Source organism: Pseudoalteromonas sp. MMG007 (assembly GCF_018100985.1).
In the GTDB taxonomy this organism is placed as follows: Bacteria; Pseudomonadota; Gammaproteobacteria; order Enterobacterales; family Alteromonadaceae; genus Pseudoalteromonas.
Genome location: NZ_JAGJEI010000004.1, coordinates 1 through 57,671, shown reverse-complemented (window position 1 = coordinate 57,671; position 57,671 = coordinate 1). Strand labels below are relative to the sequence as shown.

The following is a 57,671-nucleotide window of genomic DNA, read 5'->3' as shown; positions in this document are numbered from 1 at the left end:
TGAGCTCAGACTCATCACGGTATTGGCTTAGGGCTTTGTCGGCCCACAGTGCAAATTGCGCTTCGCTTGGGAGGTTGTCAAACTCACACGCTATTTGTAAATCAAGTTCGGTGCTCACGGTATTACTCTTTAGTAGAAGGTTGCTGTTGAGCGGCCAATAAATCTTTGGCTTTTTGCTTTTCTATACGCTTAAGTCGCTCATTTTCGTCGTTGCGCTCGTAGGCTTCTACAATGCGGCCAACCACAGGATGGCGTACTATGTCGTGTGATTTAAAGTAGTTAAAGCTAATTTCTTCAACGCCGTCGAGTACTTCTATTGCGTGGCGAAGGCCTGAACGTGCACCACGAGGTAAATCTACTTGTGTTATATCGCCCGTAATAACCGCTTTAGAGTTAAAGCCTATACGGGTTAAAAACATTTTCATTTGCTCGGCGGTGGTGTTTTGGCTTTCATCTAAAATAATAAACGCATCATTTAGTGTACGACCACGCATGTAAGCAAGTGGTGCAATTTCAATAATGTGTTTTTCGATTAGTTTTTCTACTTTTTCAAAACCCAGCATTTCAAATAACGCGTCGTAAAGAGGGCGCAGGTATGGGTCTACTTTTTGGCTTAAGTCGCCTGGTAAAAAGCCTAACTTTTCACCGGCTTCTACTGCTGGTCGAGTAAGTAATATTCGGCGAATTTCTTGACGCTCTAGTGCATCTACTGCAGCGGCGACTGCAAGGTATGTTTTACCAGTACCAGCGGGGCCAATACCAAAGGTAATATCGTGATGTAAAATGTTAGCTACATATAAACCTTGGTTGTCGTTGCGCGGTTTAATTACACCACGGCGGGTTTTAATGTACATTTCTTTGCCGTAAGCACTTTGTGGTACATCTTGCTCTAGGGCTTTTGATTCGGTAATGGCTAAATGTACGTTGTCGGGCTCTATTTCACCAATTTCACCACGAACAGGTTGAGTACTCACGTATAAGTCTTTTAGGATCTCTACGGCTGCAGCGCTTGAGTGCAGTTTTCCTGTTACTTTAAAAAAGTTGTCGCGGTGGATAATTTCAACACCAAGGCGGCGCTCAATTTGTTTGATGTTTTCGTCAAACGGGCCACATAAAGAAGAAAGGCGTTTGTTGTCGGCAGGTTCTAAATAAATCTCTAACGTTTTTAACTGATTACTCAAAATTACTTCCTATTCGGGTGCGCCAGTGTTAACTGGCGCAATGAATTTATGCAACTAAGGTACGAAAGTAGCTACACCAATTTCGTTTGTTGTTTCGACTTTTGGTTCAATGCTTGCGGCTTTAGTTAAAATAGCTGAAGGCGCAACTTCACGTCGTAAGTTCATTTCTGATTCTGTACGAATTAAGTCACCACGTAAAGAGTTTGGTAGTGCCTCGGTAATACGTACATCAACAAACTGTCCGATCACAGTGTGTGGGCCAACAAAGTTAACTACACGGTTATTTTCGGTACGGCCACGTAATTCCATTGGGTTCTTTTTAGAAGGACCTTCAACTAAAATACGTTGCTCTGTATCAAACATTTGGCGGCTAATTTGTTGCGCCATTTGTGTAATACGGTTTTGTAGTAGGTATAAGCGTTCTTTTTTCTCTTGCTCTGTTACGTCATCTGGCAAGTCAGCTGCTGGTGTACCCGGGCGTGCACTGTAAATAAAGCTAAAGCTCATATCAAAACCAATATCGTTAATTAGGTTCATTGTGGCTTCAAAGTCTGTTTTGCTTTCACCTGGGAAACCAATAATGAAATCTGACGACATGCTTAAGTTAGGGCGAATTTTACGTAACTTACGAATAGTTGATTTGTATTCAATTGCTGTGTGGCCGCGCTTCATTAAATTAAGAATACGATCTGAACCACTTTGTACTGGTAAGTGTAAGTGATCGACAAGCTCTGGCACATCAGCGTATACGTCGATAATATCCGGCGTAAACTCTACAGGGTGCGATGTGGTGTAACGAATACGGTCAATACCATCAATGGCGGCGATCAAACGAATTAAATCTGAGAAGTAGCAAATGTCGCCATCGTGAGTATCACCACGGTATGCATTTACATTTTGACCTAGAAGATTTACTTCACGTACGCCTTGCTCAGCAAGTTGTGCTACTTCTAATAGTACATCATCTACTGGGCGGCTAACTTCTTCACCACGAGTGTAAGGTACAACACAAAAAGTACAGTACTTAGAACACCCTTCCATAATTGATACAAATGCTGAAGGGCCTTCAGCTTTTGGCTCTGGTAAACGGTCAAACTTTTCAATCTCTGGGAATGAAATATCAACAACCGATGAGCCTTTATCGCCTTGCACTTGCTTAATCATTTCTGGTAAACGGTGCAGTGTTTGTGGACCAAAAATAACATCAACAAATGGCGCACGCTGGCGAATAGAATCACCTTCTTGTGAGGCAACACAACCACCAACACCAATAATTAAATCTGGCTTGTCGTCTTTTAATAATTTCCAACGACCTAATTGGTGAAATACTTTTTCTTGCGCTTTTTCACGAATTGAACAGGTGTTAAGTAATATTACGTCGGCATCTGTTGCATCTTCAGTTAGCTGGTAGCCATTGGTAGCATCTAGAAGTTCAGCCATTTTCTGAGAGTCATACTCGTTCATCTGACAACCCCAGGTTTTGATATGCAGCTTTTTGCTCATTGAAATATAGCCTCGTGTTCAATTCGGTAGTGGCACAAAAATGTGCTTAAATCAGGATTAAGGAGCAAGGTTGCTCACTTAAAGGACGCGTATTTTAGCTGGATACCCGCCCAGCCTCAAGTATAGTTTTTATGTTTGTGATCTTAAATCAATACAGAGCCAGTTTAATAGCTTGGTAGTTATATACTCTCGCACTAAAGCAGCGAGTTACGGTACAATAAAAATAGATTCACGTATTAACAAAATGATGAAAAACATGACTCAAAATAAAGCGATAGTTGTTGGTGGTGGCATGGTTGGAGCCGCTATGGCCATTAGGTTAGCACAGCAAGGTAAGTCGGTACGCATTATAGAAAAGCATATAATTGATGCCGATAATATTTTAGCAAGCGATACCGTAGACATACGTGTATCGGCTATTAATCGTTTTTCAGAAAATCTGCTTGATGAATTAGGTGCCATGCCTATTTTAAGGCAAACTCGCCTAGCACCTTATAAACAACTAGAAGCATTTGAGCGTGGTGGCGATAACCTTTTATTTGATTGCGCCGATATTAATACCTCACATTTAGGCCACCTAATCGAAAACAGCCTTATTCAAGCAAGCTTGTGGAAGCAGTTTGCTCATTACAATATAGAAGTTATTGAGCAATCAGCTCCTGTGAGTGCTATTGAACAAAATATTGATTCTATAACACTTGCATACGGCGACACACGCTATAACGCTGATTTAGTGATTGCAGCCGATGGTGGGCAATCGCAGCTACGTGCAAAAGCTAATATTGGTGCAACCGGATGGCAGTATCAACAACATTGTATGGGCGTACTTATAAAGCTTGATGCGCCGCAGCAGGTAAAAACATGGCAACAGTTTACGCCAACCGGGCCTTTAGCGTTTTTACCTATGCAGGCCCCATACGCGAATTTAATTTGGTATGACGACGCTAATACATTACAACACTTTAAAGGGTTAGCGCCTGAACAAATTAAAATGCATATTTTAAATAAATTTCCGACACTTGCAGGCGACTTTGACGTGCAAAGCCATGCGATATTTCCGCTTACCCGTCAACATGCTAATAATTACTCGCAAGGGCGGTTAGTGTTAGTTGGCGATGCAGCGCACACAATTAACCCGCTTGCAGGGCAGGGGGTTAATTTAGGCTTTCAGGACGTTGTAGCACTTGCTAAAGCGCTTGATGGCGTTGATGATATTGGTTGCCCGTTAAAACTAAAAGAGTATGAGCGTAGCCGCCGTAAAGCTAATCTATTAATGATGAGTATGATGGATGCGTGTTACTTTGGTTTTTCTAATCAAATTACACCCCTTAAATGGGCGCGAAGCCAGTTTTTAAAAATGGCCAATAATACCGGTCCTTTGAAAAATTGGGTTTTAAAATACGCTATTAGCGGTGAACTTGGTTAAACCTTTATACGCACATTACTTTAATGTGCGTTTTTCTATTGCTTAGCACCTGTGACTTTTTTAACTTCTCAAAATAACTACAAATTATTGTAAATTTATTTCGTTATTACATTTATTTGCCATACTCAAATTATAATCAAATAAAAAATGAGTTGTTGTGGGAAATCTTTTTGTTTACCTAATTGCCATAGGGGTTGTACTACTTACCCTTAGTATTATGCCTACCTTACAAATTTGTAAAAAAACAAAGAGAGTGTCGTGGGTTTTATTATTAGTGTTAATTATTGGCTTTATTGTAGGTTACTGGTGGATTTTATATTACTTTGTTAATAATCCATCGAGTGATTTTGTTGCCAGTAGTATTGCGCTTATCCTGTGTGGCGGTGGTGCGTTTGTATTTTTAATTATTAAACTCAGCTTAAAAAGTATTATTAAAATAGATGAGTATGCAGAGCGTCAGCGCTTTTTAGCAGAACACGACCATTTAACCACACTTTCAAATCGTAAAAAATTCTTTCAAATATTAAACCGCCAAGTTAAGTATAAAGATCCTTTTACGCTACTTTTAATAGATCTAAATAACTTTAAAAAGATTAATGATTTATATGGCAATAAGGTCGGTGATATTTTACTTAGTGTATTTGGTAAAAGAATGAGTCAAAACTTAAGCGGGATAGCAAAACTTTACCGCATTGGCGGAGATGAGTTTGCACTAATAGTTGAAACCTCACCCAATGATAATTTTGAAGCGTGTTTAAATGCCATTAATAAATCTATTAATTCCCCCTTTGCTATTTACGAGCATAATTTAAAAATAAAACTGACAATTGGGGCAAGCCAGTACTTACAGGATTCTTTGCAGGCAAACGAGCTATTTACGCAGGCTAATTTAGCAATACACGAAGCTAAAATTACACAGCAGCCTTATGTTGCGTATAAAAAAGAGCTTGGCAAACGCGTCAATGATCTACGAGATATGAGCAGCAAAATAAAGCGCGCTATTAACGAGAAAGAGTTTGAGCTTTATTTACAACCTATATTTGAAGCTGGCTCTGAGGATATGCATGGCGCTGAGGTACTTATTCGCTGGCCTCAAAGTGATGGCTCTTTTATTAGCCCTGAGCTATTTATTGGTATTGCAGAGCAAAGTGGGCTTATTTTAGGTATTTCTAAATGGGTGGTGCTTGAAACAATAAATCATTTAAAACAATTAAAGAGTGCCGGCTTTATTGGTGCGTTACATGTAAATTTATCAACGAAAGATTTAGAAAGCCCTGAGTTTTACGAGTTTATAGAAGCCTTACTAGCTGATGATCCAAGTTTGAGTGATTTTATTATTTTTGAAATTACTGAGCGAGCCATGATGACTAATTTACAAGCTGCTCAAACTATGATGCAAAAATTAAACAGTAGGGGTTTTGAATTTAGTGTTGATGATTTTGGCACTGGGTTTTCTTCGTTAGTATTATTACGAGAGTTACCTATAAGCCAAATCAAGATAGATCAGTCATTTATAAAAGATATGCTGACACAAATAGCGGATTACGCCATAGTGGAGTCTACTTTGTTTTTAGCTACGCGATTAAATTGTAAGGTGGTTGCCGAAGGCATAGAAAACGAAGACGTACAGCAGTCATTAACGACTATGAATTGTGACTATTTGCAAGGGTATTATTACAGTAAACCGTTAAGAATTAATGAATTTATGAGTAAGTATTTGAGCGAGGATAGATACAGAATAATTTAGAAAATTGGCTGGGATACCAGGATTTGAACCTGGGAATGCCAGGATCAAAACCTGGTGCCTTACCGCTTGGCGATATCCCAACTATAAATTTGGATGAGTTTTAGTTCTAGTTAAGAACATGGTGCGGAAGGAGAGACTTGAACTCTCACAACCTAAGTTACTGGAACCTAAATCCAGCGCGTCTACCAATTCCGCCACTCCCGCAGTTCTTATTCTTTAAACAACTTTCTTTGGTATAAAAAGTTGGCTGGGATACCAGGATTTGAACCTGGGAATGCCAGGATCAAAACCTGGTGCCTTACCGCTTGGCGATATCCCAACAAAGAATTATTTGATAATTTTAGTTCTTATCAAGAACATGGTGCGGAAGGAGAGACTTGAACTCTCACAACCTAAGTTACTGGAACCTAAATCCAGCGCGTCTACCAATTCCGCCACTCCCGCATACTGTCATTCTTTATAGCAATTTCCTTGGTAAAGAAATTGGCTGGGATACCAGGATTTGAACCTGGGAATGCCAGGATCAAAACCTGGTGCCTTACCGCTTGGCGATATCCCAACAAAGAATTAATTGATAATTTTAGTTCTTATCAAGAACATGGTGCGGAAGGAGAGACTTGAACTCTCACAACCTAAGTTACTGGAACCTAAATCCAGCGCGTCTACCAATTCCGCCACTCCCGCATTATCACTTTGAATCAATCAAAGAAATGGTAGTTATTTTAAACTCTTCATTGAGTTGCAATTTTAACTCTTGCAGAGCCACTTCTAAAAGAAGAAATGGTGGCTAAGACGGGATTTGAACCTGTGACCCCATCATTATGAGTGATGTGCTCTAACCAGCTGAGCTACTTAGCCATTGTTGGCTGGGATACCAGGATTTGAACCTGGGAATGCCAGGATCAAAACCTGGTGCCTTACCGCTTGGCGATATCCCAACAATAACAATTGATAGTTTTAGTTCTTATCAAGAACATGGTGCGGAAGGAGAGACTTGAACTCTCACAACCTAAGTTACTGGAACCTAAATCCAGCGCGTCTACCAATTCCGCCACTCCCGCATTTCAAATTTTGATAAATCAAAACTGAGGTAGTTATTTTAAACTCTTCATTGAGCAACAAAAAATAAATGGTGGCTAAGACGGGATTTGAACCTGTGACCCCATCATTATGAGTGATGTGCTCTAACCAGCTGAGCTACTTAGCCATCTTTTTTGTTAGCACTTCATCGCTGAGTGCGGGGCGTATTATGCTGATATGACCCAAATCCGTCAACACCTTTTTTGCAAAAAAACACTTATCAGTGTTTGTTTGCAGGAAAATTAAGCTAAGCGGCTAAATTTTAATAAAAATGATGTTTTTTTGACTGCAATTCAAATGCAAATCATGGCGATAAATCAAAAGAGTGAAAACAGACTGTTTAAAGTTGTTTGTTTATTCGACACATTATCGCGTACGACGTAAATTTTAGCATTAATTTGATATCTCAATACGTAATTTAATAGCTAAAGCGCTTTTTTATTTTAATAAAGTGGCTATTAACCTGGTTTTTTTAACTATACAAAGGCATTTTAAATAATGTTTAGCTTGATTATATGTGCCGCTTGAGTGCTTTTGCAAAGGGATTATATAAACGTAAGTGCGAGATTAAGTAGCTAAAGAGACGTTTGGGTCTTGAGGATATAGTAAAGGATACAAAAAAGGCTCGTAAACACGAGCCTTTTTGGTTTTTCAATCGCTTTATTAAACGTTGAATAAGAAGTTCATAACATCGCCATCTTTAACAATGTATTCTTTACCCTCTTGACGCATTTTGCCCGCTTCTTTTGCACCGCTTTCACCTTTAAAGCCAATAAAGTCTTCATAAGCGATAGTTTGTGCACGGATAAAGCCACGCTCAAAGTCGGTATGGATTTTACCTGCTGCTTGTGGCGCTGTAGCACCAACAGGGATTGTCCATGCACGCACTTCTTTAACACCTGCAGTGAAATAAGTTTGTAATTGTAGTAATTCATAACCACCACGAATAACAAGATTAAGACCAGGCTCTTCTAAGCCAAGATCAGCCATAAACTCAAGTTTATCTTCGTCATCAAGCTCAGATAGCTCAGATTCGATTGCTGCACACACAGGAACAACAACAGCGCCTTCTGACTCTGCTATAGCGCGAACACGATCAAGTAGTGGGTTATTCTCAAAACCATCTTCAGCAACGTTTGCAATGTACATTGTTGGCTTGATAGTTAAAAAGTTAATAGAGCTTATTGCTGCTTTTTCTTCTTTAGTTAATTCTAAAGAGCGAAGCGTTAAGCCTTCATCTAAGTGTACTTTTACTTTTTCAAGCGCAGCATTTTGCTCTTTTGCGTCTTTATCGCCGCCTTTTGCTTTTTTAGCATTACGGAAAATTGCTTTTTCAGCACTATCCATATCAGCAAGTACAAGCTCAGTATTAATTACGTCAATATCGTCAGCAGGATCAATAGTACCTGCAACGTGTATTACGTTTTCATCTTCAAAACAGCGTACTACATGGCCAATTGCATCCGTTTCACGAATGTTTGCTAAAAACTGGTTACCTAAGCCTTCACCTTTAGATGCACCTTTTACTAAGCCTGCAATATCCACAAATTCCATACTTGTAGTAAGAATGCGTTGCGGGTTTACTATTTTAGCAAGCTCGTCTAGACGAGGATCTGGCACAGGTACCACACCTGTATTAGGCTCAATGGTACAAAAAGGAAAGTTAGCGGCTTCAATACCCGCTTTAGTTAGTGCATTGAAAAGCGTTGATTTACCAACGTTAGGCAAGCCAACGATGCCACATTTAAAACCCATAGTAAGATACCTTGTTAAGATTCGTTTAAACGATTATGGTTTAAAAGAATGTAGTCTGTTTTGTGCTTTTAACACACCGTCTTTTGCAAGTATTTCCATACAGCGAACTGCTTCATCAACAGCGGCATCCATTTTTTCTTGGTCTTCTTTGGCTGCTTTTCCAAGCACCCAACCAGTAACCATTTCACGATGCCCCGGATGACCTACACCTATGCGTAAACGCATAAAGTCTTTTTGATTTGCCATTTTAGCAATAATGTCTTTTAAACCATTATGACCGCCGTGTCCGCCACCTTTTTTTAATTTGGCAACGCCTGGGTCTAAATCCAATTCGTCGTGAGCTACTAAAATGTTTTCCACGGGGATTTTGAAAAAATTAGCTAAACTACCGACCGCTTTGCCACTTAGATTCATGTAAGTAGTGGGGATCAATAATTTGAATTCTTGGCCTTGGATAATCACTTTGCCAGTAAGGCCGTGATATTTAGGATCGTGTTTTAGGGTGCAGTTATAGCGTGCAGCGAGTTGCTCGATGAACCAAGCACCTGCATTGTGGCGTGTGTTTGCGTATTCGGGGCCTGGATTAGCCAGGCCCACAAGCATTTGAATAGAATTCAAGGTGCGAACCTTAAATATTATTCAGCAGCGTCTGCAGCGTCGTCTTCAACTGGTGCAGACTTATTAGCTTTGATAGTCAAGATTGACTGATCGTGGCCTTCGCCTTTACCTAGTTCAACTGAGCTAACGCCTTTTGGAAAAGCAAGATCAGAGATGTGAATTGAATCACCAACAACTAGCTCAGAAACGTTTACTTCGATGAATTCTGGAAGTGCTTTTGGAAGACAAGAAACTTCAACTTCAGTTAACTGGTGAACTACAGTTGCGCCAGCTTTAGTTACGATTTCTTCACCGATGAAGTGAAGAGGAACTTTAGTTGTAAGTTTATGAGTTGCGTCTACACGTTGGAAATCAAGGTGAGTAAGCTTAGGCTTGAATGGGTGACGTTGAATATCTTTTAAGATAGCTTCAACTTTCTCGCCGCCTACGTTAAGTGTAAGAATATGAGTGTAGAAACCTTCATCTTCTTGTGCTTTGATCATATCTTTATGAGCAAAAGTAAGAGATAAAGCTTCTTTGTCAGCTCCGTAAAGGATTGCAGGAACTTTGTCTTCGCGACGTAGGCGGCGGCTCGCACCAGTACCAGTTTCTACGCGAAGTTCAGCGTCATATGTATAAGTTGTGTTAGACATGATGTCTCCAATTATTTAAAAGTTTAGGGCCTTTGCGACCAAGGTCCCTAGCCAAAAGGCGCGCTATCATACCACCGCACCCCAACAAAATAAACATCGCTTACAAAAAAAGCGCCAAAAGGCGCTTTTATACTCAAAAATGCTTAATCTTAGTGTTCAAACATCGCTGAGATAGATTCTTCGTTGCTAATACGACGAATAGTTTCTGCTAACATGTCAGCAAGCGTAAGCACCTTCACTTTATCAAGGGCTTTAAGCTCGTCAGATAGCGGGATTGAGTCGGTAACAATTACTTCGTCAATCATTGAATCACGTAGGTTTTCTGCTGCTTTACCAGAAAGAATAGGGTGCGTTGCGTATGCGAATACGCGTTTTGCGCCATGTTCTTTAAGTGCTTCAGCGGCTTTACATAATGTACCACCGGTATCAATCATATCATCTACGATAATACAATCACGACCTTCTACGTCACCAATAATATGCATTACTTGAGAAACGTTTGCTTGTGGGCGACGTTTATCGATGATTGCTAAATCTGTGTCGTGTAGTAGTTTTGCAATTGCACGCGCACGTACAACACCGCCAATATCTGGAGATACTACAACAACGTCTTCAAAATCACGTTCTTCCATATCTTCAAGTAATACAGGGCTACCAAATACGTTATCTACTGGTACATCAAAGAAGCCTTGGATTTGTTCTGCGTGTAAATCAACCGTAAGAACACGGTCAACACCTACACTTGATAAGAAATCGGCAACAACTTTAGCGGTAATTGGAACACGAGCAGAGCGTACACGACGATCTTGACGCGCATAACCAAAATAAGGAATGACGGCAGTAATACGACCTGCAGATGCACGACGTAGAGCATCAACCATAACGATAAGTTCCATTAGGTTATCGTTTGTAGGGGCACAGGTTGATTGCAATATAAAAACATCCGAGCCACGAACATTTTCATTTATTTGAACACTGATCTCACCGTCGCTAAAACGGCCAACAACAGCATCGCCTAATTCAATATATAATCGTTTTGCAACTTTTTGAGCTAACTCAGGTGTTGCGTTACCAGCGAAGAGCTTCATGTCAGGCACGGTAGGGTTCCTCAGGCACTGAATTTTTGGACTAACCAATAATGATAATTACCACTAGAGGTTAACTTATGATTACTTGTACGTTACTTCATTGATCGAATATGGCGGTTAGCTCCGTATGAGCAGGTGAGACATTTGCGCTAGAAGCGACAAAACCCTGCCAAGTATGGGGGAGATTATCAAGTACATCTTGTGCTTGAACTTGACTTGCAAATTCTACAAAACAACATGAACCTGTTCCGGTCATCTTCGACGGGGCGTATTTTAGCAACCACTGAAGGGTTTTTTCAACCTCGGGGCAAAGCTTTTTAACTAAAGGCTCACAATCATTACTTAAACTATGCTGCTGCCAGTTGCCAATAATTTTTGGTGTGTCGCGTTTTAAATCGGGATGGGTAAAAATCTTTGCCGTACTTACGTGCTGATTTGGATGAACAACACAGTACCATTTTTTCTCAAGTGTTACGTGGTGTAATTGTTCTCCAATACCGTGTGCTATGGCGCTTTTACCTTGAATGAACACCGGTACATCTGCACCTAATTGAAGGCCTAATTTGGCGAGTTCTGTTAAGTCTAAATCAAGGGACCACATTTTATTTAGCGCTAATAATGTTGTTGCTGCATCTGAAGAACCCCCTCCAACACCGCCTCCCATTGGCAAACGTTTAGTTAAATTTATTTTTACGCCGAAGGAGGTTTTGCTGTGGGTTTGTAATAAATGCGCTGCTTTATAGATTAGATTATCAGTTAAGGGTATGCCTTTAGTATCACCTGTTATAGAAATATTCGCATCATTAGTTAATTCAAAATGCAGGGTGTCACCAAAATTTAAAAAGGTGAATAAGGTTTCTAGTTCGTGATAGCCATCATCCCGGCGGGCATTAATATGTAAAAATAAATTGAGTTTTGCAGGAGCAATAACAGAAAAAGAAGTTGTGCTATTCATGCTTAAAATAACCTGAAATTTAGATAATGAATCTATCTCGCGTTGCTATCCTCAGTACTAACTGCGTTAAGGCTACCCTGAGTAGGAAAGCTTTAATGCGTAAATTTATTATGCGTGCACTGAAAATATCTGACTAGAGAAAAATAAGTTTAAATGTTTTACGATTCAACTAAGTTAGTTAATCTTTTAACCCAATTTGGGTTATACCAATCCGCAATAATACTTAATCATTTTCAGGGGCTAAACGTGTCGCTATCTGCGTTAAAAAATTCTTATTTAGAACGACTAAATAGCGAATTTTTTGCCTTGCTATCAACACGTTTATCCGCCCTCAAAATAGCTCACTTAATTATGCGGATTGGTATTAATTAAATTGCCAATCGTAGAGTTGAATTTTAATTTTTATTTGTTGGTGCTTCAAAGTGAGCTTTGTTGGTAACCAATAACCATTTTTTTGAATATAAGTACCGTAATCTATTTGCCACTTCTTACCTGTTTTATCAAACCACAATACCTGTTTGGCGCGCCCTCGTTCATCAACCACTAAACTTTGATCGTCTATAGTGCCTTTTAGCCAATTATCTGCATTATTAACCGGTAAAGTAAAACCTGTTAAGCGCTTTAAAAGTGCTGAGGCATTAGTATCAAAATACTCATCACCATCAAATTCTAGCTCAGCCCCATTTACCGATTGCTTGAGTGATAAAATACGAGTGCCAATAAATGTGGTCAAAATTAAATTGTTAGATTTTTTTGTTTGTTGCCAATTTAAGTTTGCAGATTGGCGTTCTTCTGGGCTTATAAAAGCAAGTTTTCCTTCTACTTGCCACGTTTTTTGCGCAGTAAGGCGTGGTTTCCAATCATCATAAAGTGTTGTTTTTGTATCAATTTGATGAGCACAGCCCCCTAAAAACAAAAAAAACATGAATAAAATCAAATATTGTCGAATCAAATGTTGTTCCTTACTTTCCATATTCCGCTGATTTTTGGTAAAATTGCCGCCTTTAAAGTAGGGCTCAGCAATATTTGGCAAATATGACCATAATAGCACTAGGTATAAATCACAAAACCGCATCCGTAGAACTACGTGAAAAAGTGGCTTTTTCGCCTGAGCAAATTTCAGAGGCGTTGCAACAATTAAGTGGCCATGCCGACTTTAATGAAGCGGTTATTGTGTCTACCTGTAACCGAACCGAAATCTATTGTAGCCTTGCTCAGCAAAATTCCCAAACACTGTTATCGTGGCTTGCCAGTTTCCATGGTTTGGATGAACATGAACTGAGTAAAAATATTTACTGTCATGAAGGTAACGCTGCTATAAATCATTTAATGCGTGTTGCGTGTGGACTTGATTCTTTAGTGCTGGGCGAGCCGCAAATTTTGGGGCAAATTAAGCAATCTTTTTTTAGTGCTAAAACGCATGATGCGATAGGCGTTACATTTGATAGGTTGTTTCAAAAAACGTTTTCGGTTGCTAAACAAGTTAGAACAGAAACTGATATAGGCGCAAGTGCGGTATCGGTGGCGTTCGCCGCGGTTAATTTAGCAAAGCATATTTACGGTAAGCTTGATAAAACGAATGTTTTATTAATTGGTGCCGGCGAAACGATAGAGTTAGTTGCTAAGCATTTATACCAAAATGAGCCGCAAAATATTACGGTAGCTAACAGAACCATTGAGCGTGCTCGTGGTTTAGCCGACGAAGTGTCGGCAGATGTTATTGCTTTAGCGCAATTACCTGAGCGTTTGCACAACGCCGATATTGTAATTAGTTCGACAGCCAGTACGTTACCAATTATAGGTAAGGGTGTTGTTGAGCAGGCATTAAAACAGCGCCGTCATAAACCTATGCTATTTATAGATATTGCAGTTCCTCGTGATATTGAAAGCCAAGTAGGGGAGCTTGATGCCGCCTATTTATATTCCGTTGATGACTTACAAGCCATTGTAAGCGAGAATATGGCCGCTCGAGAGCAAGCTGCACAGCAAGCACAAATAATTATTAGCGAACGCACCAAAGAATTTGCAATGTGGATGCGCTCGCTCGATTCGGTGGATTTAATTCGCCACTATCGAAATGATGTACAAACAATTAAATCAGAACTTGTAGAGCGTGCTGTTAGTCAGCTAAATACAGGTAAAGATGCAGAAAAAATTATATTAGAGCTCGCCAATAAATTAACCAATCGCTTAATGCACGCGCCTACCCGTGCCATTCAAGATGCAGCGAAAAAAGGTGAAGTGGCACAGCTAAACCAGTTGAAAAAAATGTTAGGTATTGATCAGGAATAACCGTTAAATGAAAGAGTCTGTTTATAATAAGTTAGAAACCTTAGTAGAGCGTTATGAAGAAGTACAAGCGCTACTAAGCGACCCGTCGGTCATTAGTGATCAAAACCGTTTTCGTGCGTTATCTAAAGAGTATTCGGAGCTTGAAGAGATCGTTAAGACGTTTTTATCGTTCAAGGGTACACAAGATGATTTAGCCAGTGCTGAAGAAATGCTTAAAGATTCAGACCCTGATATGCGTGAAATGGCGCAAGAAGAATATAAAGAAGCTAAAGCGCAAATTTTGACGCTAGAAGACGAACTTCAAGTATTAATGTTACCTAAAGATCCTAAAGATAATAACAATGTATTTTTAGAAGTACGTGCAGGTACTGGCGGTGATGAAGCGGCTATATTCGCGGGTGACTTATTTAGAATGTACAGCCGTTTTGCTGAAACGCAAAAATGGAAACTTGAGGTAGTTACTACTAACGAAGGTGAACACGGCGGTTATAAAGAAGTAATCGCGAATATTAGTGGTGAAGGCGTTTACGGTAAGCTTAAGTTTGAATCGGGCGTACATCGTGTTCAACGTGTACCAGAAACCGAATCGCAAGGGCGCGTGCATACTTCTGCATGTACTGTGGCAGTAATGGCTGAAGTACCAGAAGCGGAAGCGATAGAAATTAATACCGCCGATATAAAAGTAGATACATTTAGAGCGTCGGGCGCTGGTGGTCAGCACGTAAATAAAACTGACTCAGCAATCCGTATTACGCATTTACCAACAGGCGTTGTGGTTGAGTGTCAGGATGAACGTTCGCAACATAAAAACCGCGCGAAGGCGATGTCAGTTCTTTCTGCGCGTTTGCAACAAGCTGAAGACGAAAAACGTCATGCTGCAGAGGCCTCTGAGCGTCGTAACTTAGTAGGTAGCGGTGATCGTTCTGAGCGTATCCGTACTTACAATTACCCGCAAGGTCGTATTACCGATCACCGTATTAATTTAACGCTGTATCGCTTAAATGAAGTAGTAGCGGGAGATTTAGGTGCAATTGTAGATCCGTTAATGCAAGAGCATCAGGCTGACTTATTGGCTGCAATGGGCGACGATTAATAGTGGCCCTCACTCTTGAACAAGCAGTCGCTGCTGGTGCCGATTTATTAGCATCTAGCAGCGAAAGCGCCAAATTAGATGCACAAGTTTTACTTCTTCATATACTTCAAAAACCCCGCAGCTACCTTTTTACTTGGCCAGAGCATGAGCTTAGTGATGATCAGCAATCACAATTTAATGTATTTATTCAAAGACGTTTAAAAGGTGAGCCAGTAGCACATATAACTGGGCTGCGTGAATTTTGGAGCTTGTCACTTGAAGTAAATGCAACAACGCTAATTCCTCGCCCTGATACTGAAACCTTGGTTGAATGCGCATTAAACATGGTTATGCCCGATAAGGCAAAAGTACTTGATTTAGGCACGGGAACTGGTGCAATAGCACTTGCATTAGGCAGTGAAATGCCTAATTGGCAAATAGTAGCGGTAGATAAAGTTACTGACGCGGTTGCACTTGCTAATAAAAATCAGCAGCGCCTTGGCATAAATAATGTTGAGGTTAAACAAAGTAATTGGTTTAGTGCTTTGCAAGGTGAGAAGTTTAATTTAATTGTTACTAACCCTCCTTATATTGAGCAAGATGATATACACCTCAATCAAGGTGATGTTAGGTTTGAGCCGTTATCTGCATTAGTGGCTGATGAAGCCGGAATGTCTGATATTAAACAAATAATTTCACATTCACGTGACTATTTGCTATCTAGTGGCTATCTTTTAATAGAACATGGTTTTGAACAAGCTGAAGCTGTTCGTTATTTGTTTAAACAAATGGCGTTTATAGATATTAAAACAGTGAAAGATTTTGGTAACAATGACCGTGTAACGCTTGCACAGTGGCCCTAAAGAATAATAATTGCCTACTCGTGCGTTAAATAATGCCATGAAGGAATTCCTATTATGATGGGTGATTTTTTATTTTCAGATGAACCTGAAGAGTCGATCAGTGAGATTGAACACGGTACTTGGAAAGTATTAATCGTTGATGATGAGCCTGAAGTTCATGCTGTTACCAAACTTGCGTTGAGTGACTTTGAATTTCAAGACAAACGTTTAGAATTTATTAGTGCTTACTCGGGGGCAGAAGCAAAAGAGCTCGTTAAAGAGCATCCTGACGCCGCCATTGTGCTACTTGATGTAGTAATGGAAACCGATGATGCTGGTTTGCAAGTTGCCAAATTTATTCGAGAAGAGGCTAAAAATAATCATATACGAATTATTTTAAGAACGGGTCAGCCAGGCCAAGCTCCAGAACGTCAAGTTATCATTAATTATGATATTAACGATTACAAATCAAAAACAGAACTTACAGCCCAAAAGCTGTTTACTGTGATTATGTCGAGCTTACGCTCATACCGAGATATTATTTCAATTGAGCAATCTCGTGAAGGGCTTGAAAAAATAATCACCGCTTCTCGCGATATCTTCTCAGCTCATTCGATAGAAAACTTTATTGAAGGCGTTATGCAACAATTAACGTCTTTATTAGGTATTGCCGATCAGGCTATGTACGCCACAACGTTAGTTGCCCAAAACCCTGAGCAGGAAGATAATAAAAAGCTCATAGTGTGCTCGGGAACCGGTGATTTTGAGCAAAGTGAAGGTAAAGAGCTTGAGGATGTTTTACAGGCAGAGCAATTAAGCGCCTGCCAACAAGCGCTTAATGAAAAAAGTATTATTTATAAAGATAACTACTTATTTGCATATTGCAGCAGTGAGTACAATCACAACTCGATGTTGTTTATTTCAGGAATACCAAAAGATTTATCATCTACGCAACAACATTTAATCGAGATTTTTTCTCAAAATGTACAGCTAGCATTTGAAAATGTACAGCTGCAATCTGAAATCGAAGCGACGCAGCAAGAGCTTGTATACAGACTCAGTGAAGCTGTTGAACAGCGCTCAACTGAAACAGGTAACCATGTTAAACGCGTTGCGCATATTTGCCATATATTAGCGCTGGGGTATGGGCTTTCTAAGCATGATGCCGATCTAGTGAGACTTGCGTCACCACTGCACGATGTAGGTAAAGTGGGTATTCCGGATGCGGTATTAAATAAGCCTGCTAAGTTAGATGACCAAGAATGGGAAGTAATGAAAACCCATACAGATAAAGGTTATATTATATTAAAGGATTCTCCTCATGAAATTGTCAGTGCTGGTGCGGTTATAGCCAAAGAGCACCACGAAAAGTGGGATGGCTCTGGTTACCCCCAGGGGTTAAAGGGAGATGAAATAAACGTTTTTGGTCGAATTGTTGCACTTGCAGATGTATACGATGCACTACGCCATAAACGGTGTTATAAAGAACCTTGGACATTACAAAATGTGGTTGACGAAATTAACAGTCAAAAAGGTACGCACTTTGAACCTAAAATGGTCGAAGTGTTTAATGAAAAGCTAAATGAGTTAGAAGCGGTTCTTAACCGTTACCCTGACTAAATTTATTAAACAGAAGAATAGAGGTATATGGATTATTTAGCAGTAAAGCACTCGCACATGGCTATTGCATTATTGAGTGTGATTTTATTTTATGTTCGTGCTTTTTCGCGAATGGGTAATAGTAAATTAGCAAAAAATAAAGTGGTAATGATTGGTAGCCACAGTATAGATACACTTTTATTAGTATCTGCACTTACTCTTGTTTTTATGGCTAAAATTAATCCATTTGAACAGCTTTGGCTGTTAGAAAAAATAGTATTAGTTGTTATATACATTGCAATTGGCGCTAAAAGCGCAAGGCAAACTAATATAGTTGCTAAAATTATATATGTTTTAGCAAACAGTGCTGTTATTTTAGCGATTGGTTATTTAGCAACGTCTAAATCTGCTTTATTGCTTTAAGCTAAATCATGCAATTGCTTGGGCTTTGCTACTGAGTAAAGCCCAAGTTTTACTCCTATTTTGATAAACTCAAACCATGACACTATTGGTAACTGCCTTTAAAATTAGGTAAACTACGCCCTCGTTTTCTAAATTGTTGCAGTATGAATGACTACCCTCGGGTTTGATGAACACGATGAATCTTATCTTGACGACGCTTATGATGATTTTACACCACCAGCGATTTATCGCTGTATTAAAGCTGAGTCAAAATGGGACCCTCAAATAGATTTAACTCCATGTTTTGAAACGCTAACTGACTTTGAGCAGCAAATTACAGCGCTGTGTTTAAAAGTAAGTGATGAGCACGATCGTCTGGAAAAATTATTAGATGTATTTTATAGCGATTGGTTATTTAGCGCTTCAAGTTTAAAAGTACCAGAGTATAAACTTAACACTCTAAGTTATACGCTATCAATGCGCAGTGGCACACCAACTACGTTAGCTATTTTGCTTTGTCATTTTTTACAACAAGCAAACCTTGATGCCAATTTGAGTATCAGTCAAGGTGATGTAGGGGTGCACGTTACAATTAGTGATGAAGAAGGTTATATAATTGAACCAAGTAGTGGTCAGCAAAGCTGGTACATAATCCCTGAAAATGCGGATGAAGAAAATGGCCAAGAACAAGAACCTTTAGAGCTGATTTTTGATGAAGAATTATACAAACTGTTCTTAGCCCAGCAGAAGTGGTCTTTTATTAGTGAAAATAAATTTGGTCACGCTTTAACCTGTGTAGAGATGCTAATGGAGTTATTAGGCGACGATCCGTATGAGAGACGCGATAGAGGTTACTTACTCAACCAGCTAGATTGCCCTAAAATGGCACGTGACGATTTACAGTTTTTTGTTGATGAATGCCCAGATGATCCTGCAATAGAGATAATCCAACATCAAATTGAAGAACTAGAAGATAATAATAAAACACACCATTAATAATAGGAACAACTATGGTTGATACTCACACTGCATTAATTACTAATGATGCTGTTGTACTTGGTTTACTTGCTATAATTTTGGGGTTTATATTTAAAACCTCAAGCAGTGAAAACCCAAAACTAAAAGCATTTTACAAATACGTACCAGCATTATTACTGTGTTACTTTCTACCTTCGTTATTAAATACCTTTGGTATTGTCGATGGTCATAGCTCAAATGTTTATTATGTTGCATCACGCTACTTATTACCTGCGTGTTTAATATTACTCACTATTAGTATTGATTTAAAAGCGATTTTAAATTTAGGCCCTAAGGCTCTTATTATGTTTTTAGTGGGTACGCTAGGTATTGTAATTGGCGGGCCGCTATCTATTTTGGTAGTGAGTGTATTTAATCCTGATTTAGTGGGAGGGCACGGCCCTGATGCTGTTTGGCGCGGTATGACTACTGTAGCGGGAAGTTGGATTGGTGGTGGTGCAAATCAAGCCTCAATGAAAGAGATGTTTGAGGTAGGCGGCGATATATTTTCAGTTATGGTTACAGTTGATGTAATTGTGGCAAATATTTGGATGGCTGTTTTATTGTTAATGGCGGCTAATCATAAAAAAATTGATGCTGCTACGGGCGCTGATACCACGGCGATTGAAGATCTTAAAAACCGCGTTGAAAAGTATCATGCAGAACATGCGCGTATGCCAACTCTCAATGACTACATGACCATTATTGCCATTGCATTTGGTATTACTGGTTTGGCTCACTTTTGCGCTGACTTTTTAGGGCCGTTTTTCGCTAATAACTATGCATGGGCTAAAGAGTACAGCTTAAACAGTAAGTTCTTTTGGTTAATCGTTATTTCAACCACGATTGGTATTAGTTTGTCATTTACTAAAGTAAGGCAAATCGAAGCCTTTGGTGCATCAAAAGTAGCTTCAAGTTTTTTATATATTTTAGTTGCCTCAATTGGTTTACATATGAATGTAACCGCTATATTTAGTAACCCAGGGTTATTTTTAATTGGTGGTATATGGATGTTAACCCATGCAAGCTTAATGCTTATTGTGGCAAAATTGATTAAAGCGCCATTATTTTATATGGCCGTAGGCTCGCAAGCTAATGTGGGCGGTGCAGCTTCGGCTCCTGTTGTGGCGTCGGCATTTCACCCGTCGCTTGCGCCTGTTGGCGTATTGTTAGCAGTGCTAGGATATGGTGTAGGTACTTATATGGCTTATATTTGTGGATTAATGATGCAAGCAGTTGCACCTTAAGGAATGAAAATGAACAACCAAGTAATTAATATTAACGAAATTGAACTGGCAAACGACAAGCCATTTGTATTGTTCGGTGGTATGAACGTATTAGAGTCGCGCGATTTAGCTATGCGCATTGCTGAGCACTATGTTGAAGTAACCACAAAACTAAATATTCCTTACGTATTTAAAGCATCGTTTGATAAAGCAAATCGCTCTTCAATTAATTCTTACCGTGGTCCAGGTATGGAAGAGGGTTTAAAAATATTTGAAGAGATTAAAAATACCTTTAATATTCCGTTAATCACCGATGTACACGAGGCACATCAAGCTGCGCCTGTGGCAGAAGTGGTTGATGTAATTCAGTTACCTGCTTTCTTAGCGCGTCAAACTGACTTAGTAGTAGCAATGGCTAAAACAGGTGCGATTATTAATGTGAAAAAGCCACAGTTTTTAGCACCACATGAAATGCGTCATATCATTACTAAATTTAATGAAGCGGGTAACAACAATGTTGCTTTGTGTGAGCGTGGTTCTAGCTTTGGTTATAATAACTTAGTCGTTGATATGTTAGGTATGGATGACATGAAAGCAATGGCGCCTGTTATTTTTGATGCAACGCATGCATTACAACGCCCAGGGGGTCGTACAGATTCGGCTGATGGTCGTCGTGCTCAAGCTGCTGAGCTTGCTCGCAGTGGCATGGCACTTGGAATTGCAGGCTTATTTATTGAGGCGCATCCAAACCCTAACGAAGCTAAGTGTGATGGCCCATGTGCGCTTGCACTTAGTAAATTAGAAGGTTACTTATCGCAAATGAAAGCAGTAGACGATTTAATTAAAAGCTTTGCACCGCTTGATACGAGTGCCAGTGATTTATAATTAATTACCTTTAAATAGATAGAATAAAAGCGACTCAGGTCGCTTTTTTTATGCCATTAATATACACACACATAGATGGTGTATATAATCTTACGCATAAGAAAAACTAATTCTAAGCTTGGTGACTATGTCAAGACGGGTTCCTCCATTAAACGCATTAAAAGCCTTTGAAGCGGCTGCGCGGCATTTAAGTTTTACTAAAGCGGCAGAAGAGCTCTACGTTACGCAGGCAGCAGTTAGTCATCAAATAAAAACACTCGAAGAGCATTTAGGCTTAAAGTTGTTTTTACGTAAAAATCGCTCTTTATTATTAACTGAAGAAGGCCAGGGCTATTTTTTAGATATTAAAGAAATTTTTACTCAGCTTATTGATGCCACCGAAAAACTGTTAGCACGTGGCGCAAAGGGTTCTTTAACGGTGAGCTTAACCCCTAGCTTTGCTATTCAATGGCTCGTACCTCGATTGAGCCTGTTTAATGAACTACATCCTGAAATTGATGTGCGAATAAAAGCGCAAGATCAAGACGAAAACTCTTTATCAGATGATGTAGATATTGCTATTTACTATGGGCGGGGTCATTGGAGTGGAGTACAGGCATATAAGCTCCATACAGAGTATTTAGTACCACTGTGTAGCCCAATGCTGTTAAGCGGCCCTAAACCACTTGATCAACCGAGTGATCTAGCACACCACACCTTACTACACGATACCACGCGTAAAAATTGGAAAACCTGGATGAAAACCGCTGGCGTGCGAAACGTTCAAGTTAACCAAGGGCCTATATTTAGTCACTCATCTATGGTGTTGCAAGCGGCGGTACATGGCCAAGGTGTTGCTATTGGTAACAGTGTGTTGGCTAAGCCCGACATAGACGCAGGGCGCTTAGTGATTCCATTTAGTCACAGCCTAGAGAGTAAAAATGCTTATTATTTAGTGCTTCGAGAGTCGCAAACAGAGCTAGGTAAAATAGTGTCGTTTAAAGAGTGGATGTTAAGCTTAGTAGAGCAAGAACAAGAGTATTAATAATGATTGAGTGGTTTAAAAGTACAACACAACCCGCTATTGCACAGTTTGTATTTGCGCATGGTGCCGGTGCAGGTAGCGATTCTGATTTTATGCAATACATGGCAAAAGTTATAAGCGAGCAAGGCATAGATGTAGGTTTGTTTGACTTTGAATATATGCAAATTGCAAAACAAACCAACAAACGTAGACCGCCTGAACGCGCCCCTAAGTTACTGACTTATTATGAGCAAATTTTAACGCAAACGCAGCCAAATTTACCCTTATTCATAGGTGGTAAATCAATGGGTGGACGGATGGCTTCCATGCTTGCATGTACGACTAAGCAGCCCGTTAAAGGCGTTATTGCGTTTGGTTACCCATTTCATCCGCCAGGAAAACCAGAGAAACTTCGCACAGAGCACTTTGGCGATATTCATTGCCCATTTTTAGTATTGCAAGGTGAGCGAGATACATTTGGTACACGTGAAGAGCTTAAAACTATCGCTATGCCTAAACAGCCGAGTTTTGTTTGGCTGACCGATGGAGATCATTCTTTAAAACCACGTAAAAAAAGTGGAGTAACTGAACAAGAAAATCTCAAAGCAGCGGCGTTTAGTACTGTTAAATTTATAAAACACATAGTGGAGCAACCATGATCAAACTATTTTTAATGACCGGAAGTCTCTTTTGTATGCTGTCGGTTATGTTAGGAGCGTTTGCTGCGCATGGCTTAAAAAGTCGTTTATCTGAATATTCTCTGGGCGTATTTAAAACGGCTGCTGAGTATCAAATGTTTCATGGCCTTGCGCTTATTGCAGTGGCCGTTTTAATTAAATGGGGAATAAACTTAAGTTGGGCTGGTGGCTTTTTTATAGCTGGAACATTACTTTTTAGTGGCAGCTTATATTTACTTGCCCTTAGCGGAATGAAGTGGCTTGGGCCAATAACACCGCTTGGCGGATTATGTTTTATTATTGGTTGGATTGTTATTTTAGTGCAAGTTGCACGATTTAAGTTTTAAAGAGTTTAAGGGTTAATATGTCTTGTGTTGTGATTTACTGTCGTAGTGGTTTTGAAAGCGATGCTGCTGCTGAAATAACGTTTCATGCTGCCGAGCAAGGTTTTGCAGGTTATGTAAAAGCTAAACCAAATACTGGTTATGTTGTTTATGAGTGTTTTGAAGCACACCATAGCGATGAAATAATCAAAAAGGTCGATTTTAAAAATATGGTATTTGCTCGCCAATGGTTTGCCGGTAAATTAGTAGAAAATATGCCTGTAGAAGATAGGGTAAGTGCAGTGGTTGATGCTGCTAAAGAGTTTACATTATGCTCAGAGTTGCGCGTTGAAACCCCCGATACAAACGAAGGCAAAGAGCTTTTAACCTTTTGTAAAAAAATATCAACACCACTTAAAAAAGCCCTCGAAAAGAAAAATATTGTTTTACGTGAGCCAAAAGTTAACCGCCCTGTAATGCACACACTCTTTTTAACTAATAACACAGCTTACGTAGGCTATTCGTATAGCTTTAATAACTCGGCCTATTTCATGGGCATATTACGCCTGCGTATGCCAAGTGATGGCCCAAGCCGTTCAACGCTTAAACTTGACGAAGCCTTTAATGTATTTATCCCAGAGCAACAGCGAGAAACACGCGCAGCACCAGGAATGCGCGGTGTTGACCTAGGAGCATGCCCTGGAGGATGGACGTATCAGTTAGTTCGTCGTGGGATGTTTGTAAGCGCAATAGATAATGGCCCCATGAACGACGATTTAATGGAAACTGGACAGGTTAAGCACTTTAGAGCCGATGGCTTTAAATATCGCCCTGAAAAAAGAAATATTGATTGGTTAGTATGCGATATGGTGGAAAAACCAACCAAAGTGACTAATCTAATGATTGACTGGGCAGTAAATGCATATGCAAAAGAATTTATATTTAACTTGAAGCTACCCATGAAAAAACGCTTTGATAGTGTTTATGAATGCCTGACGATGATTAAAGAGCAGCTTGCTAAATATGGCGTAAGCTATGAATTGCAAGCTAAGCACTTGTACCACGATCGTGAGGAAATAACCGTTCATTTAAACGTTACTAAGGTGCCACAAAATTTGTATAGTTAAAAAGTAGAGGCTCACAAGTGGTAAAAAACAATCTAATCAAATATTTAAGTTTACTTTTTTTATCACTTTTAATAACAGGTTGTGGCGGAGGAGGGAGTAGCGATTCTAGTGACTCATCCAGCAATACCGCCCCAGTTGTTACACTCAGTATTAGCAGTAATGTTATTGTTGCTAATCAATCATTTACCATTACAGCGCAAGCTAGTGATAGTGATGGACAAATATCAAGTTACGAATGGCAACAGCTAAGCGGTCCTGAATTTGCATTTACTGCTAATGGCAACACGCTAACCGCCACCGCGCCAAGTGTTTCACAAGACACCAGTTTTAGTTTTTCTGTCGCTGTGACAGATAATACTGGTGGGACTACAGAGCAAGTATTTACTGGAACCATTACCAACCAAAATAATCCACCAACAGTTAATATTACCGGGCCAAGTAGCGCACTTGCCAATACACAAGTCGAATTAACAGCAAATGCCCAAGACAGTGATGGCACAATTAGTAGCATAACGTGGGTGCAATCTGCGGGGGATAGTGTTCAGTTTACACAAACGGATGGGATACTTAGCTTTTCGGCTCCTAATATAACTGAAAATACAACCCTTGGTTTTAGTGTAACAGTCATTGATAATGCTTCAAGTAGTGTTCAAGCAAGTACGACGATTTTAATTACCCAGACAAACAATGCACCCACAATAAGTATATCGGCACCGGAGCAGGCTGAGCAAAATGAACTCGTAACGCTTACTGCAGAGGCGCAAGATAGCGATGGCACAATAGATAGTATTACTTGGCAGCAAACTAATGGCCCTGTGGTTGATGTAACACAAACCAGTACAAGTATTAGCTTTGATGCTCCTATAGTCGCTCAAGACACGAATATTACATTCGTTGCTACAGTAACAGACAACGATAGCGCCACAAATAGTGCACAAAAAACAGTTATTATTCTGGCACCCAATAATCCGCCTACAGCCCAAGATGTAAATATTGACGTTCAGTACAACCAAACTACACAGTTTGGTTTGGTTATAAACGATGCCGATAACGATACTGTACAAGTTACTTTTCCAGATGATTTGAATGGTGCACAAATAAGTGTTGTTGATTCACAAGCGCTTATATTTAATTACACTCCACCGAGTAATAGTATTTCTTCCCAGAGTTATACTTTGAGTGCTTCTGATGGTAAAGACACGATAAACTTTTTGCTAAACATTACTCTTGCTGATTCATCCCCTGCAACAATAGTCAGTGTTACACCCGAAGGTAGCAGTGAGCCTGTGTTAGTTGATTCTCCTGTTAGTATTTCGTTTTCAGACATTATGCAAACGAGCTCGTTAGTGACAAATACAAGCGAGGGTACATGTATTGGGAGTATACAAATATCGGCAGATAGCTTTTCAACATGTTTGGCACTTAATGTAGAGAGCTTGTCAGGCACTACAAGTGATACTAGCTTGTATTTTCATAGCGTAAGTTTAACAGGCACGCTTAGCGAAGATACTCAATACAGCGTGCGTGTGACATCTGATTTGGTTAATTTTGATAATACGGCCATTGATATGCAAACGGTTACCTCTTTTACTACTTCAAGCCAAGATATAAAAATAACGGAAATCTCTTCTGTGCAATTTAGTAACGACCTACCTTGGATTGAAATTTATAATGGCACAGGAGCAGCTGTAAATTTACAGAATTATTCACTTAAAACTCGTAGTATTAATACGGTTGATAGCTCAACTAGCGCAGAGACGATATTTTCATTGCCCAATAAAGAGCTTGGCAATGGAGAGTACCTTATTTTGCAAAGTAAATTTGGAGACGATTTTTTAACTAGTGCGTCAGTAAGTAATCCTAAGATAGCGCTTGTAGGCAATTCTGGTGATCAAATTAGACCTTACTGGTACATCAACGGTTTTGCAGAAATTTTAAATAGCGCAGGCACACAAACAATCGACTTTGTAAAATTTGGTAACTCATCACAAGAGCCAGTAACGCCATCACAATGGCAAGGGGACAATGCAGATCAAATCCTTTCTGAACAGGGGGGCAGTTTAAAGCGCGAGCTTAATGCTATAGACACTAATCAAAGCACTGATTGGCTTTATTCTGTGTTTAATACACCCGCTGGGCCAAACAATATAAGCTGCACCGTAGACGATGATGAGGATGGCATTCCGGATTGTGCTGAGCAGGAAGGGACAACTTTTGCGGGCTTACCACTTTATGAGTGGGGAGCGCGTACATCACAAAAAGATATCTTTATTGAAGTTGATTATATGGACAGCAGTGACGCAGGTATTACTCCACACCGTACTGCACTTGAAAAAATAGTTACAGTGTTTGCAGAAAAAGGCTATACCGTTCACTTTGACGTAGGTGATTTATTTGATCAAAGTACAAACACTGCGCCGCAAAATTTTGATTTAGGTGGTGGAAATACAGTGCCATTTAACAATTACACGTCGTTTGAATACGACCTAAGTAGTCCAAGTTTGTTTGTTTATAAAATGGAATATACCGATATAACCCGTAGACCTATTTTCCATTACTTATTAATGGCTAATAGCGGCAACGAGGATGGAAGTATTAGTGGGTCTGGTATCGCTGAGATAAGCGGTAATGATTTAATGGTCACTATGGGGGGCTGGGGGTTAACGCTTGATACGCAAATAGCCACTAATGTTGCTTATAATTACCAAGCATCAACAATATTTCATGAGTTAGGCCATAACTTAGGCTTATACCATGGCGGTGATGAGGCGATTAATTTTAAGCCTAACCACCTCAGCTCCATGAATTATTTATATCAATTAGCGGGTTTATCAACAATAGGTAATAATGAGGGCGATCGTTATTATGAGCGTTTTTATCCAGGTAATGCTAACTGTGATATTACACCAAATACTAATAGCCATTTAGGCTCTACGGATGATTTTATTATTGATTACTCAAGTGGTAGCTCAGCAAATTTAGATGAGAGTACAATACTTGAAGCGCAAGGGTTAAATCGAAATGGCTCACTCCCTGTTGATTTTAACTGTAATACAATTAACACCGAAAGTTTAAACAGTTTTGATACTAACCAAGATAATTCAATATCAGTGCTTAGAGATGTAGACGAGTGGAGCATGCTAAATCTACAGTTTTATATGCAAAGTGCAGGCAATCGTTTTGGTGTATCAAATACTGATAACACCAGTATATATAAATTACAAAGTACACCAAATACTGCTCATGTAATACCTCGTTATATAAAAGAAGCGCAGCCGAGTAGTGCGATTATTGATGAGTTGAAAGCCATTAAAGAGCAATAGTATGAAACAAAGGCTAAGCGTTAAACCTATTATTTACAGTATATTTTTAAGTATACCTATAGCGTGTAGTGATACTAACCATGCAAGTGAATGGTTACTAAAAAATGATAATTTGTATTATAAACATACAGCTATTGATTGGCGGGTTGAATCAGTCGATGGCTGTAAGGCGTGTTTTATAAGTCAAGACGTTGTTTATCAGCCTGAAGGCATTAGTCGTTACAATACGCTAATGCAGGGGCAAAGTTGGGTGGCAGTACATGAGCTTAGCCAAATTAATGTCGTTCGTTTAAAAATGCCAGACCAAACACCTTATTTATATGTAGAACGTGCAAAAGGTAAAACACTTAAGCTATTTGATCAGCAGCAAAACTACAGCATAAAAATTGGTGAAGTTACATCGGTAAATTTTAACAATCAGCGTTTCAATATTTTAATTAAAAAATTTGAAGAAGTAGATAAGCAAAGTGCTGCGTTGCCAAGGCGGGCAATGCTTGAGTTTATTGCTTTAAAAATAGATTAAAAAAGCACCTAAGGTGCTTTTTTATTTATAATATGTTGGCCTTTGAAAATTGAAAAGCCAGCAACCTATTAATTAACTACGGTATTTTGGCCGATAATTATCAACCCACAAACGTGTTGCACCGCATACAGCCACAGGCATAACTATTAAATTTATAAACGGGATCGAGGTTAGCAACATAACGGCAAAACCAAATCCGTAAGATAAGCCTTGTTTCGACTTTAAATCGCCTTTCATTTGCTTAAAGCCAATTTTATGGTTATCAAAAGCAAAGTCTTTATATTGCACGGCATACATCCAACAGGTAAAGAGTACCCATAATATTTGACCTATTACCGGTAATATCCACAGTAAGATAATAAAGCCAATTGCGCGTGGCAGGTAATAACAAAGTTTGGTCCATTCACGACCAAGCATTCTAGGGACGTCTTTTACTATTTCTTTAAAGCCATCATCATTAATTTTTTGACCAGTCAAATAAAGCTCTACTTTTTCACTGAGCAGCCCATTAAAAGGCGCGGCAATAAAGTTAGTAATTACTGTAAAAATCATACTGTAACTAAACAGCACCACCAATACTGCGATAGGCCACATTAACCATTCTAACCAATTTAACCATTCAGGGAGCATGTTGCTAATATAGCTAAAACTATCACTCAGCCAACCAAATAAAAAAAACAAAGAGCTACCAAAAAGTAAAATATTAATTAAGAGCGGAATGAGCACAAAGCGCTTAAGCCCTTTTTGGCTAATTAATTTAAACCCAGAAAAAAAATATTCCATACCTTTTACAATTTGCACAGTCACCTCTTTAAAGCTTTGTTATTAACAACAGTATAAATAGCCTAATAATTTTGAACAGCCTTTTTAAGTAACAAAGTGTTTAGAATCTAAATTTTTATTTAAAATAACAATTTCAAATGCTTTGTATGAGTAAACGTTGAATTATGTTCCTAAAAAGTTTTATTTATGTTAATAATTGAGTCTGTGGGTAGTTTTTATACTTACTTATTAGAACCGTTGTTGTTGTTACAGTGGTATAGTTTTCATAAGCGTAACAATTAAACAGAAATTTTAAAGTTATAACAATATTGATTTTAACAAAACAAACTACAAGTAGTAATTAAGTGCATTAAAGGTTTATTTTTTCAATGTCTTAGGCTGGTTGTGAATGCCCTTAATTATGGTGAAATATGAATACTGTAAAACTTAGACAATTATTATCCCATCAGCAAAATATTTTGTCTAAAATTGCACTAGGGATTGCCTTAGACGACGTACTACAGGATATTTGTTTTGCAATTGAACAAACTATTGATGACAATTCTGCAAGGTGTTCAATACTCTCATTAGCAGGAAACCAGCTGTTTCACCGTGCTGCTCCAAGCATTAGTGAAGATTACTTACAAGCGATTAATGGCGTTACAATTGGGCCTAAGGTAGGCTCATGCGGTACGGCTGCATATACAAAAAGTCGTATAATAGCCCAAGATATTGATATTTCTCCATTATGGGGAAATTACAAAAGCTTAGCTCAAAATGCAGGGCTCCACTCTTGTTGGTCAACCCCTATAATTTCAACGTCTTCAGAAATACTGGGTACCTTTGCTATTTATCATGGATCACCAAAAGAACCCTCTAAGCAAGATCTTGAACTTATCGATTACTTTGTGCACTTTACGAGTATTGCATTAGAAAAAAATGCTGAGTTGCATAAAGCTAAGCTGCTTTTGGCCGACTTGCAAAAAAGTAATGAAAAATTTAAAGCATTCACTCAAGTCATGCCGGATTTAATTTTGATATTAAATCAGCAAGGCTTTTATACGGATGTCTATGGCACATCTAACAACTTATTACGCGAAGCACCTACCGATTTGATTGGACACAATGTGCTCGAATTGTTTCCAGCTAAAGACGCTGAAATGATAATGGCAGTAATAAATAAAACGCTTGTAACCAATGAAATGCAAATATTTGAATATGAGTTAGAAGTAGCAAAAGGAAAGGTAACTTTTGAGGGGAGAGTTGCTGCACTGGATAATTATCAGCCAGATAATATTTCACAACGGCATGTTGTCTGGATGGCTCGTGATATTACGCTTCGTAAACAAGCCGAAAAAGAAGTACAAAGGTTAGCTTTTTTTGATCCATTAACGGGCCTGCCTAATAGAAGAACGCTTAATGATAATTTATCTACGTGCATAGAGCGCATAAAGCATACAAAAAAAACGGGTGCTCTGTTATTTCTTGATTTAGATAATTTTAAAAGGATAAACGATTCGTTAGGTCATGGGGCCGGCGATAAAGTATTGGTAGAATTAGCTAAGCGTCTAAGCCTTGTCATAAAGCCTTCAGATACACTCGCAAGAGTCGGTGGCGATGAATTTATTATTCTAATTGAGTATGTCGGTGAAGATAACCTAGATGCTTGTGCTGAATCTGAATTGGTCGCAAAAGAAATACAAAGTGTTTTTAATGAAAAGTTCTCTGTAGGTGAGCTTGCTTTTCAGGTTAGTTGTAGCATTGGTATTTGCTTAATTGATGAAGAAAATTCGAGAACAGATAATATATTAAAATTTGCAGATACGGCAATGTATCGTGCAAAGAAAAAAGGGGGTAATAGTTGTAGTTTTTATGACCCTGAGCTTCAAACATTACTTGAAAATCAAGCTGAACTTGAAACTGACATGGTTAGAGCAATTATAAATAATGAGTTTTGTGCATACTTTCAACCTCAAGTGAGTATGCAAGGTAAAGTAGTAGGCGCAGAAGCTTTAATTAGGTGGTTGCATCCTACAAAAGGCGTAATCCCACCTGATCAATTTATTGCGATTGCTGAGCAATACGGTTTAATACAGAAATTACAAACCATAGTATTAAAAAATATTTGTAGCTTGTTAACCAAGCTCAGCGCACATAAATTGATAGATGAGCACTTTAGTGTATCGATCAACATAAGCCATATACAGTTTAACTCTTTAGAGCTCAAAAACGAGCTATGCTCAACAATAGATGACTTTAATATCAAACCATCTCAAATAAAGTTGGAGATTACTGAGTCAATGCTCTCAGGTGATATAAACAACACAATTACGCAAATGGATGAGTTAAAAAATCAAGGATTTGTATTTTCTATTGACGATTTTGGTACGGGTTATTCATGCTTATCACACCTTAATGCTTTTCCAGTAAAAGAAATAAAAATAGACAAAAGTTTTATTGATAAAATATCAGACGAAGGTAAAGGCTATAACATAGTTAATACAATTATTAGCTTAGGCAAAAGTTTAGATATTAGAGTCGTTGCAGAAGGGGTTGAGTGTACATCACAGTTTGATTTGTTAAACCAGCTCGGTGCAGATTATATTCAGGGGTATTTAATAGCTAAACCAATGAACGCTAAAGAGTATTTAAAGTGGCATGGAAAACACATAACACAGGAGTGTTCAAGAGTTTAAGTTTAATGATTTTAAAAAATTATAACGTTTTAATAAAGTGGCGCTTACGTTATTAATACATTTTATTTAAACAACACTAGGATCGTGTCTATTAAGTATATATTATAAAAGTACTATACCGATTCAAAATAAAAAATGGACGACAGTAGATGCAGTTAGTCGAATTAAGCCCCAAGGATCCAAATGTAGTTAATGTGTTTACAGATATAGACAGGCTTATAAACTCTTTATACCCCGTTGCTACAGCACAATCTCTCAAATTAGACGAGTTAAGCGAAGACAATGTTTATGCCATTGGCTTAAAAAATGAAGATGGTATTATTGCTTGCGGCGCTATTGTCAAACAAAATGACGGCACTTTGTATGGTGAAATTAGGCGTTTATATGTGAAACCTAGCCATCGCGGTAAAGGTTTTTCTAGGCGTATAATGCAAAATTTACTGCATTATGCTGGCGAGACAAAAATCCCGCTAATTCGTTTAGAAACTGGCCCGAAACAGACCGAATCTATTAGTTTGTACGAAGATCTAGGTTTTGAGCGTTGTTCGAGCTTTGGTGTTTATGAAGATAACCCACAAAGCGTTTTTATGCAGCTTGGTCTGAGCCCTGAGCCTAAGTAATCTAATCTATTAAATATTTTTCGCCTACTTCGCTTTGTGGGCGTAGTGATACTTCACTGTTTTTCATTGCTCTGTTCGTATAAAATCCACCTTGTTAGTTTTAATATGCTTTTAGCATTATATAAGTGAGAATTTTTTATCTTTTTTAAAAGTAGTCCCAATCCAATGAGCGAAATAACAGTAGTAACCCACAGTGGTAATTTTCATGCCGATGATGTATTTAGTATTGCAGTACTAAAACATGTTTTACCTTCTTTTAAACTGGTACGTACTCGCGATAAAGCATTGATAGAAAGTGCTGACATTGTGGTAGATGTTGGCGGTGAATATAATCCAGATACCGGCCGGTTTGATCATCACCAGCGTGGTGGTGCGGGCGAGCGTGAAAATGGTACACCGTATTCGTCATTTGGCTTAATTTGGAAAAAATACGGCTTAGCGCTGTGTGATAACAACCAAGCCGTGGCCGATAGAGTCGACTCAGGTTTAGTGTCTAACATTGATGCTATAGATTGTGGCTATGTTAAAGGTGTCGTTGAGGGAATAACCCTTAGCCAAACGCTTTCTATGTTTAACCCAACATGGGAAGAAGAAGGCAACTTTGATGAGTGTTTTAATGAAGCCGTCGATTTTGCTGCACGTCTACTAACACGTTTTATTGCTTCAGCCCACGGTAGTGTAAATGCAAAAGCGATTGTTGCTAAAGCTATTGAGCATGCAGAAGATGCTAGAGTTATTGTGCTTGAAAAGTACACCCCATGGAAAAAAACAGTCCATATATTATCAAGTGACGCACTATTCATGGTTTATCCGTCTCATTCAGGGCAGTGGATAATACAAACTGTGCCGGTTGAGCCTGGCTCATTTGAAGATAGAAAGTCACTCCCTAAAGCGTGGGCTGGTTTATCTGATGAAGAGTTTCAAGCTGAAACAGGCTTAGATGACGCTGTATTTTGTCATAACGGTTTATTTATTGCTGGTACTAAGTCGTTCGAAAGTACAATGAAGTTGGCCGAAGTAGCCTTAGCTGAGTAATCTGTTCAATCTAAATAGTGGTTGAGAGATTTATTACTCATATTTAGGGCTATATAGCTAAGTAACTTTTTTGGTTACTTAGCTTTGTTATGCTTTTATTATTTAAATTACGTGAGGTTTTATGTTTGAAGTAAAAACTATCGCGCTATTTATTATTACCGCCTTTGCTGAAATTATTGGCTGTTATTTACCCTACCTGTGGCTCAAAGAAGATAAATCCATATTACTTTTGATTCCTGCTGCAATCAGTTTAGCGTTATTTGCTTGGTTGCTAACTTTACACCCTGTGGCAGCGGGGCGTGTTTATGCCGCGTATGGCGGCGTTTATGTCTGCGTGGCTTTACTATGGTTATGGGTAGTTGATGGCGTAAAGCTTACAGTGTGGGATGTAGTGGGCGCAGCGGTTGCCTTACTGGGCATGGCTATTATTATTTTTGCGCCTAAGAGCGCATAAACGGATAAGTTTAATTTGTACTTATATCCATCCGCTTAGCCCTGAAAAATGATTAAGTATTTATTTCGGATTGGTATTACACATATATCGAGCAATTAAACCACTCACCACTTTTTCATAAGTATGCGCTAGCGTAGGATTATCTATTAAGCTTGTTTGCACAACATGCCCTGTGTATAAACCGTAAAACTCATACGCAAAAATACTTGGCTCTTTATCGATACTAAAATAGCCTTGCTCTTGGCAGCTAACTGCAAGTGTAGTGAGGTAGTTAATCATTCTTGCTTGCTGATCTTGCATAAATTGTCTTACTAAACAATTTGGGTCTGCTTTGAATTCAACAGAGGCCTTAATTAGTGGGCAACTTGTATGCTGTTCAGGGCAGCACTTTTCTAAAAAACTTAGCCATTGTAACCATTTTTGCTGAAAGTTATTCAAGTGCACTAATGCATCTTTATCAATAGCTGGTTCAACAACCTGTTTTTTAAATTCTTCCTCTGTGAAGGCTAATATAGCAACTTGCATATCTTCTTTATTAGCAAAATGTGAGATCACTCCTGTACGGGACATATTTGCCGCGGCTGCTATTTTACCAATGGATATACTGTATAAGCCGTGTGTAGCTGCAAAGGCCATTCCTTTTTGTAAAATATAGAGTTTAGTGCTCTCACTTTTTTTCATTTTAGCTCATGAACGTTGTTATTTGATCGTACACATATTGGCTTTTTAAAATTCTAACATGGCCAAGTTTCTCTGTGGCAATAAGTGTAGCAGGCGTGTTATCGGTTAAATGCTTTATAGCTTCAAAGTTTGCAACAGAGTCATTCTTATCATGGATAAAAAGCATGTCTTCATTGATTTTATGCTTAGAGTTATCAGGGTGAAGATTTTGCCAATTAATACCATATTGTTCCGACACTTTGTTAAGCATATTTTCTAACATAAGCTCAGAAATACCCACTTGTTTTACTTTTTCAAACATAGCTTCAAAAATTTGTGCAGGTGCAGAAATCATCACTATTTTTTTGTCTTCTAAAAACCTGCTATCTAAATTTAATAAAGCCACGCCGGCCATAGAGTGGGTAATTACTCTATCAATAAGTATATTTTGTTCATCAAAATAATTAAACGCAGCAGTTAGTCCTTGCATGTAGCCGTATAAATGAGAAACCTTACCATAAGAATAACCATGGCCAATGTGATCGATTGAGTACACGTTGAAGCCTTTTTCTACCAGTTCATTTATCAATGTAGTAAAGCGATTTGTGCTATCTGCCCAGCCGTGAGAAAGAAATACCGCTTTACTGTTTCCCTCTTGGCTAAAGTAATACAAGTTAATAGCACCTAATTGGGTATTAAGCTTGATATTTATTGGTTGAATATCTGTTCTAAAGTCGTATTTTCGTCTGCTATGAGGGTTACAAAATACCTTCATAGCAAGGCGAGCGCTAAGATTTGGAAATGTTTTAGTTAAACCAAATGTTGCTGCTTTAGTGACTTTGGCAAACCTAGGTGGTTTGTTCTGATTAAAATAAATTTGCTTCATGATTATGCCAAATAAGTACAATTGTTCTATTTTATCTGAAAAAAGTACAGTTGTACTTTTTAATTAAATGGCGAAGCTTAAGTAGTTGTAACCGCATTTAAACAGCTTGATATGGTTAAAGCTTTTATCAATGTTAAAAATCACTCGTTACGAGTAAAAATACTTGTTGGACTTAAAAGTCTATTTTTCTTTTAATGCGCGCAACTAGCCAAACCGGCATTATTAAATAAAAGAGAAAGATAAATGAAAGAGACAACATCACTAGAACAAGCTCGCACGAGTTACAATGTTCGTCATTGGAGCCAAGGTTTTTTTGGTATTAATGATCAAGGTGATGTGTATGTTGCGCCAAAGGCTCACGCCCCAGAACAAACTATTGCACTAACAGATATCGCAAAACAACTTCAAGAAAAAGGCTTAAGCTTACCGGCTTTAGTGCGCTTTCCACAAATTTTACATCATCGTGTGCACAGTTTATGTAGTGCGTTTAATACCGCGATTGAAAACTATGGTTACCCAAAAGACTACTTATTAGTTTACCCAATTAAAGTAAACCAACAACGCGAAGTCGTTGAAGAAATAGTAGCAAGCCAAGCTGAATTAGAAAAAAAACAATTAGGCCTAGAAGCAGGCAGCAAACCAGAGTTATTAACCGTTTTGGCAATGGCAGAAAAAACCAGTGCAGTGATTGTATGTAATGGCTACAAAGACAAAGAATATGTGCGCTTAGCACTGATTGGCGAAAAGCTAGGCCACAAAGTATACATAGTGCTTGAAAAGCTTTCTGAGCTCGACATGGTACTTAGCCAAGCAAAAGCGCTAAATGTTAAACCGCGCATTGGTATTCGTGTACGTTTAGCATCGCAAGGTAAAGGTAAGTGGCAAGCAAGTGGCGGCGAAAAATCTAAGTTTGGTTTATCAGCGTCACAAGTACTGCACGTAGTGAATCGTTTAAAAGACGCAGGCCAGCTTGATTTAATGCAACTTGTGCATTTTCACTTAGGCTCGCAAATGGCAAACATTCGAGATGTGCGTTTAGGTGTAAGCGAGGCCGCGCGTTTTTACTGTGAGTTACGCAAATTAGGTGCAAGCATTGAGTGCTTAGATGTAGGGGGCGGTTTAGCGATTGATTATGATGGTACGCGCAGCCAATCTCATAACTCAATGAACTATAGCTTAGCTGAGTATGCAAATAATATTGTGTACACCATAGGCGATATCTGTAAGCAGTACGCGCAACCAATGCCGACTATTATTTCTGAGTCAGGACGTGCACTAACGGCGCACCATGCTGTACTTATATCAAACGTGATAGGCACAGAAAGCTACGTACCAGAACAGCTAAAAGCGCCTGCAGCCGATGCACCGCTTTTATTAAATAATATGTGGGCCTCGTTTGTGCAGTTAACTGATTTAACTGACGACCGCGCACTCATTGAAATTTATCATGATAGCCAAGGCGATTTAGCAGAGGCGCATAACCAGTTTGCACTTGGGCTTTTAGATTTAACGCAGCGTGCGTGGGCAGAGCAAGTTAACTTACGTATTTGTTATGAGCTTAACAAACACATGGATAACAAAAACCGTTTTCATCGCCCAATTATTGACGAGTTAAATGCGCGTTTAGCCGATAAGTTTTTTGTAAACTTTTCGCTTTTTCAATCATTGCCTGATGCGTGGGGGATTGATCAAGTGTTTCCGGTATTGCCATTAAGTGGCTTAACCGAAGCACCAAAAAAACGAGCGGTATTACTTGATATAACCTGTGATTCAGACGGCGCTCTTGAGCACTATGTTGATGGCCAAGGTATTGAAAGCACATTACCGGTGCCTGAGTACAGTGCCGATAAACCTTACTTAATGGGCTTTTTCTTAGTGGGTGCGTACCAAGAAATTTTAGGTGACATGCATAATTTATTTGGCGATACACACAGCGCTATTATCAATATGGATGAGCAAGGCCTTGCCAGTATTAGCGAAATAAATCAGGGTGATACGGTGGCCGATATGATGCGTTATGTACATTTAGATGTTGAGAGCTTTCAGCAGTCGTACGCGCAGTTAGTGTCTGCAAAAATAGATAAAAATGAACAGCAAAGCGTTTTAGACGAGTTGCAAAGCGGCCTGAATGGCTACACTTATTTAGAAGAGTTATAAGCAATGTCTAGCTTGTTTGGTCATGTTGACCACTCACTGTATTCAAACGGGATGACGTTTTTACGTCGTCCTATGGTGCAAAATATTAATGCCATTGATGCAGATGTCGTTGTACTAGGCTTACCGTTTGACTTAGCCACCTCGGGCCGTCCCGGTGCTCGCTTAGGGCCCGATGCCATTCGCAGAGCGTCGGTACATTTAGCCTGGGAAGACACTAAATACCCGTGGACATTTCCTTTGTTTGAGCGTTTAACGGTTGCAGATGCAGGGGACTTTACTTACCCGGTAGGCGATCCTGAGTATTTTACGGCACAGCTAGAAATGGCCGCAGAGCAAATACTTCGCCAAGGTACAACGCTGTTAGGCCTTGGGGGCGATCACTTTGTAACGCTTCCGCTATTGCGGGCACATGCAAAGATACATGGCAAAATGGCACTGGTTCATTTTGATGCGCACACTGATACATACAGCAATGGCTCACGTTTTGATCACGGCACTATGTTTTATCATGCACCTATGGAAGGGTTAATTGATGTAGAGCACAGTATACAAATTGGTATTCGCACCGACTTTGACCAATCAAAGCACGAGTTTGCCGTGATTGATGCAATGCAGGCTAACGATTTTCATGCCAATGACATTGCAGCGCAAATACGTGAGCGAATAGGTGACTTACCTGTTTACTTAACGTTTGATATAGACTGCCTCGATCCTGCATTTGCACCAGGTACAGGCACACCGGTATGCGGTGGTTTAACGTCAGATAAAGTGCTTAAAATACTGCGTGCGCTAAAAGGCATAAATATGGTGGGCATGGATGTGGTAGAGGTATCACCGTCGTACGACCAAAGCGAGCTTACCGCTATTGCCGCAGCAACCATTGCGAGCGAGTTATTGCATTTGTGGACACATAAAAATAAGTACTAACGTAATAAGTTAAGTACTATAAAAAAGGTATGCACTGGCATACCTCTTTTATTTTAGAGATGTCGATTAATTTCTTTTAACCAAATAACGCTTAGCCCAATAAGCGGCAGGTTAGTAGTTACTGGGTTAAATGCTTCAATAAGTAATGGTGGCTGCATTATCACAACCGCTAACAAAAGCCCTACAAGCGCTAAAATATTTAAAATAACGATGTGCTTATTTTTATAAAATACAAATAAACACACGCCAAATATAATTTCGCCAACACCAGCCGAACGTGTAATCAAGTCAGACACTTGGGCTGAAAAACCTGCACTGCCTGTCATTAATTTTTCAAGCGGTGCAATATGATAAAGCTTTGGAAAAAAGCCGTGAATGATACTAACCCAAATAACTATTTGAACAATTTAACGTACTAAATCAATTACTAACGTCGTTAAAAAATCTCTATTTAGAACCACTAAACACAAAATTTTTTGCCTAGTTACTAAATGATTTATTTATCGTTAAAATAGCTCCTATAGTTAATCGAATTAGTATGCCCAACTTAAACTCACTATGTAGCGAGCAAGTTGAATATAAAACGTGTTACTTTCTGGCATTATCAATCCGGTCTTGTGCACTTGGGTGGCTTGATAAATATTCGAGCAAGTTATTTACCTTTTCAAGGTGCTCATTTTCACTTGTGTGGGCACTTTGCAGTGCCTGTATCGCATCGGCAAAATCATTGCTCGAATAACCTAAATGCTCAAGTTGAATGAGGGCGTAGCTATCTGCCTCGCGTTCCATATCACGCGAAAAGCCCTGCTGTGCAAACGTAGCACCGGTACCAAGTGCCACTTCTGCTATCCCTTCTAAATCGCCAAATATCACAGCAAGTACAACGGTACTGGCTGCCGATTGGGCTGTCATGCGTACGCTATGCTGGTGGACAACGTGGCCAATTTCGTGAAGTAATACGGCTTTTAATGCGTTGGGTTTATCGGCTAATAAATTTGCTAACTCATCTGTCACTACAATACGTCCATGGGGCATTGCAAACGCATTAGCCCCAAAGCTATCTGATTTATAAAACGATAATCTATAAACCGATGGCTCAAGCGAGAGCTCACTAAGCATGCTATTGAAGTGTTGTTGCACTTTAGTTTGTTGCTCAATTGGCAGTTCACTTTCATCAAGGGCTAGCTTTTCAATTAAGGTAAAACTTTGCTCGCCCATTTGCTCTACTACACTGCGTGGCAGGGTATCAACACTGTATACAGCAATAGCGGGTACTACTTTATAAAGCATTAGCCACATAAACAGCGGTGTAAAAATAATGGCAGCTAAAATAGCCCATTTACTTTTTTCAAGACGCTCTAGTAGGTCGTGTTTATTGGTTTTAAAAGGCCAGCGATAATTCACATCATTTGGAATAAAGCGGCTACCATCGTTAAAACGCAGTTCGTCAGCAAGCCCGGCAAGGCCAGAGGTGAGTGTTATATCGCTTATTGCGTAGCTTGAAATAAGCTGATCATCGTGGCTAATCTCAACCAAGGTGTCGCTAATATTAGCGACACCTTGTTGATAATTGCTTGATGCTTTTGAGAAGTAATGTCCCTGCACGTGCATAATAAGCTCTTAAGTTAGTGATAGGTCAATATCAAATACATTGGCCGCTTCTTCTGCAAACGATGATTGCTCTTGCTGCGCGGTATCCACTAAATTTAGCGCACCTGGGTAAATACTAACGGTAGTAACGTCGGCGAGCATTCTCGATGTACGTACTTTGGTCCACGGGTAGGCAAGCCCAAGGGAAAACGCAATGGCTAGCATATTAGTTAACAGTAATATGGCAAAAGGAATAGGCTTCAGCTCTGATTTAAAAGATGCTACGTCTTCAAATTGGCTGTTATCAAAAATATGATTACGAATAGCCGCAGCCCACACAGCGGTGACTATGGCAATCATAAATACATAAGCAATCATTAACCCACCAAACATAATGCCCATTTTGGTTGGGTCTTGTGCAGCTTGTTGGTTTTCTGCATTCATTAAATCAAGGCCAAACAAGCCTAAAACAGCCATAAAAATCACCATAGTGATAGAGCTCACCACAAAACAAATAAGCGCTGTTAAGTAGTAGGTTTCGCCTTTTAGGTTTACGGCTAACGGCGTATCACCGTAGCTAATATTGCTGTGTATGTAACTGTCGATACGTTTTAAAACATACGGCATTAATAAATAAAGGGTAAAAATGCTGGCGATAGGTAACAGTATAAAATTAATGAAGGCTTCGCCGTAATCGCCTTTAAATGCAAAGCGTACATTACGATGACGGGTCATACGCATATTAAAACGCAGGCCTTGGTTAATTATCCACGGCATTAAAAAGATAAAAGCAACGACAAATAATAAACCCACAAGTGGAAAAAAGCTGCTACCAAAGGAGTAAATTAAAAATACAATAACCGCTAAAATACGACCTTTTAAAATTTGTATAGGCGTTGCTAAGTAGTCAAAGCTGTGTCCGTCAATGCGGGTGTGGCCATAAAAGTAACGCATTGTGCGCACCTTTGCCCAAGCAGAGTAAATACCTAAAGTAAGTACGCTGAGTAAAATATTGACTATCCAAATACCAAAAAACTCACCGCCTTTGCCGCTAAATTGTACTTTTCCACTAAAAATAGGGTGCGCAGGTTCATTAACTTCAGGTGTTGTTTCTGGGGGAGTAGGGTGTATTGATTCCATTTAAATTATACCCATGTTGTTTTTTTGTTAACTTACCTAAATTTGGTGCAAAGTTCAATGTTTATAGTAACGCTAGCCTTTTGCAAGTAACTGATTAAAAGGCTATAAGTAATAGTAGTAGATTCAAAACTGTCTAGTTATTAATTTTAGATTAAGAGCAAGTGATTATAATTGGTCAACTGTTCATATCAGGCATTGTTTATAACCGTTTTTAAGCACGAATGGATTTTATTATGTTGCAAGCCGTTGTTTTAGGCGGAGTAGAGTTTAGCCCTTTGGTTATTTATTTTCCTATAGCGTTTGTTTTAACGGCCATTACTCGGTTTGTATTACACCGTTTAGATTGGCACGAGCGTATTTGGAAGGTGGCGTGGTTTGAGGTGTCTTTATTTATTTGTTATATGGCCTTAACCGTTTATTTACTCAGTGGAAGATAAATTAGATGACAAAATATTTACGTATATTTATAACTGTTATTGTTGTTATAGCTGCTGTTTTTGCAGGTCGCTGGATATGGACTGATTATATGCACACGCCATGGACCAGAGATGGCCGTATAAGGGCTGAAATAGTCACTGTTTCGCCTGATGTATCTGGTTGGGTAACTAAGTTAAATATAAAAGATGGGCAAAGCATCAAAAAGGGAGATTTACTTTTTAGTGTTGATGATAAACGCTATCAAGCGGCGCTTGATAAAAGTAAAGCCAATACCGAAAATGCCTTATACACATGGGAGCTTGCAAAGCACAAGCTACAACGCAGGAAAGGCCTAAATACACAACAGGCCATCAGCGAAGAAAGCCTTGAGTCAACACGTATTAATTCAAAAATAGCCAAAGCTAATTATGAACTTGCAAAAACAGAGCAAGCAATAGCGCAGCTAAACGTTGATAGAACAAAAGCATACGCACCGGTGAGTGGGCAAATTATTAATTTAAGCCTGCGTGAGGGTAATTACGTAGCGCAAGGAACTTCAGTATTTGCAATTGTTAAGTCAGATTCTTTTTATGTAACGGGTTACTTTGAAGAAACCAAAATCCCTTTAATACATAATAATCAAAAAGCAAAAATATCCCTTTTAAGTGGTGGTGAAGCTATAACGGGTCATGTGACTAGTGTGGGTAAAGCCATAGCCAACACCAATACACAAAGTAATACGCAGTTGCTACCTGTAGTACAGCAAACATTCAATTGGGTGCGTTTGTCACAGCGCATACCTGTTGATATTAAATTAGACACCGTACCAAAAAACATGCAGCTTAGCGCAGGTATGACAGCCACAATTCACCTCAATACGCATTAAGGAGAACACCTTGGGTGATGTATTGAGGAATTTATTCTTTCCAAAAAAACAAGCCATTATTTTTGCAACAAAAGGCGTTATTGCTATGGCAATGTCGTTAAGCGTTGCTATGTATTTAAATTTAGATAGGCCTTATTGGGCATTAGTATCAGCTATTTTTTTACAATTGCGCCCTGAAAGTGGTTTAGTTATAGAAAAAGCCATTTGCCAAATAATAGGCACTATTGTAGGAGGCTTATTTGGTATATTTTTACTTACGCAACTTATGCCTTATCCATACCTTGCTTTGAGTACTTTAGCATTGTGGCTAGGGTTAAACTCAGCACTTTCGGCAATGGTGCGACAAACCAACTTTATCTATGCGTTTGCTATGGCAGCAGTGACGGCTGAAATTATTGTACTTTTAGTGATGGCCAATCCAGCAACAGTAAGTAGCCAAGCCGTTTTTGATATAGCACAATCTCGAATGAGCGAAATCGTAGTGGGGTCGTTATGTGCAGGTTTAGTGAGTCATTTATTTTGGCCTGTTAAGGTAAAAGAGACTTTGCAGGTACAAGCACGCGCTGTTATTAACCAAACATTAAATTACTTAATGACCGAAATAGATGAAAAAGGCACACACGAAAAACGTCATCAAAAAATAGATACAATAATGGCAACTCTTGGCGCTATAAATGAGGATTCAAGCGCGGTAAGGTACGAAGGCCCCAAAGGACCCGGGCGCGCCCGTGCCGCAAACCAAGTTTCTCAAAAAGTACTCTCTTTACTTGCGCTAATTCAAATTTTTGGTCGCTTGCAGCGAAGTCATACTGAGTTGATCACACCCGATTTAACAACGCTTATGCATAATATGAGTGATGTTTTATGCAATATTGCCAAATCAGACAGTTTTCAATATTGCGCAGATGAGGTAAAAGCTTATAGAAAACGCTTAACTGCGCTTAAGGCGAATAATCAAACCGACTCCCCATTCGAATCGCATATGTTGTCGCTAGCCCTAGAAATAGCCTCTGAGTTAACCATATTACTCAAAGCATATAAAGCATTAGAAGAGCGAGACCAAAGCCTATTAAATGCCCCTAGCATGCTGACCTATCGTGATCCTTTAGCGGGAATGTTTGTAGGACTTAGAACTAGCTTAGTATTTATTACTGGTGCATTTGTTTGGGTAAGCACAGGCTCATCAGCTGCATTAATGATTATGATTTTACCAGTCATTTTTTCAATCATGTTGGCGCGTATACCTCTTGCCATGTTAAAGGTCGTTTTAAAGCGCTTATTAATAGGTATTGCTGTCGCCTCGTTCGTCACTGTTTTTTATGCGCTTAATTTACTTTCACAAAGTGGTGGGCAGCTAGAGATTTTAATTTTGATACTGGCGGGGCCTTACTTTTTAGGTTTACTGCTACTGGCAGATAGAGCCACACTGCCTTACGGTTTAGGGTTTTGTATTCCGTTTACTATTTTAGTGCGACCAAGTACTGATATGAGTTTGGCGTTTTCTATCGATTATACTTTAAGCGCAGCAATGGCTATTTTTGCGGGTGTGAGTATTTTGTATTGGGTATTTCACTTGATTACTGGACCGAGTGTACGTTTACTTATTCACCGAGTGTTTAAAACAACGCATCAAGACTTATTACATATCCATCAACAGCGCATGCCTGCTATTTGGTATAACCGCAGAATGTCAGATCGTTTACTGCGTTTGACTAATTACGATCAAGGCTCTCATACGCGTGCGATCACCGACTTAGCGTTAACCGCTTTAAACATAGGACACGCATCTATTCGCTTGCAGTCTATTTGTACACAACTTGCTGGCAAAGACTTAAAGCAACTTATTAGTTGGCAACATGCCCTTGCCGATGCTTTTTTACTGGCAACAAAAGGTAAAAGTAGCGATGAGTTTAAAAACAAATCAGACGCTTTATACACAGAGCTAGTAGATGCTTCAGGCGAAACAAATCAGGTTGAAGCAATTAAAGGCATGTTTATGCGTATTAATCTCACTTTTGAGCGTAGCGCTAAAAAAATAGCGGAAGCTTAATCGGCGTTTTCATGTTTTTGAAGTTCAGATGTGTTTGTTAAATCTGTTATACTGCGGGGATAATTTTATGGGGCTGCTATGATTTCAAAAAACCAACTCAAACTTATTCGCCAACTTGGCCAAAAAAAGTACCGAAAGCAATATAATCAATACCTTGTGCAAGGTGAAAAAAACGTACTTGAGTTGTTAAACAGCCCATTAAAAGCGGTTGATATATTTGCTACACAGGCGTTTATTAACACTTATCAAAGCCAATATCCTCATGCCCAATTAACTGAGGCTCAAGAAGAGCAACTCACAAAAGCAAGTACGCTGGTAAGTAATAATGCTGCAATTGCTATTGTTAATATGCCAAATACAGCGCTTCCAAAAAGTAATGGGTTAATCCTTGCTCTTGATGGCGTATCAGATCCGGGCAATTTAGGCACTATTATTAGAGTTGCTGATTGGTACGGCATTAAGCATATTGTAACGAGTACCGACAGCGCCGATGCTTACAACCCTAAAACGATTAGTGCCACTATGGGCTCGTTTGTAAGAGTATCTGTAAGCCAAGTTGAATTACCTGAATATTTACAAACTTTAAACTTGCCAATATATGGTGCGTTTTTAGATGGGCAAAGTGTGCATAAAACACAGTTCAGTGGTGAAGGTGTTTTGCTTATGGGCAGTGAATCGCATGGAATACGCGAGGAATGTTCAAAATTAGTGAGCGACAAAATAACCATACCTGCTTTTGGCGGTGCAGAGTCACTTAATGTAGCAATGGCCACCGGTATTATTTTAGATAACTTTAAACGCCAAGCTTAACAATTTAACTATTTATGAGTTAAATTGTTTGTAATTAACAACAATAATAATCGGTAATAACAATAAGATGCGCTTAAGCACAATCAAATTAGCGGGCTTTAAATCGTTTGTAGAGCCCACTAAAATTCCATTTCCTGATCAAATGACGTGTGTTGTTGGCCCTAATGGCTGCGGCAAATCTAACGTTATTGATGCAGTGCGGTGGGTGCTTGGTGAAAGCTCTGCTAAAAACTTACGTGGCGATGCCATGACCGATGTCATTTTTAATGGCTCAACTAATCGTAAACCTATCTCACAAGCCTCTGTAGAGCTGATTTTTGATAATACCCGTGGTGATATCCCCAATACTTTTGCCGATCGTAATCAAATTGCAATTAAACGCTTAGTCACTCGTGACGGGCAATCGCTGTATTTTTTAAACGGAAGCAAATGTCGTAAGCGCGATATTACCGATATATTTTTAGGCACAGGGCTTGGGCCGCGTAGCTATGCGATTATTGAGCAAGGGATGATCTCGCGCTTAATAGAAAGTAAACCGCAAGAGCTGCGCGTGTTTTTAGAAGAAGCCGCCGGTGTGTCTAAATACAAAGAGCGCCGCCGCGAAACCCAAACACGTATCAAAAGTACCCGCGAAAACCTAGAGCGATTACTTGATGTGCGCAAAGAGCTGCAAACTCAGCTTGATAAACTTGCCGTACAATCAGTTGATGCTAAAAAATACCGAGAGCTCAAGGCGCAAGAGCGCACTTTAAAAGGTCAAATTGCTGTTTTAAAATGGCAAAAGCTGCATCAACAACAGCTCGAAAAAAGCACACAAATTAATAAGCTGAATGAGCAAATAACGTTTTTTAAAACGGCGCACTCAGGTCACGATGACGTACTTGCAAGCCTAGAGGGGCAAGTTCAAGCACAACAAGATAAATTAAGCGACGCGCAGTATCAGCAACACGTTACTCACACTGAGTTGACTCGTGCTGAGCAGCAACAAATAAATATTAAACAACAAACACAAACGCTTAAACAAAATCGTGTAAAGCTAGAGCTACGTCAATCGCAAAGCTTAGAACTCAAATTACAGCAGCAAAGTGTATGTGAACAACTCGCAATTACCTTGCAAGACGCCACAGAGCAAAGCTTAATGTGCACCGAGCAAGTTGATGAGTTGACTCAAACATTAGAGTTATTAGCTAATGAAAAGCTGCAAACTACGCGTGTGTGGCAAGCTTTAAATGAGCAGCAGCTTGAACATAATAGTAAAGCGCAATTGCAGCAAAGTACGATTAATCAAAGCGTTCAAGCACGTGAGCATGTAAGTAATCAGCTAAGCCAAGTACAACAGCAAATTAATGAACTTAAAAGTAGCGATATAGAGCAGCAGCTAGTTGAGCAAACACAAAGGCGCCAAGCCCTCACTCAAGAACTTGCCAGTAAGCAAACTACGCAGTCGCATTGCAGTGCTGAACTTGCAGAGCAGAATAATTTAGTTGAGCAAGCTCAAAAGCAGCTTGAAGATAACTTACAGCACCTTAACGAGCTAAAAGCCAGTATAGCTGGTTTGATGAGTAGCCTTGGACTTGAAGATAAAAATGCTCAGAGCCAAAATTTATTTAAGCAATTAGTGGTTAAAGAAGGGTTTGAGCACATAATTGAACAAGCCTTGCAATCACTTGAGCATTTACATGTAACTAAACAGCAAAGTAATAACAGTGTTTGGCAAAGTAATAAAGCTGTGCCAAAAAACAGCTTAGCTGCATTTATTAATAAGGGTGTTTACCCTGACTTACTCACACGCATTGCTTATAGCGAAGTGGCCGATTTAACACTGCTAAAAGATGATTTTTATATTGCGGTGATGGATAGAACAGGTGCACTTCATGCTCGAAATTGGCATGTTAGCGCCGATAAAAATGCTGATAACTCTCAACTTTTAAAGCATAAACAGCTAAAAGAAAAGACAACACAATTAAACGCTGCACAGCAAACGCTGCAAAACATACAACAGCAGTTTGACGATTACAAAGCTCAGCAAACACAGCAAAGTAATGAATTAAACGAGCTTAAAGAGGCTATACATCAACTTGCACAAAATATTGCTATAGCCACAACGCGTAGCGACATGCTTAAAGAGCAAGTTGCTCAGCACTTACAACAATTAGAAAAACTTGAACAGCAAAAGCTGACATTAACAACTGAGCACACGCAGTTATTAAAAACGTGCGATGAACAAGTGCAAGTGCTTGAAGTAATTAAAGAGCAGCAGCTTAATTTAACTGATGATTTAGCAAATGCAAATAATGCTCGAATACAAAGCGAGTCGCAGTATAGCCAAGCTATAACCACGCTTGAGCAATATAAAACGCAAGCGCATCAAAGTAGTTTATACGAACAAAAAATACAAAGTGAATGGCAACTAAGCCAAACTAAACTTAACCATGCAAAGCAAGAGCATAAAAGTGCAAGTGAAGGCGCTAAAGAGTTACTTGAGGAAATAGAAGAGCTCCTCATTCCAGAGCAAGAACTCACAGATAAAATTGCAAGCTTGCTTGAGCAACACAAGCAAGGTGAGCAGGTGCTAATATCGCTTCAAAGTAAACTTGCTCAAGCTAAAGAAAGCTTAAATACAAAGCAAGCGAGCCTTAAGAATTCACAAGGTGAGCTGGTGGGTTTACAAGAGCTGCATCAAAAACTCACCATTGAAGAACAAAGCCTACTTATCAAAGCACAAGCAGCGCTTGAGCCATTAGACGAGCTAAAACAAAACTTAAAGCACATACTCGAAGCATTACCTGACTCTTTAAGTTTAAGTGCCACGCAAAACCAGTTAACGGGAATAACTAATCAGCTTGAAAAATTAGGCGCCGTAAATTTAGCAGCAATAGAAGAGTTTGACCTTGCAAAGCAGCGTAGTGAATACCTAGATAACCAATTAGATGATTTAACCAAAGCGCTAAATACTCTCGAAGGTGCCATTCGGAAAATAGATATTGAGACAAAAACACGCTTTAAAGCGACCTTTAATCAAGTTAACGAAGACTTTGCAGAGCTATTTCCAAAAGTATTTGGTGGCGGGAGTGCATATTTAGAGTTAACCAGTGACGATTTACTCGAAAGTGGTGTTAGTATAATGGCACGACCACCCGGCAAGAAAAATTCAACAATTCATTTGTTAAGTGGTGGAGAAAAAGCGCTGACCGCATTATCATTAGTGTTTTCTATATTCAGGCTCAATCCAGCTCCATTCTGTATGCTGGACGAGGTAGATGCTCCGCTTGATGATGCCAATGTGGTTCGTTTTTGCCGTTTGGTTGAAGAAATGTCACAATCAGTGCAGTTTATTTATATTAGTCATAATAAAATTGCGATGGAAATGGCAGGGCGATTAACTGGCGTTACTATGGCGGAGCCAGGCGTTTCACGAATGGTAGCAGTAGATATAGAACAAGCAGTGCAACTTGCACACACATAATATTTTAATTTAAGCGTATTAGTATTTTACTAATGCACAGGTTTAGGCATATCAAATAATAAAAGGTGAGGGGATGGCCGAAGAACTAAGATGGGTTTTAATCGTGATCAGTGTATTTGTCATAGGTGGCTTATTAGTACACGGTTTATGGTCAGTTAGAAAAAAAGACAGCCCAGAAGTACCTGCTAGCGAGCGGGTAGAACCAATGCAAGAGACTCCATCTCATACACCGGCTGCACAGCCAAAAGAGCCAGAAGTTACCCAGCGCGATGAGCCGCAATTTGGTGAGCTTAACTTTGATGCTAACGAGCCTCAAATGGATACAAGCGTTCCAGAAATTCCAATTGAAGATGATTTGGAAATTGTGCAAGAGCCAGAAGCCCAGCCACAAAGCGAAGAAACTGCGCCAGTTGAGATGTCTGACTTTGTAATTGTGCATATACAAATGCCAGAAGGGTTAACCATGCAGGGCAGTAAATTATTGCCAGCAGTGAACACTTTAGGCTTTAAGTATTCAGAAGAAGGTTTTTTTAATCGTCATATTGACCCAGCAGGCCAAGGACCAGTGTTATTCAGACTGGTAAATATGTACAACCCAGGCACGTTTGATATAGACAATATGGAACAATTTAGCACAGCGGGTGTGAGCTTATTTATGACTCTGCCTTGCGAAGGCGATGGGCTTGCAGCGTTTAATATGTTGCACAGCGCGGCTAAAAAAATTGCTGATGAGTTTGGCGCACAAATTTTAGATGCCGAGCGTGAAGAAATGAGTGTTGACCGTGTTCGCCAATATGTTGAGCAGGTTCGTGCATTTTCTGCGTAATTAATACGCATACATTATTTTTTATTAAGCCACTTAACTAAAAGTGGCTTTTTTTATGTTTTTTGAGGTTTAAATGTCTAGCAGCATTAGTGAGCAAGTTAATCATCTTCGTCGTACTTTAGAGCAGCACAACTACAATTATTATGTGCTTGATACACCAAGCATCCCAGATGCTGAATACGATAGGCTATTACGCGAACTCAGTGCACTTGAAACCCAGCACCCAGAATTTTTAACGCCCGATTCGCCAACTCAAAAAGTGGGCGGGGCAGCACTGAGTAAATTTGAGCAAGTTGCTCACCAAGTGCCTATGTTATCGCTTGATAATGCTTTTAGCGAAGAAGAGTTCAGCGCATTTAATCGTCGTATAAAAGAGCGTTTAATGAGTACAGGCGAGCTTACTTTTTGCTGTGAACCAAAACTAGATGGCCTAGCAGTCTCTATTATTTACCGTGATGGTGTATTAGTACAAGCAGCAACGCGCGGGGATGGATTTACCGGTGAAAACATTACCCAAAATGTAAAAACAATTCGTAATGTACCACTAAAGCTGCGTGGCGATTATCCTGCAGAGCTTGAAGTGCGCGGTGAAGTATTTATGGATAGTGCTGGCTTTGATAAATTAAATACTGAAGCGCAAAAACGCGGCGATAAGGTGTTTGTAAATCCACGTAATGCCGCAGCTGGAAGTTTGCGCCAGCTTGACTCAAAAATTACCGCTAAACGCCCGTTGATGTTTTATGCGTACAGTACAGGTTTGGTTGCCGATGGCAGCATCCCTGAGGATCATTACCAGCAATTGGCTAAATTAACCGATTGGGGATTACCACTTTGCCCAGAAACTAAATTGGTAGAAGGCACTCAAGCGGCACTTGAATATTATAGCGATATTTTAACGCGCCGTGGCGAGCTTAAATATGAAATTGATGGCGTAGTAATTAAAATAAACGAAAAGGCCTTACAAGAGCGTTTAGGGTTTGTAGCACGTGCTCCGCGCTGGGCTATTGCGTATAAATTTCCGGCGCAAGAAGAGGTTACTCAATTACTCGATGTAGAGTTTCAGGTTGGCCGTACCGGTGCAATAACACCGGTTGCCCGTTTAGAGCCAGTATTTGTTGGCGGTGTTACGGTCTCAAATGCCACGCTTCATAATGGTGATGAAATTGCCCGTTTAGGTGTAAAAGTAGGTGATACCGTTATTATTCGCCGTGCTGGCGATGTAATTCCACAAATTACACAAGTAGTGCTTGAGCGCCGACCTGACGATGCTCGTGGTATTGAGTTTCCTAAAACGTGCCCAATTTGTGACTCCCACGTAGAAAAAGTGGAAGGTGAAGCCGTAGCCCGTTGTACTGGGGGACTTGTATGTCCGGCACAGCGCAAACAGGCTATTAAGCACTTTGCCTCACGCAAAGCGCTAGATGTTGACGGCCTAGGCGATAAAATAGTTGATCAATTGGTCGATAGAGAGCTGGTTAAAACGCCCGCAGATTTGTTTATTTTGAAACAAGGCCATTTTGAATCGCTTGAACGTATGGGGCCTAAGTCGGCTAAAAATTTAGTAGGCGCGCTTGAGGATGCAAAAGCCACTACGCTTGCTAAATTTTTATACTCTTTAGGCATAAGAGAAGTAGGTGAAGCAACTGCACAAAACTTAGCTAATCACTTTTTAACCCTTGAAAATGTAACAAATGCCAGCATAGATAGTTTAACGCAAGTAAGTGATGTAGGCGCTATTGTAGCAACTCATGTTCGTGGCTTTTTTGATGAGCAACATAATGTTGATGTAGTTAATGCGTTGATAGAGCAAGGTATTAATTGGCCTGCGCTTAGTGCACCATCAAAAGATGAGCAACCTTTGGCTGATTTAACGTATGTACTTACGGGGACATTAAATACATTAAATCGAAATGACGCAAAAGCTCGTTTACAGCAACTAGGTGCAAAAGTGGCTGGCAGTGTGTCGGCTAAAACAGATGCCTTAGTGGCAGGTGAAAAAGCAGGCTCAAAACTTACCAAAGCACAGGACCTAGGTATTGAAATACTTAGCGAAGAAGATTTAATTGCCTTGTTTGAAAAATATAACGGTTAGGATAAAAAATAATGAGCCGATATGGGCCAGAGTACTGGGACAAATACGGGAGTTACCGTACGCCCATTGCATTTCATTTAAGTGTGCTGGTATTACTGCGCTCATATTTTATTTGGGTGATTGCGGCCCTTAGCCGCAGACCAGAACTTGATTTAATGTCGTTATTCTTTAAAACCAAAAATGATTTTTTTATTGCTATTAGTATTGGTGCCATTGCGATTGTACCTACGGTATTGTTTTGTTTGCGCCGGCCAAGAGATTCACACAGCGCGAGTGAAAAATTAGCAAAAGTATGGCGCCATATGCGCTGGCCACTTATTTTGTGCGCTGTGATTGATTTAGCGTGGCTTAGTATACTGGCGGCTCATAGTCATTATCGGTTTTCGCTATTTTTAGCGGTACAAATGGTTATTGTTTTGTGGGTACTTTGGTACTTGGCTAAAAGCCGATATTTAACCGTGTTTTTTAATGATTGGCCCGAGCCTACAGAAAAAGCATCTACAGAAAAAAAATTACTCACAAAGGATTGAAATGGACGCCGTAAATAAAAAAATAGCGATGGTGGTATCGGTCATTGCATTGGTGCTTTTAGTGCTTGCGTTGAGCACTAATCTTAGTGAGTACATGTGGTTTAAGTTTTTATTTGGTGTGTGGCTTTTTGTACTTTGCTCTAGTTTTTATAGGTTAACGGCGTTATTTAAATCGAGAAATCGATTAGATAATTTTATTCAACGCGACGCACAGCATCTTATGTTGTTTAGCCTGACAGGCTTTTTTGATAAAAAGCACGGCCCGCATTGGTTGGTTATTAGTAATATTGAACGTGTTGAAAGTAAAAGTGATGAGCTAATAATACACAGCAGTAATGATCGTCAGTTAAGCATGAGCCTACCGGCGCAAAGTACTGAACTAGATGCATTTGTTAAACGTATACTTACAGAATCTGAGAAGCAAACAATACATTTTGGATAAATCAAGTCGGGTGATAGTGTATTTAAAACGCTTTGATTTACTTTAGTTTACCTCTACCTTAATTAGGCTTACACCCTAATGCTTTTTAATTATTTATGAGGCTGTTATGTTGAAATGGAACGATGTTATTAATTTTGCTAGCAATGGCAATCCAACTCCCCCTAAAAAGGTTGTGAAAAGCGACGAACAGTGGCGAGAGCTCCTTAGTGAAGACCAATACTATGTTACTCGTAAAAAAGGCACTGAACGTCCACATAGCTCTCAAAGTTGTACATTATTAGAGCCAGGCAAATATGCATGCGTATGTTGTGATAACTTATTATTCGACGCGGATGAAAAGTTTGATAGCGGCACAGGTTGGCCTTCGTTTACTCAACCAGCCACTATTGAAGCAATAGGGTACGTGAGTGATTCAAGCCATGGTATGCAGCGTGTAGAAGTGGTTTGCAATGTGTGCGATGCGCACTTAGGGCACATATTTCCTGATGGGCCTCAGCCTACTGGTTTACGTTATTGCGTAAACGCTGCAGCAATGAAAAAGCTATAAAAGCTATTTGTCCGGATTTTGAATATCGAGCTTCATTTCTTTGGCCATATGCAAAATTTTATCTAACCTTTGCGCCTGATCGGTAGGTAGTGATGATTTACTCAAAAGGGCGTAGCATTTTTTGGCGATAGCCAGGTTAAAAGTGCCGCCTTTTTGCTTGGTTGAATCAAACAAACACTGTAATAAATTAAGCGCAATACTAGGATTGCGTGGCATAACTCTAAATGCTTTTGTAAACGCTTCTAACGCCATATTTAACTGACCTTTGTTGAACTGACTAACCGCATGGTTGTTAAGCTCTTTAGGGCCCATTTTAATATCTCTACGTTCACTTTGCTGTTGTTGAATATAACGCAGATAAGTCGTGTCGCTTACAGTTGGGTGGCGCTCGCAATGGCTAATAATTTGAGTAAACAAAGTTTGTGCTTTTTGGTGAAAACCAAGCTCATGAAATGCTTTTGCTTTATCAAGCGCTCCATCTACTGAGCGAATATGTGAGTCGTCTTCATCAAGTTGCTCTATCAGTTTTTTTGCTTTTTGATGTTCATCTTTTAAATAATGTAGGCGAGCATTTAATACATCAATTTGTGCTTGATTAGTGTTATTAGGAAATTGTTGTTTTAAGTCGTTAATATATTTATTAGTTTGACGTGAAATACGCTGAATTTGATCTGTTTGATCAGTTGTTAACGCAAAGTCGATACCTGCACGAGCCGCATTTAGGTAAATGTCGGGGTTGTCGTGTATTGAATGTTTGGCATAACTGGCGATTTCTTTTTGCGTTAAATAGCTCTTTTCGTAGTCGTGATTAATTAACGATACATTACTTAACGACTTCTGACGGGAAATATTTCGAGGAGCGATATCAACCGCTTGACTTAAAAATTCCTGTGCTAATTCAAATTGACTAAGCTTTATTTCTAAACGCCCCAGTAAGTCGAGTGCAACCAAGCGTGTTTCATGGCGTTCCAGCATAGTTTTTAACATACGCTGCGCTAGAATATGTTCATTATTTGCAATTAACGCTTCTACTAAACCAACTTTAGCCCAAGCAAACTTTTGTATATCTAGGACTGATTTAAAAAAGTCTTTTGCTTCTTCGTTTCTTTTTAAGCGAAGTAGGGCATCTCCTTTTAAGCGAAGTAATATAGGGCTGTAGCTATTATTTTTATCAAGCGCAGAATCTATATACTTTACTGCTTTAGAATCGTTACCATCGTCGATAAACGTATAGACAGTTTGTAAGTCATGCTTACGTTTAAGAATTCGTTCTATACGTGTTTTAAGTTCTTGTGCGGTGAAAGGTTTTACTAAAAAGTCGTCGGGCTGAAGCTCTAAAACACTATGCACAAGTGAGCCGCTGGTTTCTGCAGATATAAAAATAAAACCCGTTGAGTTTTTAATTAGTTGTTTAACACGTAACTCTTCGTAAAGCTGATAACCATCTTGTTGTTTGCTTAAATTAAACGAACACACTATTAAATCAAATTGCTCACTTAAACACTGCTCTTTTGCCGAAGTTGCATGATCAGCAAAACTTAGCTGCCGAAAGCCAAGCTTTTCTAACGACTGTTTCATATAGCTTTGAGCAAGTGGCTGCTCTTCGACTATTAATATTTTAGCTTTTGAATAGATCTTAGTTGGCATTGGTTTAAGTGTGATTGTATTTAACACAGACTATAATCAACAGTTTCGCTGCTTACAAGAGAATTTATATATTAGACGAGGTTATTAGAAGATTAATTTATATTCATACGTTTAGCTGTCTTTATATTATTTAAACTAATTGTATTTGATGTGCAGTGATTACTAGACATTATTTAGAATAAAACTGAGAGGTTAAATATCATCACAAGAGTTTAGATTAGGTAGTATGGATGTAGTTATATGTGTGGGTGACTAACTGGTTTGAATCATTAACTCTGGGCATTATTTATAGAGGATAAGAATGTTATTTTTTAACTAGGTTGATTACTTAAATTGAGTTTTATGCGGTAAAAATCGATTTTTTATAAAAGGATATTTTTGGGAAATTTTAAATTATGGATTTTGGAGTAGTTATATGTGGTGGGTGATACTGGACTTGAACCAGTGACCCTCGCCTTGTAAGGGCGATGCTCTCCCAACTGAGCTAATCACCCACATATAATAGGTATGACTTTTATTAAGGTTATCAATTAATCGCTTAGTATAATTTGGTGGGTGATACTGGACTTGAACCAGTGACCCTCGCCTTGTAAGGGCGATGCTCTCCCAACTGAGCTAATCACCCAAATTATATATTTAATATGATGCACCATTCTAAGAATGGTGGGTCGTACTGGACTTGAACCAGTGACCCTCGCCTTGTAAGGGCGATGCTCTCCCAACTGAGCTAACGACCCATATTAAATTTAAACGCGACTATTGATATAATAATAGGTTTATATGTGGTGGGTGATACTGGACTTGAACCAGTGACCCTCGCCTTGTAAGGGCGATGCTCTCCCAACTGAGCTAATCACCCACATATAAATTAAAACGCTACTATTAAAATAAATAGTACTGGATTTTAACCAGTGAACCTCGCCGTTACTTTTAAATAGCGGTAATGTTCTCTTTTTCTAAGTGAGTTAATAACTCATTTAGATTTTTGTAATATACACCATTTTAAAAAATGGTGGGTCGTACTGGACTTGAACCAGTGACCCTCGCCTTGTAAGGGCGATGCTCTCCCAACTGAGCTAACGACCCATATTACAACTTTAAAACATGACTATTAATATAATTATAGGTTTTATATGTGGTGGGTGATACTGGACTTGAACCAGTGACCCTCGCCTTGTAAGGGCGATGCTCTCCCAACTGAGCTAATCACCCACATATAATAAACGCTACTATTAAAACAAATAGTACTGGACTTTAACCAGTGAACCCCACAATTATTTTTAAATAGCAGTGACGCTCTCTTTTTCTAACTGGGCTAACAACCCATGTAGAATTTAGATGTGAACACTTATAAAAAGTGGTGGGTGATACTGGACTTGAACCAGTGACCCTCGCCTTGTAAGGGCGATGCTCTCCCAACTGAGCTAATCACCCACATCTAAACAACTCCACATTGCTGCGTTGTTGTGGGGCGCTATTATAGATAGAGTTGGAAATGTGTCAACACTTGAATGATAAAAATGTACTGAATGAAGGTTTTATAAACAATGAGATATGAGTTGCGTCTATTTTACCATCAATTTCACAGTGCCCGTTCAAATAAACAGCAATAGGCACTGGTGAAATGGGGTATTACTTTACAAGCAACAATTGCTTTTTGAATTCATTAGTAGGGTTTTGTTCAAAATTCAAAAGTTTATACAAGTTTAGTGTTGAGAGTTAGATGAGAGCAAACAGTTCTGGAGCTTCATAAGTACACGTCTCTACTATGAAATGGTTAAACACGCTTCAATTCAATTATAAAAATAGACATACTTTAAAGTTTTCTAATATTTTTATGTATGGCTGAGAGTATTTATCTTTGAAGGTTAAATTAGTAGTTATGTATAGGTGATATAGAAATTGCATATTGTGAATATTCTCAAAAAGGCAATATCAGTTAATTCCAGGTATGTGCCATTCAAAGAAAATATAATTGAAGGGCAAAGTAGGGCGCACAAGCTTTAATAAGTTTTATTTATTTTTACTTATACATTAAACCCGAGAAACTAAAGCCTCGCCCAGCTAATAAATTGCCACCTAGACAAAACAAACCTTACTATTGGCTGCAAGTTTAAAAAAGTAAATCGCTTAAACTTAATTTGCATATAAATGTATACCTTTTATTTATAATACAACCCAAGAGGTTAATAGCGGTAGGAAGGCTCTAATAAAGAGCTTTAAGATTATGGTGTCATTATAAGCGGCCTATGAGGGATTTTATCTAAATTGCGTTTTTTAGCACGCTTGATAGCCAGTTTGTTGAAAATTAAACCATTTAAATAAAGCTAGGTAAAAAACTGTTGACTTTATTTTGGGTGGTGCATAGAATGCGCCCCGCACTAAGCGATACACGACGTGTTTATCACAGCGAGTATTGATTATGTTGGGGCCATAGCTCAGCTGGGAGAGCGCTTCGCTGGCAGTGAAGAGGTCTGCGGTTCGATCCCGCATGGCTCCACCAAAAATTAGTGTAATGTCCTAGGGTAGCAGTTTTCTGTGTCCCCATCGTCTAGAGGCCTAGGACACCGCCCTTTCACGGCGGTAACAGGGGTTCGAATCCCCTTGGGGACGCCATCTAGCTTTAGGTTAGAGGTGGTTTTACCAAGAGAATAGCGTAACAATTAAAGCTCGAGTCTTTACTTGTAGATTACGTATTACCTTAGCAGCTCATGATATGAGTTTAACTTATCAAA

Annotated in this window: 48 protein-coding genes and 19 tRNA genes (1 of these 67 running past the window's edge); 34 read left to right on the top strand and 33 right to left on the bottom strand. The window is 39.2% G+C overall.

Annotation, left to right across the window (positions count from 1 at the left end):
* The 3 genes in view from ybeY to miaB are tightly spaced (at most 54 nt apart) and all read right to left on the bottom strand, a layout consistent with a single transcriptional unit that may run on beyond the window.
* Nucleotides 1-118 carry the 5' end (the start) of an rRNA maturation RNase YbeY gene (ybeY, locus tag J8L71_RS07230; RefSeq protein ID WP_104642303.1) on the bottom strand. The gene continues 341 nt to the left of window position 1, outside the view, so the window shows 118 of its 459 coding nt (coding positions 1-118); it begins with the start codon at nucleotides 116-118; the stop codon falls past the left edge of the window.
* Nucleotides 119-122: 4 nt separating this feature from the next.
* Nucleotides 123-1,181 carry a PhoH family protein gene (locus J8L71_RS07225; RefSeq protein ID WP_138683547.1) on the bottom strand — a complete coding sequence of 353 codons (1,059 nt, stop codon included), beginning with the start codon at nucleotides 1,179-1,181 and terminating at the stop codon, nucleotides 123-125.
* A gap of 54 nt (nucleotides 1,182-1,235) precedes the next feature.
* Nucleotides 1,236-2,684, bottom strand: a complete 1,449-nt coding sequence (miaB, locus tag J8L71_RS07220) for a tRNA (N6-isopentenyl adenosine(37)-C2)-methylthiotransferase MiaB (protein ID WP_210999947.1) — start codon at nucleotides 2,682-2,684, stop codon at nucleotides 1,236-1,238.
* A 256-nt stretch (nucleotides 2,685-2,940) separates the two neighbouring features.
* Between miaB and J8L71_RS07215 the strand changes: the two genes are divergently transcribed.
* On the top strand, nucleotides 2,941-4,110 hold the full coding sequence (locus J8L71_RS07215; protein ID WP_247655230.1) for an FAD-dependent monooxygenase: 1,170 nt from the start codon (nucleotides 2,941-2,943) through the stop codon (nucleotides 4,108-4,110).
* Between the two features lie 157 nt (nucleotides 4,111-4,267).
* Complete coding sequence (locus tag J8L71_RS07210; protein WP_348771788.1) at nucleotides 4,268-5,857, top strand: bifunctional diguanylate cyclase/phosphodiesterase; 1,590 nt, start codon at nucleotides 4,268-4,270, stop codon at nucleotides 5,855-5,857.
* A gap of 5 nt (nucleotides 5,858-5,862) precedes the next feature.
* Here the strand turns inward: J8L71_RS07210 and J8L71_RS07205 are convergent.
* The 16 genes from J8L71_RS07205 to lolB all read right to left on the bottom strand — a co-directional run bounded on the left by J8L71_RS07205 (nucleotide 5,863) and on the right by lolB (nucleotide 12,937).
* Nucleotides 5,863-5,937 (bottom strand) — tRNA-Gln (locus J8L71_RS07205).
* Nucleotides 5,938-5,976: 39 nt separating this feature from the next.
* Nucleotides 5,977-6,061: transfer RNA gene (locus tag J8L71_RS07200), tRNA-Leu, on the bottom strand.
* Nucleotides 6,062-6,101: 40 nt separating this feature from the next.
* Nucleotides 6,102-6,176, bottom strand: a tRNA-Gln gene (locus tag J8L71_RS07195).
* Nucleotides 6,177-6,216: 40 nt separating this feature from the next.
* Nucleotides 6,217-6,301: transfer RNA gene (locus J8L71_RS07190), tRNA-Leu, on the bottom strand.
* Between the two features lie 40 nt (nucleotides 6,302-6,341).
* Nucleotides 6,342-6,416, bottom strand: a tRNA-Gln gene (locus J8L71_RS07185).
* 40 nt (nucleotides 6,417-6,456) lie between these two features.
* A tRNA-Leu gene (locus J8L71_RS07180) sits at nucleotides 6,457-6,541 on the bottom strand.
* Nucleotides 6,542-6,638: 97 nt separating this feature from the next.
* A tRNA-Met gene (locus tag J8L71_RS07175) sits at nucleotides 6,639-6,715 on the bottom strand.
* Nucleotides 6,716-6,720: 5 nt separating this feature from the next.
* Nucleotides 6,721-6,795, bottom strand: a tRNA-Gln gene (locus tag J8L71_RS07170).
* 38 nt (nucleotides 6,796-6,833) lie between these two features.
* A tRNA-Leu gene (locus tag J8L71_RS07165) sits at nucleotides 6,834-6,918 on the bottom strand.
* Between the two features lie 69 nt (nucleotides 6,919-6,987).
* Nucleotides 6,988-7,064 (bottom strand) — tRNA-Met (locus tag J8L71_RS07160).
* 536 nt (nucleotides 7,065-7,600) lie between these two features.
* Nucleotides 7,601-8,692 carry a redox-regulated ATPase YchF gene (gene ychF, locus J8L71_RS07155; RefSeq protein WP_058547452.1) on the bottom strand — a complete coding sequence of 364 codons (1,092 nt, stop codon included), beginning with the start codon at nucleotides 8,690-8,692 and terminating at the stop codon, nucleotides 7,601-7,603.
* A gap of 33 nt (nucleotides 8,693-8,725) precedes the next feature.
* The gene (gene pth / locus J8L71_RS07150; protein ID WP_058547453.1) at nucleotides 8,726-9,310 is read right to left on the bottom strand and encodes an aminoacyl-tRNA hydrolase; all 585 of its coding nucleotides are present in this window, start codon (nucleotides 9,308-9,310) and stop codon (nucleotides 8,726-8,728) included.
* 17 nt (nucleotides 9,311-9,327) lie between these two features.
* Nucleotides 9,328-9,942 carry a 50S ribosomal protein L25/general stress protein Ctc gene (locus J8L71_RS07145; RefSeq protein WP_058547454.1) on the bottom strand — a complete coding sequence of 205 codons (615 nt, stop codon included), beginning with the start codon at nucleotides 9,940-9,942 and terminating at the stop codon, nucleotides 9,328-9,330.
* Between the two features lie 149 nt (nucleotides 9,943-10,091).
* Nucleotides 10,092-11,039 carry a ribose-phosphate pyrophosphokinase gene (locus J8L71_RS07140; RefSeq protein ID WP_138683549.1) on the bottom strand — a complete coding sequence of 316 codons (948 nt, stop codon included), beginning with the start codon at nucleotides 11,037-11,039 and terminating at the stop codon, nucleotides 10,092-10,094.
* An 88-nt stretch (nucleotides 11,040-11,127) separates the two neighbouring features.
* The gene (gene ispE, locus J8L71_RS07135; protein ID WP_210999945.1) at nucleotides 11,128-11,985 is read right to left on the bottom strand and encodes a 4-(cytidine 5'-diphospho)-2-C-methyl-D-erythritol kinase; all 858 of its coding nucleotides are present in this window, start codon (nucleotides 11,983-11,985) and stop codon (nucleotides 11,128-11,130) included.
* 364 nt (nucleotides 11,986-12,349) lie between these two features.
* Nucleotides 12,350-12,937 carry a lipoprotein insertase outer membrane protein LolB gene (gene lolB, locus J8L71_RS07130; protein ID WP_210999944.1) on the bottom strand — a complete coding sequence of 196 codons (588 nt, stop codon included), beginning with the start codon at nucleotides 12,935-12,937 and terminating at the stop codon, nucleotides 12,350-12,352.
* Nucleotides 12,938-13,020: 83 nt separating this feature from the next.
* Here lolB and hemA point away from each other — a divergent pair, with 83 nt between their 5' ends.
* From hemA to J8L71_RS07060, 14 genes are all read left to right on the top strand, one after another.
* The gene (hemA, locus tag J8L71_RS07125) at nucleotides 13,021-14,277 is read left to right on the top strand and encodes a glutamyl-tRNA reductase (RefSeq protein WP_210999943.1); all 1,257 of its coding nucleotides are present in this window, start codon (nucleotides 13,021-13,023) and stop codon (nucleotides 14,275-14,277) included.
* Between the two features lie 7 nt (nucleotides 14,278-14,284).
* A complete protein-coding gene (prfA, locus tag J8L71_RS07120) occupies nucleotides 14,285-15,370 on the top strand; it encodes a peptide chain release factor 1 (RefSeq protein WP_210999942.1) in 1,086 nt (361 codons plus the stop codon).
* A gap of 2 nt (nucleotides 15,371-15,372) precedes the next feature.
* A complete protein-coding gene (gene prmC, locus J8L71_RS07115) occupies nucleotides 15,373-16,212 on the top strand; it encodes a peptide chain release factor N(5)-glutamine methyltransferase (protein ID WP_210999941.1) in 840 nt (279 codons plus the stop codon).
* 54 nt (nucleotides 16,213-16,266) lie between these two features.
* The gene (locus J8L71_RS07110) at nucleotides 16,267-17,811 is read left to right on the top strand and encodes a response regulator (RefSeq protein ID WP_210999940.1); all 1,545 of its coding nucleotides are present in this window, start codon (nucleotides 16,267-16,269) and stop codon (nucleotides 17,809-17,811) included.
* Between the two features lie 27 nt (nucleotides 17,812-17,838).
* The gene (locus tag J8L71_RS07105) at nucleotides 17,839-18,213 is read left to right on the top strand and encodes a SirB2 family protein (RefSeq protein WP_210999939.1); all 375 of its coding nucleotides are present in this window, start codon (nucleotides 17,839-17,841) and stop codon (nucleotides 18,211-18,213) included.
* Nucleotides 18,214-18,360: 147 nt separating this feature from the next.
* Nucleotides 18,361-19,188, top strand: coding sequence for a tetratricopeptide repeat protein (locus tag J8L71_RS07100; protein WP_210999938.1), 828 nt, complete (start codon nucleotides 18,361-18,363; stop codon nucleotides 19,186-19,188).
* A 14-nt stretch (nucleotides 19,189-19,202) separates the two neighbouring features.
* The gene (locus J8L71_RS07095; RefSeq protein ID WP_210999937.1) at nucleotides 19,203-20,456 is read left to right on the top strand and encodes a DUF819 family protein; all 1,254 of its coding nucleotides are present in this window, start codon (nucleotides 19,203-19,205) and stop codon (nucleotides 20,454-20,456) included.
* Nucleotides 20,457-20,465: 9 nt separating this feature from the next.
* Nucleotides 20,466-21,320 carry a 3-deoxy-8-phosphooctulonate synthase gene (gene kdsA, locus J8L71_RS07090; RefSeq protein WP_210999936.1) on the top strand — a complete coding sequence of 285 codons (855 nt, stop codon included), beginning with the start codon at nucleotides 20,466-20,468 and terminating at the stop codon, nucleotides 21,318-21,320.
* Between the two features lie 127 nt (nucleotides 21,321-21,447).
* Nucleotides 21,448-22,344 (top strand): transcriptional regulator GcvA, encoded by an 897-nt coding sequence (locus J8L71_RS07085; RefSeq protein ID WP_210999935.1) that lies wholly within the window; start codon nucleotides 21,448-21,450, stop codon nucleotides 22,342-22,344.
* Nucleotides 22,345-22,346: 2 nt separating this feature from the next.
* Nucleotides 22,347-22,982: an alpha/beta family hydrolase gene (locus tag J8L71_RS07080; protein WP_210999934.1), complete on the top strand. Its 636-nt coding sequence runs from the start codon at nucleotides 22,347-22,349 to the stop codon at nucleotides 22,980-22,982.
* Nucleotides 22,979-23,347: a DUF423 domain-containing protein gene (locus tag J8L71_RS07075; RefSeq protein WP_210999933.1), complete on the top strand. Its 369-nt coding sequence runs from the start codon at nucleotides 22,979-22,981 to the stop codon at nucleotides 23,345-23,347. Before J8L71_RS07080 ends, J8L71_RS07075 begins: the two co-directional genes overlap by 4 nt.
* A 17-nt stretch (nucleotides 23,348-23,364) precedes the next feature.
* A complete protein-coding gene (gene rlmM, locus J8L71_RS07070) occupies nucleotides 23,365-24,450 on the top strand; it encodes a 23S rRNA (cytidine(2498)-2'-O)-methyltransferase RlmM (protein ID WP_210999932.1) in 1,086 nt (361 codons plus the stop codon).
* A gap of 17 nt (nucleotides 24,451-24,467) precedes the next feature.
* Nucleotides 24,468-27,773: a lamin tail domain-containing protein gene (locus J8L71_RS07065; RefSeq protein WP_210999931.1), complete on the top strand. Its 3,306-nt coding sequence runs from the start codon at nucleotides 24,468-24,470 to the stop codon at nucleotides 27,771-27,773.
* 1 nt (nucleotide 27,774) lies between these two features.
* Nucleotides 27,775-28,296 carry a hypothetical protein gene (locus J8L71_RS07060; RefSeq protein ID WP_210999930.1) on the top strand — a complete coding sequence of 174 codons (522 nt, stop codon included), beginning with the start codon at nucleotides 27,775-27,777 and terminating at the stop codon, nucleotides 28,294-28,296.
* A gap of 72 nt (nucleotides 28,297-28,368) precedes the next feature.
* On the opposite strand, the gene cysZ is transcribed toward J8L71_RS07060, so the two are convergent.
* Nucleotides 28,369-29,097 (bottom strand): sulfate transporter CysZ, encoded by a 729-nt coding sequence (gene cysZ, locus J8L71_RS07055; RefSeq protein WP_348771787.1) that lies wholly within the window; start codon nucleotides 29,095-29,097, stop codon nucleotides 28,369-28,371.
* Nucleotides 29,098-29,489: 392 nt separating this feature from the next.
* Between cysZ and J8L71_RS07050 the strand changes: the two genes are divergently transcribed.
* The 4 genes from J8L71_RS07050 (at nucleotide 29,490) to J8L71_RS07035 (ending at nucleotide 33,863) form a co-directional block, all read left to right on the top strand.
* Complete coding sequence (locus J8L71_RS07050) at nucleotides 29,490-31,754, top strand: EAL domain-containing protein (RefSeq protein ID WP_210999929.1); 2,265 nt, start codon at nucleotides 29,490-29,492, stop codon at nucleotides 31,752-31,754.
* 149 nt (nucleotides 31,755-31,903) lie between these two features.
* The gene (locus J8L71_RS07045; RefSeq protein ID WP_210999928.1) at nucleotides 31,904-32,374 is read left to right on the top strand and encodes a GNAT family N-acetyltransferase; all 471 of its coding nucleotides are present in this window, start codon (nucleotides 31,904-31,906) and stop codon (nucleotides 32,372-32,374) included.
* Nucleotides 32,375-32,539: 165 nt separating this feature from the next.
* A complete protein-coding gene (locus J8L71_RS07040) occupies nucleotides 32,540-33,409 on the top strand; it encodes an MYG1 family protein (RefSeq protein ID WP_210999927.1) in 870 nt (289 codons plus the stop codon).
* 121 nt (nucleotides 33,410-33,530) lie between these two features.
* Nucleotides 33,531-33,863 carry a YnfA family protein gene (locus J8L71_RS07035; RefSeq protein WP_210999926.1) on the top strand — a complete coding sequence of 111 codons (333 nt, stop codon included), beginning with the start codon at nucleotides 33,531-33,533 and terminating at the stop codon, nucleotides 33,861-33,863.
* Nucleotides 33,864-33,923: 60 nt separating this feature from the next.
* Here J8L71_RS07035 and J8L71_RS07030 read toward each other — a convergent pair whose 3' ends face one another.
* Together J8L71_RS07030 and J8L71_RS07025 are read right to left on the bottom strand one after the other, a co-directional pair.
* A complete protein-coding gene (locus J8L71_RS07030) occupies nucleotides 33,924-34,544 on the bottom strand; it encodes a TetR/AcrR family transcriptional regulator (RefSeq protein ID WP_210999925.1) in 621 nt (206 codons plus the stop codon).
* 1 nt (nucleotide 34,545) lies between these two features.
* Complete coding sequence (locus tag J8L71_RS07025; RefSeq protein WP_210999924.1) at nucleotides 34,546-35,409, bottom strand: alpha/beta hydrolase; 864 nt, start codon at nucleotides 35,407-35,409, stop codon at nucleotides 34,546-34,548.
* Nucleotides 35,410-35,652: 243 nt separating this feature from the next.
* Here J8L71_RS07025 and speA point away from each other — a divergent pair, with 243 nt between their 5' ends.
* Nucleotides 35,653-37,566: a biosynthetic arginine decarboxylase gene (speA, locus tag J8L71_RS07020; protein WP_210999923.1), complete on the top strand. Its 1,914-nt coding sequence runs from the start codon at nucleotides 35,653-35,655 to the stop codon at nucleotides 37,564-37,566.
* A gap of 3 nt (nucleotides 37,567-37,569) precedes the next feature.
* Complete coding sequence (gene speB / locus J8L71_RS07015) at nucleotides 37,570-38,493, top strand: agmatinase (RefSeq protein ID WP_210999922.1); 924 nt, start codon at nucleotides 37,570-37,572, stop codon at nucleotides 38,491-38,493.
* 53 nt (nucleotides 38,494-38,546) lie between these two features.
* Here speB and J8L71_RS07010 read toward each other — a convergent pair whose 3' ends face one another.
* The 3 genes from J8L71_RS07010 to J8L71_RS07000 all read right to left on the bottom strand — a co-directional run bounded on the left by J8L71_RS07010 (nucleotide 38,547) and on the right by J8L71_RS07000 (nucleotide 41,223).
* Nucleotides 38,547-38,900 (bottom strand): DoxX-like family protein, encoded by a 354-nt coding sequence (locus tag J8L71_RS07010; protein WP_348771792.1) that lies wholly within the window; start codon nucleotides 38,898-38,900, stop codon nucleotides 38,547-38,549.
* 181 nt (nucleotides 38,901-39,081) lie between these two features.
* A complete protein-coding gene (locus J8L71_RS07005) occupies nucleotides 39,082-40,104 on the bottom strand; it encodes a M48 family metallopeptidase (protein ID WP_210999921.1) in 1,023 nt (340 codons plus the stop codon).
* 9 nt (nucleotides 40,105-40,113) lie between these two features.
* Nucleotides 40,114-41,223 (bottom strand): YjgN family protein, encoded by a 1,110-nt coding sequence (locus J8L71_RS07000; RefSeq protein ID WP_210999920.1) that lies wholly within the window; start codon nucleotides 41,221-41,223, stop codon nucleotides 40,114-40,116.
* A gap of 233 nt (nucleotides 41,224-41,456) precedes the next feature.
* Between J8L71_RS07000 and J8L71_RS06995 the strand changes: the two genes are divergently transcribed.
* The 10 genes from J8L71_RS06995 to msrB all read left to right on the top strand — a co-directional run bounded on the left by J8L71_RS06995 (nucleotide 41,457) and on the right by msrB (nucleotide 53,289).
* Nucleotides 41,457-41,660 carry a DUF1656 domain-containing protein gene (locus tag J8L71_RS06995; protein WP_210999919.1) on the top strand — a complete coding sequence of 68 codons (204 nt, stop codon included), beginning with the start codon at nucleotides 41,457-41,459 and terminating at the stop codon, nucleotides 41,658-41,660.
* Between the two features lie 5 nt (nucleotides 41,661-41,665).
* Nucleotides 41,666-42,526 (top strand): HlyD family secretion protein, encoded by an 861-nt coding sequence (locus tag J8L71_RS06990; RefSeq protein ID WP_210999918.1) that lies wholly within the window; start codon nucleotides 41,666-41,668, stop codon nucleotides 42,524-42,526.
* A gap of 10 nt (nucleotides 42,527-42,536) precedes the next feature.
* Nucleotides 42,537-44,576, top strand: a complete 2,040-nt coding sequence (locus J8L71_RS06985) for an FUSC family protein (protein ID WP_210999917.1) — start codon at nucleotides 42,537-42,539, stop codon at nucleotides 44,574-44,576.
* A gap of 78 nt (nucleotides 44,577-44,654) precedes the next feature.
* Nucleotides 44,655-45,386: an RNA methyltransferase gene (locus J8L71_RS06980; protein ID WP_210999916.1), complete on the top strand. Its 732-nt coding sequence runs from the start codon at nucleotides 44,655-44,657 to the stop codon at nucleotides 45,384-45,386.
* A gap of 67 nt (nucleotides 45,387-45,453) precedes the next feature.
* On the top strand, nucleotides 45,454-48,852 hold the full coding sequence (locus J8L71_RS06975) for an AAA family ATPase (RefSeq protein WP_210999915.1): 3,399 nt from the start codon (nucleotides 45,454-45,456) through the stop codon (nucleotides 48,850-48,852).
* A 73-nt stretch (nucleotides 48,853-48,925) separates the two neighbouring features.
* The gene (gene zipA, locus J8L71_RS06970) at nucleotides 48,926-49,678 is read left to right on the top strand and encodes a cell division protein ZipA (RefSeq protein ID WP_104642330.1); all 753 of its coding nucleotides are present in this window, start codon (nucleotides 48,926-48,928) and stop codon (nucleotides 49,676-49,678) included.
* A gap of 73 nt (nucleotides 49,679-49,751) precedes the next feature.
* On the top strand, nucleotides 49,752-51,770 hold the full coding sequence (gene ligA, locus J8L71_RS06965) for an NAD-dependent DNA ligase LigA (protein WP_210999914.1): 2,019 nt from the start codon (nucleotides 49,752-49,754) through the stop codon (nucleotides 51,768-51,770).
* Between the two features lie 11 nt (nucleotides 51,771-51,781).
* Nucleotides 51,782-52,300: a DUF2919 domain-containing protein gene (locus J8L71_RS06960; protein ID WP_210999913.1), complete on the top strand. Its 519-nt coding sequence runs from the start codon at nucleotides 51,782-51,784 to the stop codon at nucleotides 52,298-52,300.
* A 1-nt stretch (nucleotide 52,301) separates the two neighbouring features.
* Complete coding sequence (locus J8L71_RS06955) at nucleotides 52,302-52,742, top strand: hypothetical protein (protein WP_210999912.1); 441 nt, start codon at nucleotides 52,302-52,304, stop codon at nucleotides 52,740-52,742.
* Nucleotides 52,743-52,848: 106 nt separating this feature from the next.
* Nucleotides 52,849-53,289, top strand: coding sequence for a peptide-methionine (R)-S-oxide reductase MsrB (gene msrB, locus J8L71_RS06950; RefSeq protein ID WP_210999911.1), 441 nt, complete (start codon nucleotides 52,849-52,851; stop codon nucleotides 53,287-53,289).
* 3 nt (nucleotides 53,290-53,292) lie between these two features.
* Here msrB and J8L71_RS06945 read toward each other — a convergent pair whose 3' ends face one another.
* The 8 genes from J8L71_RS06945 to J8L71_RS06910 all read right to left on the bottom strand — a co-directional run bounded on the left by J8L71_RS06945 (nucleotide 53,293) and on the right by J8L71_RS06910 (nucleotide 56,370).
* Nucleotides 53,293-54,936, bottom strand: coding sequence for a tetratricopeptide repeat-containing response regulator (locus J8L71_RS06945; RefSeq protein WP_211000091.1), 1,644 nt, complete (start codon nucleotides 54,934-54,936; stop codon nucleotides 53,293-53,295).
* A gap of 418 nt (nucleotides 54,937-55,354) precedes the next feature.
* Nucleotides 55,355-55,430 (bottom strand) — tRNA-Val (locus tag J8L71_RS06940).
* Nucleotides 55,431-55,485: 55 nt separating this feature from the next.
* Nucleotides 55,486-55,561 (bottom strand) — tRNA-Val (locus J8L71_RS06935).
* A gap of 36 nt (nucleotides 55,562-55,597) precedes the next feature.
* Nucleotides 55,598-55,673: transfer RNA gene (locus J8L71_RS06930), tRNA-Val, on the bottom strand.
* A gap of 46 nt (nucleotides 55,674-55,719) precedes the next feature.
* A tRNA-Val gene (locus J8L71_RS06925) sits at nucleotides 55,720-55,795 on the bottom strand.
* A 151-nt stretch (nucleotides 55,796-55,946) separates the two neighbouring features.
* Nucleotides 55,947-56,022 (bottom strand) — tRNA-Val (locus J8L71_RS06920).
* Nucleotides 56,023-56,072: 50 nt separating this feature from the next.
* Nucleotides 56,073-56,148, bottom strand: a tRNA-Val gene (locus J8L71_RS06915).
* A 146-nt stretch (nucleotides 56,149-56,294) separates the two neighbouring features.
* A tRNA-Val gene (locus J8L71_RS06910) sits at nucleotides 56,295-56,370 on the bottom strand.
* A 993-nt stretch (nucleotides 56,371-57,363) separates the two neighbouring features.
* Here J8L71_RS06910 and J8L71_RS06905 point away from each other — a divergent pair.
* Together J8L71_RS06905 and J8L71_RS06900 are read left to right on the top strand one after the other, a co-directional pair.
* A tRNA-Ala gene (locus tag J8L71_RS06905) sits at nucleotides 57,364-57,439 on the top strand.
* Between the two features lie 37 nt (nucleotides 57,440-57,476).
* Nucleotides 57,477-57,552: transfer RNA gene (locus J8L71_RS06900), tRNA-Glu, on the top strand.
* Nucleotides 57,553-57,671: the final 119 nt, after the last annotated feature.

Excerpts from the sequence above, each read along its gene's own strand:
- miaB (WP_210999947.1), bottom strand. The coding sequence starts at position 2,684 with ATGAGCAAAAAGCTGCATATCAAAACCTGGGGTTGTCAGATGAACGAG.
- J8L71_RS07215 (WP_247655230.1), top strand. The coding sequence starts at position 2,941 with ATGACTCAAAATAAAGCGATAGTTGTTGGTGGTGGCATGGTTGGAGCC.
- ychF (WP_058547452.1), bottom strand. The coding sequence starts at position 8,692 with ATGGGTTTTAAATGTGGCATCGTTGGCTTGCCTAACGTTGGTAAATCA.
- J8L71_RS07145 (WP_058547454.1), bottom strand. The coding sequence starts at position 9,942 with ATGTCTAACACAACTTATACATATGACGCTGAACTTCGCGTAGAAACT.
- ispE (WP_210999945.1), bottom strand. The coding sequence starts at position 11,985 with ATGAATAGCACAACTTCTTTTTCTGTTATTGCTCCTGCAAAACTCAAT.
- hemA (WP_210999943.1), top strand. The coding sequence starts at position 13,021 with ATGACCATAATAGCACTAGGTATAAATCACAAAACCGCATCCGTAGAA.
- prfA (WP_210999942.1), top strand. The coding sequence starts at position 14,285 with ATGAAAGAGTCTGTTTATAATAAGTTAGAAACCTTAGTAGAGCGTTAT.
- J8L71_RS07110 (WP_210999940.1), top strand. The coding sequence starts at position 16,267 with ATGATGGGTGATTTTTTATTTTCAGATGAACCTGAAGAGTCGATCAGT.
- J8L71_RS07105 (WP_210999939.1), top strand. The coding sequence starts at position 17,839 with ATGGATTATTTAGCAGTAAAGCACTCGCACATGGCTATTGCATTATTG.
- J8L71_RS07100 (WP_210999938.1), top strand. The coding sequence starts at position 18,361 with ATGACTACCCTCGGGTTTGATGAACACGATGAATCTTATCTTGACGAC.
- J8L71_RS07095 (WP_210999937.1), top strand. The coding sequence starts at position 19,203 with ATGGTTGATACTCACACTGCATTAATTACTAATGATGCTGTTGTACTT.
- kdsA (WP_210999936.1), top strand. The coding sequence starts at position 20,466 with ATGAACAACCAAGTAATTAATATTAACGAAATTGAACTGGCAAACGAC.
- J8L71_RS07085 (WP_210999935.1), top strand. The coding sequence starts at position 21,448 with ATGTCAAGACGGGTTCCTCCATTAAACGCATTAAAAGCCTTTGAAGCG.
- J8L71_RS07080 (WP_210999934.1), top strand. The coding sequence starts at position 22,347 with ATGATTGAGTGGTTTAAAAGTACAACACAACCCGCTATTGCACAGTTT.
- J8L71_RS07075 (WP_210999933.1), top strand. The coding sequence starts at position 22,979 with ATGATCAAACTATTTTTAATGACCGGAAGTCTCTTTTGTATGCTGTCG.
- rlmM (WP_210999932.1), top strand. The coding sequence starts at position 23,365 with ATGTCTTGTGTTGTGATTTACTGTCGTAGTGGTTTTGAAAGCGATGCT.
- J8L71_RS07060 (WP_210999930.1), top strand. The coding sequence starts at position 27,775 with ATGAAACAAAGGCTAAGCGTTAAACCTATTATTTACAGTATATTTTTA.
- J8L71_RS07050 (WP_210999929.1), top strand. The coding sequence starts at position 29,490 with ATGAATACTGTAAAACTTAGACAATTATTATCCCATCAGCAAAATATT.
- J8L71_RS07045 (WP_210999928.1), top strand. The coding sequence starts at position 31,904 with ATGCAGTTAGTCGAATTAAGCCCCAAGGATCCAAATGTAGTTAATGTG.
- J8L71_RS07040 (WP_210999927.1), top strand. The coding sequence starts at position 32,540 with ATGAGCGAAATAACAGTAGTAACCCACAGTGGTAATTTTCATGCCGAT.
- J8L71_RS07035 (WP_210999926.1), top strand. The coding sequence starts at position 33,531 with ATGTTTGAAGTAAAAACTATCGCGCTATTTATTATTACCGCCTTTGCT.
- J8L71_RS07030 (WP_210999925.1), bottom strand. The coding sequence starts at position 34,544 with ATGAAAAAAAGTGAGAGCACTAAACTCTATATTTTACAAAAAGGAATG.
- J8L71_RS07025 (WP_210999924.1), bottom strand. The coding sequence starts at position 35,409 with ATGAAGCAAATTTATTTTAATCAGAACAAACCACCTAGGTTTGCCAAA.
- speA (WP_210999923.1), top strand. The coding sequence starts at position 35,653 with ATGAAAGAGACAACATCACTAGAACAAGCTCGCACGAGTTACAATGTT.
- speB (WP_210999922.1), top strand. The coding sequence starts at position 37,570 with ATGTCTAGCTTGTTTGGTCATGTTGACCACTCACTGTATTCAAACGGG.
- J8L71_RS07005 (WP_210999921.1), bottom strand. The coding sequence starts at position 40,104 with ATGCACGTGCAGGGACATTACTTCTCAAAAGCATCAAGCAATTATCAA.
- J8L71_RS07000 (WP_210999920.1), bottom strand. The coding sequence starts at position 41,223 with ATGGAATCAATACACCCTACTCCCCCAGAAACAACACCTGAAGTTAAT.
- J8L71_RS06995 (WP_210999919.1), top strand. The coding sequence starts at position 41,457 with ATGTTGCAAGCCGTTGTTTTAGGCGGAGTAGAGTTTAGCCCTTTGGTT.
- J8L71_RS06990 (WP_210999918.1), top strand. The coding sequence starts at position 41,666 with ATGACAAAATATTTACGTATATTTATAACTGTTATTGTTGTTATAGCT.
- J8L71_RS06980 (WP_210999916.1), top strand. The coding sequence starts at position 44,655 with ATGATTTCAAAAAACCAACTCAAACTTATTCGCCAACTTGGCCAAAAA.
- J8L71_RS06975 (WP_210999915.1), top strand. The coding sequence starts at position 45,454 with ATGCGCTTAAGCACAATCAAATTAGCGGGCTTTAAATCGTTTGTAGAG.
- zipA (WP_104642330.1), top strand. The coding sequence starts at position 48,926 with ATGGCCGAAGAACTAAGATGGGTTTTAATCGTGATCAGTGTATTTGTC.
- ligA (WP_210999914.1), top strand. The coding sequence starts at position 49,752 with ATGTCTAGCAGCATTAGTGAGCAAGTTAATCATCTTCGTCGTACTTTA.
- J8L71_RS06960 (WP_210999913.1), top strand. The coding sequence starts at position 51,782 with ATGAGCCGATATGGGCCAGAGTACTGGGACAAATACGGGAGTTACCGT.
- J8L71_RS06955 (WP_210999912.1), top strand. The coding sequence starts at position 52,302 with ATGGACGCCGTAAATAAAAAAATAGCGATGGTGGTATCGGTCATTGCA.
- msrB (WP_210999911.1), top strand. The coding sequence starts at position 52,849 with ATGTTGAAATGGAACGATGTTATTAATTTTGCTAGCAATGGCAATCCA.
- J8L71_RS06945 (WP_211000091.1), bottom strand. The coding sequence starts at position 54,936 with ATGCCAACTAAGATCTATTCAAAAGCTAAAATATTAATAGTCGAAGAG.